The organism is Pseudomonas sp. NFACC13-1, assembly GCF_900104425.1.
GTDB classification, from domain to species: domain Bacteria; phylum Pseudomonadota; class Gammaproteobacteria; order Pseudomonadales; family Pseudomonadaceae; genus Aquipseudomonas; species Aquipseudomonas fluorescens_AA.
In genome coordinates this window covers 57,672-115,342 of sequence record NZ_FMXV01000010.1, presented here as the reverse complement: position 1 = coordinate 115,342, position 57,671 = coordinate 57,672, and the positions used below count along the sequence as shown (strand labels likewise).

Here is a 57,671-nt window from a genome sequence, read left to right as displayed (position 1 = left end):
CAAACAGTTGGTAACCATCGACGACCTGCTCGCGACGAGCCAACAGTATGGCCGCGCCATTGACCAGCGGCAGGAACAGCTCCGGCTTGCACATATCGAACGCGTAAGTCGTGCTGGCCAGCCAGACATCCGCGGTGCCAAGGGGTAATTGCCGATCGAGGCCGGCCAACAGGTTGCTCAGGTTCTCCCGTGTGACCTGCACGCCTTTCGGGGTGCCGGTCGAGCCCGAGGTGTAGATCACATAGGCGCGCTGCGCGGGATGGATCGCCTGCAGCGGGTTGTCGGGACTGCACGCCTCCAGCGACAACTGATCGAGCCAGATATTGTCGACGCTGCCCAACACATCGCCACACAGGCTTTCGCTGAGCACCAGGGCCGGACGTGCATGCTCGATGATGAAGCGCAGGCGATCCGCCGGGTGCTGTGGGTCCAGCGGCAGGTACGCCGCACCGGCTTTGTGAATGGCCAGCAGGGTTGGCAGCAACCATGGGCCTCGCGTCAGGCACACCGCAACCAGGTCATCCGTGCCGACGCCGCGTGTACGCAACCAATGGGCCAGGCGATTAGTAAGGGCGTTGAGCTGGGCATAGCTCAATTGCTGATCCTGACAATCGACCGCCAACGCCTGGGGCGTCAGCGCCACTTGACGTTCGAAACGGGCAATCAGGTCCGCTTCGCGGGGCAAGGCCTCGGCCGTCTGGTTCCATGGGCGCAGGGACAGGGCATGATCGGTATTGGCCAGGTCGATGTCCCAGAGGCGCGCCTGGGCATTTTCCAGCATGCCTTCGAGCAGGTGCAGGTATTCGTCTGCATAGCGTTGGGCCGTCCGGGCCAGGAACAGGTCTGTGTTGTATTCCAGCACGCATTGCCAGTCATCACCGTATTGCTCGATGTGCAGGCCGATATCCACCAGGGCGCTGTCGCTTTCCACAGCCAGCCGCTGCGCAGACAAGCCGGCGAAACGCTCCTCGCCCTTCGCGGTATCGCGCTGGATCAGGTTGAACAACGCCTGGAACAGCGGGGTGTGGCTGAGGTCGCGGCGCACGTTCAACGCTTCCACCAAGCGTTCGAACGGCACGTCCGCATGCTGCTGGGCAGCCAGGTGAGTGGCTTGCAGCTGCTGCCAGAACTGTTCGACCGGCTGCCGGGCATCGATGTGGCTGCGCAACACTTGGGTGGTCGCGAAGTAGCCGATCAGGTGATCGGTGTGGGCCTGGTGGCGATGGGCGACTGGCAGGCCGACCCAGATTTCACGTTGGCCCGAGTGCCTGGCCAGGAGGATTTTCCAAGCGGCCAGCAACGGCGCGAAGGCGGTCAGCCCATGGTGTTGCGCAGTCTCGCGCAGACGCCTGACCAACGGTGCCGGCAGGCTGAAGCGCAGGCGCTGGCCGTTGTAACCTTGCTCGGCGGGCCGTGGCTTGTCGGTCGGCAGGTTCAGCACCGGCGGCTCCCCTTCCAGGGTCTGCCGCCAGTATTCAAGCTGCGCTTCGATACGCGCCTGCCCGGCCGGGCTTTGCCAACTGGCTGCGATGTCCGGGAACTGCAGCGGCAGCGACGGCAGGCAAGGACTGCGCTCTTCCAGCAGGGCCTGGTAAATCAGCTGCAGCTCGTCGAAGAAAACTTCCAGCGAACGGGCATCGGCAATGATGTGGTGCAAGGTGACCTGCAGCACGCTCAGGTTCTGGCCCTGATACACACGAACCCGCCACAGCGGTGGCGCCGTCAGGTCAAAGGGACGTTGTGCTTCCTGACTCAGTTTCAACGCGAAGACGGGCGAATGTTCGTCTGTTTCCAGCGCCTCGAAGCTCAACGGCACGGTCGAGTGTGCTTCGACAGACTGCCGCGCCCCATCGGCCGTGTCGCTGAACACCGTCCGCAGACTGTGCTGGCGGCTGCTCAGTTGGGTCAGCGCCTGCTCCAGCAACGCCGGTTGCAGGTGACCTTCCAGACGCAAGGCGAGAGACAAGTGATAAGCCTGGGTATCCCCCTGCAGGCGATCGAGGAACCACAAGCGCTGCTGGGTGAAATGCAGCGGTGCCAGGGATTCCTGGAAAGGACGCAGGATGCCCTCGGCTTCAACGTCCTTGGCCGCCACCTGCGCCGCAAAATCGCGCAGCACGGGCTGCTCGAACAGCGTGCGCAAGGGCAGGCGCCGGCCATGCTGCTCGGCAATGCGTGCCACCAGACGCGCCGCCAGCAACGAATGACCGCCCAGGGCGAAGAAGTTGTCGTGCGCACCGATGTCGGTGCATCCCAGCAGTTCCTCCCAGAGTCTGGCTACCTCCTGCTCCCATTCGCTCGACAACGTGCCGCGCTGGCCGTCGCGTTGTTGCGGCGCCGGCAATGCCTTGCGGTCTACCTTGCCGCTCGGGCTTAGCGGCAGGGTGTCCAGGCGAACGAACTGGCTCGGCAACATGTAGTCCGGCAATTGCGCACCGAGTGCCTTGCGCAGCACTGTTTCATCCAGCGCATCGCCGGCGTAGTAACCCACCAGGCTCGCTGTTTCACCGCTGCCCAGCAGCACGACAGCCGCTTCGCGGACCCCGGGAATACGGGCCAGCAGCGCTTCGATTTCACCCAGTTCGATCCGGAAACCGCGCAGCTTGACCTGGAAGTCCAGACGTCCCAGGTAGTCCAGACTGCCTTGGCTGTTGCGGCGGACCCGGTCGCCGGTGCGGTACATGCGCGCACCGGGCACGAACGGATCCGGCAGGAAAGCCGCCGCGGTCAGGCGTGGCGCGGCGAAGTAACCCCGACCGAGGTTGGCCCCGGCCAGGTACAGTTCACCGGGCACCCCAGCGGCCACCGGCTGCAAATCGGCATCGAGGACATAGGCGGCGGTATTGGCCACCGGACGCCCGATCGGCACCTCCACGCCTCCCTCATCGCCACTGCGCAGTTCAAAGGTGCTGTAGACCGTCGCTTCTGTCGGCCCGTAACCGTTGATGACCCTGGCGCCCCGGCCCTCCATGGCTTCGGCCAGTGCGCACGGCAAGGCCTCTCCGCCGGAAACGGCCCGCACGCCTTGCCAACTGCGCGAGGTATGCGCCACCAGCATCCGCCAGGTCGCTGGCGTGGCCTGCATGATCGTTGGCTGCCCGGCCATCAGCAGTTGATCGATCGCTTGCGGATCACGCGCCTGCTCGCGATCGGCCATCAGGATGCTGGCGCCCTGTGCCAACGGCAGCAGCAATTCGACAATGGCAATATCGAAGGTCGCGGTGGTCAAGGCCAGGACCCGGTCCCGGGCCGTCATTGGCAGGGCCTGCTCCACCGCGAGCATCAGGTTCATCAGGTTGCCACGGCTGATCGCCACACCCTTGGGCCGCCCGGTGGAACCGGAGGTATACAACACGTAAGCGAGCTGCTCCGCCGTCGATACCGGCGCCTTGTAGCGATCGGTCGCGCTCGCGGCATCGATGTCCAGCAACGCCACGCCGCTGCTCCATTGCGCCAACACCGCCAGGCTCGCGGCAGTTCCCAGGCACAGCTTGGGTCGCGCCGCTTCAAGGATGTAACGGCCACGTTCCGGCGGCGTGTCTTCGGCCAATGGCACGTAGGCGGCACCGGCCTTGAGAATCGCCAGCATCGCCATGGGCAAGCGGACGTCACGGGGCAGACTGAGGGCCACTCGATCCTCGATGCCAACGCCATGGGCCTGCAAGGTTGCCGCCAGTTGCTCGGCAGCCCGGTCCAGCTGGGCGTAGCTCAGGCGCTCATCACCAGCCAGCACGGCCAGCGCTTCGGGTTGACGGGCTACCTGAAGCGCAAAGGCCTGGAGAATATCCTGATGGCCCGTGACGCCAGGGCCCTCGATGCGGGCCGGGGAGGTTTCGCTCGATTGCCACGCCAGCTCGCCCAAGGCTCGCCCCGGCTGCTCCAGCAGCGCATCGAGCAAGGCCAGGTACTGCTCGGCCATCGCTTGGGCGGTCTGTTCGCGGAACAGGTCGCTGCTGTATTGAAGGCTCAGGCTGATGCCGTGTTCGCTGTCACGCACGTCCAGATGCAGGTCACACAAGGCGCTGTCCGGACGGTTGTCCAACGGCTCGGCGATCACATCGGTCAGTTCGAAACGCTCCAGGGCATTGCCCGGGAAGTAGTTGAACATGGCCTGGAACAGCGGGTTGTAGCTCACCTGCCGAACCACGCCGAGCTGCTCGATCAAGTAGTCGAACGGCAAATCCTGATGGGATTGAACCGACACGGACAACGCTTGCAGTTCGCTCATCAGTTGCAGCAGGCTGCGTTCACCCGACAGTTTCTTGCGATACACCAGCGTGTTGACGAAGCAACCGACCAGGGGTTGCAGCACCCCATGGTGCCGGTTGGCCACGGGAACGCCGACCAGAATGTCGTCTGCGCCGCCACGACTGCGCAACAGCAGCTGGAACGCGGCCAGCATCGGGATGAAGTTGCTCCAGCCATGGCGGGCGCTGAAGGCGCGCAAGCGTGCCGCCAGGGCGTCGGGCAGGCGCCGTTCAACACGCCCACCGGCCTGGCTCGCCTGGGCAGGACGAGGAAAATCGGCCGCCAGCTCCAGCACCGGCAAATCGCCAGCCAACTGCTCGCGCCAGAAGGCCAGTTCCTGCTCGCACGCCTTGCTGTTCATCCATTGGTGTTGCCAGAGCGCGTAGTCGGCGTACTGCATCGACAGGGCCGGCAGCGCGGTCGACAGCCCTTGCCGCAGGTCGCGGTACTGCTTGCACACCGCATCGATGATCAGCTGCAACGACCAGCCATCGGCCACGATGTGATGGCAGTTCAACGACAGGACAAAAGCATCCGGTGCCAGGCGATAGAGTCTGGCGCGCAGCAACGGAGCCGTTTCCAGCACGAACGGTGTCATCGCATCCTGACGCAGCAAATCGTGCAGCGCCTCTTCGCTCGGCACGTCGATCAACGGCAAATCGAGCTCGGTGCGGGCCAGGATCACCTGGCTCGGCCCTTGGGCTTCGTTGATGAAACCGGTGCGCAACACTTCATGCTGATCGACCACAGCCTGCAACGCAGCCTGCAGATCGGCGATGTGCAACTGGCCGGTCAAGCGAACGGCGCCCGCCAGGTTATAGGCAGGGCTGTGGGGATCCAGTTGTTGCAGGAACCAAAGCCGTTGCTGGGCAAACGACAGCGGCAGCGTCTCAGGACGCGGCAACAACGTGGGCGCTGCCTTCACGGTGCCGGCCTGGTTTTCCAGCCAATCGGCCATGGCGGCGATGGTCGGGCGCTCGAACACCACACGCAGCGGCACATCCTTGCCCGTGAGTTTGCCGATCAGGCCAATCAGTTGCGTGGCCAGCAGCGAGTGACCGCCCAGCTCGAAAAAGTTGTCCTCGACCCCGACCTGGCCGAGCCCCAGCACGCTTTGCCACGCCTCGACCATCTGGCCTTGCAACTCGCTGCTTGGCGCAACGTAGCGGGCCTGGCTCTGGGCAGCGAAATCCGGGGCGGGCAAGGATTTGCGATCGATCTTGCCGTTGCCATTGAGGGGGAAGCGCTCCAGGAACACAAATGCGCCTGGCGTCATGTAGGGCGGAAGGTTGCCCAGGACATGCTCGCGCAAGGCCTCGATGCTCGCTTGTGCCTCCCCCACCACATAGGCCACCAGCACCTTGGAACGTTGCTGATCATCACGGGCGACGACCACCGCTTCCCGGACGCCGGGGTAACGGCTCAGGCAGGCTTCGATTTCGTCCAGTTCGATGCGGTGTCCACGGATCTTGACCTGATGGTCGGTTCGGCCCACGTATTCAAGGTCGCCATTGGGCAGGAAGCGCGCCAGGTCACCGGTGCGATAGAGCCGGGAACCATCGTTGGCGATCGGGTCCGGCAGGAACACCGCCGCCGTGCGCGCCGGGTCTGCCATGTAGCCGCGGCCGACGCCGACACCGGCAACGAAAATCTCCCCCACTGCGCCGGCCGGTATGGGTTGCAGGTCGGCATTGAGCAGGTACAAGCGATTGTTCAGCGTAGCGCGACCGATGGGCACGTTGATGCGCTGTTCCGGCAGACGTTCGAGCAACGGATGGAAGGCGACATCATCGGAACACTCGGCTGGCCCGTAGGCGTTCATCAACGGGATGGCGGGATAACGGTCGAACCAGCGACGCGCCAAGGCCGGTGGCAGCGCCTCGCCGGTGGCCAGCACCCAGCGCAGGCGCGAACGCTCGAGCCCTGCGTCGAGCAGGCTTTGCATCAACGATGGCACGGCTTCGAGGATACTGATGCCGTGCCGTTCAATGGCCGACGCCAGCGCATCGGGGTCCTGCACGATGCAATCGCCGAGAATCACGGTGCGTGCCCCCAGCACCAGACCGGCAAGGGTCTGCCAGACGGAAATATCGAAGCATTGCGGCGCGGTCTGGGCAATGACATCGCTCGCATCGAGCCCCAGCCCCGGCAGTTTGCCGAGGATGTTGTTGAGCATGCCGGCGTGCGCCACCATCGCCCCCTTGGGGGTGCCGGTGGAACCGGAGGTGAAGATGCAATAAGCCAACGAACGGTCGTGAACCGGGAGGTTCAGGTCCTCATCGCTGTAACGGCTCAATAGCGCAGGATCATAGCGTACGGACTTGGGACGCTGTTCGAGCAGGTCCACCGCCTCCATCGCCAGCTCACCCTGCCCCGCACTGTGCACCAGCAACGGCGTCCGGCTCTGGCGCAGGACCTGGGCCAGCCGCTGAGGCGGGTTGCGCGGGTCCAGGGGTAGCCAACCGGCACCGGCCTTGAGGGTGGCGACGATCATCACGACCAGGTCCAGGCCACGCTCGTCGAACACTGCGATCAAGTCGTCGGCGTTGACACCTTGCGCGCGCAGATGCCGGGCCAGACGGTTGGCGGCGCGGTTCAACTGATCGAAGGTCAGGCTGTTCTCGCCGTGCACCATGGCGATGCGCTCGGGCGTCTGGCGAACCTGTTGCTGCAATCGCTCGATGTACAAGGGTTGCAGCAGCTGTTCGTCGGCTGCCAGGCCGCCACCGGCCCAGACCTGATGCTGGTGCACAATTTCACGCTCGTCGAGCATCGCCAAGTGGTGCAACGGTGTCCCTGGATTGCTGTGCAGGGCGGCGCCGATGTTCAGCAGCAACGTGCGGAAGTGGCGCAACATCTGCTCGATTTCTTCGCGCAGGAACCAGTCGGTCTGGTAGGTCAATTGCAAATGCAGACGCTCACCCGGAACGATCACCACCGTGATGGGATAGTTGGTGTGGGTGCGGTTGGCCATGTCGCTGATCAGGTAGTCCAGCTGCCCTTGACGCAAGTCGGCGGCAATGGGCGCGTTCTCGAACACGAACAAACTCTGGAACAGGTCCTGGCGTTGCACTTCGCTCCAGCGCTGGATGTCGGCCAGGGACACACTTTCGTGTTCGCGCAGGCTCAGGTTCTCGGTCTGCAAGGCCTTCAGCCATGGGGCCAGCGCATCATCCGGGCGCCAGGTCCAGCGCAGCGGCAGGCTGTTGATGAACAGACCGACGATGCTTTCCATGCCTTGCAGGTGAACCGGCCGACCGGCCACCGTAATACCGAACACCAGGTCGCGATCGCCGCTGTAACGCGCCAGCAGCAAGGCCCAGGCCCCCTGCACCAGGGTGTTCAAGGTGATGCCGTGTTGGGCTGCCGCGTTTTGCAGTGCCCGGGTCTGCTCAAGCTCCAGATGTTCGACGCAGTCTTCAACGGGCTCCGCAGCCCCCTGGATCCGGCCGACATGACCGAAGCCAAACTCGTTGGGGGTGTCGAACCCCGCCAGGCGCTGTTGCCAGAACGCCTGGTGGTCCTCCGGCTTCTGGGTTTCCAGCCAGCGAATGAAATCGCGGTACGGGCGCGGCGCCGGCAGGTTCAGGCGACGACCTTCCTGGGCGGCCCGGTAGCCGTTGAGGAAGTCCATCATGATGATCGAGAAGCACCAGGCGTCCATCAGGATGTGGTGATAGCTGCGCACGAACTGGTAGGTGTCGGGCGCCAGCTTGTACAGTCTGACCCGCATCAGGGGCGCCTTGGTGAAATCCAGTCCCTGGGCCCGTTCTTCACTGAGCAAGGCCTCCAGGCGTTCCTGTTGCTCGCCTTCGCCTAGATGCGACCAGTCTTCATAGGTAATCGGCAGTTCGACCTGTTTGTGCACGACCTGCATCGGGCGCTTCTGCTGCTTCCAGACAAAGGAGGTGCGCAGCAGCTCATGGCGCTCCACCACCTGCGCCCAGGCCTGACGGAAAGCCGCCAGATCGAGATTCGGCATGACCATGACATGACGGTATTGCAACAGGTACATACCCTTGCCCGGGTGCAGCAGGCTGTGGAACAGCAGTCCCTGCTGCATGGGAGCCAGCGGATAAATCGCTTCGATATTGCGCGAAAGTGCTTTGACCTTGTCGTTCATGCTGACGGTATCCGAACCTGTATGTATGGGGACGCAGGGTTAATCACTGCTCGAGTTGTTCGAGCAGCCCCAGGAATTCATCGTCGGACAAGCCGGAGTCAGCGAAGTCCGAAGCCGTGGCGCGACCCACCGTGGGCGCCAGGCAGTGCTCCAGCAAGGCAGCGATGCGCTGCTGGAACTGCCGGACCAACTCGCCGACCAACGCGGGCTCGTGGATCCGCGGGTCGTAGCGCCATTCGATGTGCAGCCGCCCTTCGTTCACCAGCGCGGTGACATCCAGCAGATGCGTGCGGCGGGTGCTGTCGGCGCGCATGCCTGGGCAGATCGGCCGGGCCAATCGCCACAGACTGGAGGCCTCGAGCCACTGGTCAACGCGCCCCAGGTAGTTGAAGGTCAACAGCGAGGCCGCTCCCAGGCCGTTGGCCGGGTCAAGACGCAGCAATCCATAACCCAGGCCTTGTTCAGGTAGGCGGCGCAGGGCCTCCTTGGCCGCGATGATCGAGTGCTCAAGATCCCATGAGGTGTCGATGGCCAATGGATAGCGGCTGGTGTGCCAACCGATCGAACGGGACAGATCGGGACCTTGTTCCCAGCCGCTGCGACCGTGGCTTTCCAGTTCCAGGGTGACGCGTTCGCGTCCCTGCCACTGTCCAATGGTCCCGGCCAAGGCTGCCACCAACAGGTCCTGAACTTGAGTGCCGTAGGCCGCGTGGCAATCGCCCAACAACAACCGGGTCTGCTCGACCGACAGTTGCGCCTCCAGCGTCCGGCTCTCACCGTACACACTGACCTGTTCAGGCACGCTGCCCTCGGCGGCCAGTTGGTCGCGCCAGTAATCCACCTGGGCCAGCACCTCAGGTTCACTACGGTGGCGCTGCAAAGCCTCGCTCCACACATGGAAACCTGCCGTGACGGCGGGCAACACCGCGTCCGGTTGCACATACAGGCTTTCCAGCTCGTGCAGCAGAACCTGCCAGGACACCGCATCGATCAACAGGTGATGGGCCGTGCAGAGCAGCTCTCGGCTTTGGGTGAAATACACCCAGCGGATCAAGGGTGCCTGGGCCAGGTTCCAACCCTGCTGCGAACGTTGCAGCAGGGTTTCGGTCAAGGGGGCTTCCTCCACCCGGAACAGCGCGTTGACCTGGTCCTGGGAAAAGCCTTGATAGCGTTGCTGCCAGCCTTGCGAGGACGCTTCAAAGGTCAGGCGCAAGCTGGCATGACGCTCCAGTAACGCGGCCAGGGCCTGGGTAAACCGTTCCTGATCCAATGGTTCGTCCAGAGCCAGTAACAATGACTGGTTCCAGTGTTCGGCCAGGTTCTGTCGCTGGGCAAAAAACCAATCCTGGATGGGCGTCAAGGCAAACGCCGCGGTGGGCTCGGGCCTGTCGCTGGCGGGCCGCTCATTCGCCGCGCCAAGGTCCACCGCCTGCTCGGCCCAACCACGCACGGTGGGAGATTCGAAGATCTGTTTGGGCTTGAGCTGCAGGCCCTGCTGTTTGGCCCGGGCGATGATCTGCAGACTCAGAATCGAGTCGCCGCCGACCGCGAAGAAATTGTCATCGACTCGCAGGTCCGGGTTATTGAGAATCTCCCGGGCGATGTCGAGCAGGCGCCGTTCGACGCTGCGCTGTGGGGTCTGCACCACACGGGCCAAGGCCCGCACATTTTGCTCGGCGAACAGTTGCTTGGGCGTCATCAGAATCTGTTGCTGACGCGCCAGGGCGATGATTTGCAAGCCGAGAATGGAATCGCCGCCCAAGGCGAAGAAGTTGTCATCGGGTCCCACCTCGGGATTGCCGAGCATCGTCCGCCAGATGTCCAGCAAGGCGGCTTCCACGTCGCTCAAGGGCTGCTCATTCGACTGCCCTGCCCCATGGGATGGCGCCGTCGCTTGCTCAGCCAGGCGCAACAACGCCTGACGATCGACCTTGCCGTTGGGCAACAGGGCAAAGGCGTCGAGACAATGCCATAGCGCCGGTTGCATGTAATCCGGCAATTGCAGTTGCAAGGCGGCCTGGATGTCGGCCAGCGCGGCCGGCGGCGTGACCAGGAAGGCGGCCAGCCGATTGCCCGACAACGGTGTGGGGCAGTTCAACACCCTGACGTCGCTGACCTGCGGCATGGCGCGCAATTGTGCCGCGACCTCGGCGGGTTCTACCCGGTAGCCCCTGATCTTGACCTGCTCATCGAGGCGACCGAGAAACTCCATCTGCCCCTGGTGATTGAGCCGTACCCGGTCACCGCTGCGATAACCGTGCTCACCAAAGCGTGCGTGGTCGGCGTCGCTGGCACTGAGATAACCCAGCGCCACCGTCGCCCCCTGGATGTACAGTTCGCCGCTGACGCCTGTTGGCAACAGGGCGCCGTCAGGGCCGCGCACGCTGACCTGGACATTGGCCAGTGGCCGTCCCAACGGTGCTGCGCCACTGGCATCGACCTCATGGGTCAACACCCCGACAGTGGTTTCGCTGGGGCCATAGTGGTTGACGATGCGCAAATCGGCTTTCAATGCGCGCAAGCGTGTCACCAGATCGTGACTCAGGGCTTCGCCACCGACAACCAGGCATCGACGTGGCAACAACCGCTGCGGGTCCTTGGCGATCAACAAGGCGTTGAGGTGCGACGGCACGATTTTCAGCAGGTCAACGGGTTGACGCGCCAGTACGGCAGCCAGTTCTTCGGCATCGAAGGCCAAGTCCTCGGCCAGCAGGCGCAGACAGCGGCCGCTCAGCAGTGCGCCGAACAGGGCGGTATGCCCCAGGTCCGTCGCACAACTGGCCAGGCTGGCCAGGCTCGCATCGGCCGGCAGGTCCAGGCGCTCAAGGCAGCCGGTCACGTAATGAATCAGGTTGCCCTGGCTGACTTTCACGCCCTTGGGCCGGCCACTGGAGCCTGAGGTGTACACCACGTAAGCCGCAAGATCGGCCGCCAGGGGCGCGCGCAAAGGTGATTCGCTGAACAAGGGTGCAGGCGGCAACGCCAACCACCGGACCTGCTCGGGCAGCCATTCGGGACGCTCGCCCTCACTGATCCACACCTTGGGCATGGCGTCCTGACAGATATCCTGCAAACGTGACGACGGCCACTGCGGATCCAGCGCCAGGTAAGTCGCGCCGCACTGCCACGTGGCGAGCATGTGCATCACCAGCTCACGACTGCGCGGCAGGCACAGGGCGATGCGCTCGCCGGCAAGACTCGAGTTCTCCTGCAAACGTTCGCCACGGGCGACCACTGCACGTCCCAGTTCGGCATAGCTGAGCGTACCCTGCTCATCCTGAAGGGCAATCGACTGGGGCTTGAGCCCACACTGTCCAGTGAACGCCTGCCAGGCGTTGCTCACGGCAACCGGCACATCCTCCCCTTTCAGGAAGGACTGCTGCTCGGGCGCCAACCAATCGAGTTCGGCAAACGGCACCTGGGGCTGTTCGATCGCCGCAAGGGCCAAGGCGACGAACTGGTCCCGATAGCGTTCGATCGTTTCATGGCGATACAACGCCTTGCTGTAACGCCACCGGCAAAGAAATCCTTCTTCTTCGTCGATGATCACCATGTTCAACTCGTGGGCCGCGCCTCGCTGCTCCGAGAGCAAGCGGTCGACGTACTGCTCGAACGGCGCGATGCGTTCCTTGTTCAGCGTAAACATGTGCTGGAACAGCGGCGCCCTGCCCGCTTGCCGCGGTAGGTCCAACTGCTTGACCAGGCGCGAGAACGGATAATGGCGGTGTTGCAGGGCCTGCTTGACGGTAACGTCTACCTGCCTTGCCCATTCGCCGCTGGACAGATCCCGACGCAGCCGGCAGCGGATGGGCAGCGGGTTGACCAGGTACCCCGGCAGGTTGACGTGTTCGCGCCGCAAGCGCCAACCACTGGGCGTTCCCAGGACGAAGTCGTCCTGGCCCGAGAGCACCCCGAGAAATTGCTGGAACAGCGAGAACCACAGCACATACGGCGTCACCCCCCACTCTCGGGCAACGGCACGAAACCGTGCCGTTGTGGACGGATCGAAGCGCACCGACAACTCCCCACCCTTGAATGCCTGGGTGCTGCCATAGGGGAAATCCGTAGGTAGCTCCAGGGCCGGCGCGTCGGCCAACTGTGCCTGCCACCATGCCAGCTCCACCGGCTCGGCCGCTTCGCTACGCATATGCAAGTCACTGCAATAGTCGCGATAGGCGTCGGGATTCACGGCGGGCAGCGGCTGATCGTGGATCAGCGCGAACAGCTCATTGAGCACGATGTAGAACGTGGCCAGATCCGCCGCGATGTGATGGATCACCAGCAGCACGGTGTGCTCGACATGGCCGTCACGTGCGTTGCTCAACAGGACGACCCGGCTGACGTCGCCGTCTTCCAATCTGAAGGGACGATCGGCCGACTCAGTGATACGTTGCTGCAACGTCTGCGCATCCGCGTCTTGCAATGCCACACACTGCAACGGTTGGACACGCTCGCGATGACTCCACTGCAGCAACTCACCGTTGCGCTCGGCGTAGGGCGTGCACAACAACGGATAGCGCTGTTGCACCGTCGTCCAGGCGTCTTGCAGGCGCTGGGGCAGGTCTTGGGTAACCAAGCGTGGCTTGATCCGTCCGGCATAGGCAATGTTGTAGGCGCAGCTGTCAGGCTCCAGGCGCTGAAGAAACCAGAGGGCCTGTTCGTTATCCGTCAGTGGCCGGGCGTCGAAATAGTCGGGGTGCCGTTGCAGCCATTGCAGCACTTCGGCGTTGCGTGCGTGGAGCTGGGCACTGAGTTCCTCATCCAGCGCGCCTGGCGATCCGTGGGTAACGATTACGCCACCTTCGGCTATCGATAGGCGAACTCCACGCAACCAGCAGCGATGCATCAGGCGATCGAGCATTTAATGTCCTTCATTGTGCTTGTTCGAAACAGGCCGCCCATTGCGGCGGCCTTCTGAAAGGCGGAGGCGATCAGCTTGCCGAGGCAGGCTCCGCCATGGCGACAACGACCTTGCGCGTCCCCTGGAAGGTGGACCGACCGTGAGCGACCAGCATGTTGTCGAGCATCAACACATCACCCGCCTGCCAGGGAAAGGTCACCTGACAGCGCTGGAGCACTTCGCGGATGTGCTCCAGCGCTTGCAGTTCAATCGGCGAGCCGTCGCCATAAAACACGTTACGCGGCACGCCCTGCTCCCCGACGATGGAGATCAAGGTCTCGCGTACCGGCGCTGCAAGATTGGAGATATGGAACAGATGCGCTTGATTGAACCACACCCACTCCCCGGTCACCGGGTGCTGGGCCACGGCCTGGCAGACCTGGCGAGTGGAAAGCTCACCGTCGTCCTTCCACTGGAATTCGATGTTGCTGGCGCGGCAGAAGCGCTCGACCTGCGAACGGTCCTCGGTGCTGAAAGCCTGCTGCCAAGGCAAGTCCAGGCCATTGCCGTAATTGCGCACATACATCAGGCGCTTCTCGGCAAAGCGCTGACGGATAGCGGGGTCGATTTGTCGGTAAACAAGGCGGCTATCGGCGATGGGTGTCTCACCGCCGACCGGTGAGGCCTGCACACAATGAAACCAGATCTTCATCGGCCAATTCAGCGAATAGGACTGCTCGTTGTGCAGCGGGATGACCTGATGGGCCGGGTATTCGGTGGAGGTGTATACCCGGTTGTTGAGCTTGGTGCGCGGGGTGGAGGCATAGTCGTAGGTCAGCAGCTCGTGACCGAAGCTGCGGGCAAACGCTTCGAAATCCGCTTCATCCTTGAACGCGAAACCGCGAAACAAGATACCACCGGCACGAGGCAACTCGGATTCCACTGCCTGCAGGATCTGCGCTCGGCTGGCTTGCCAGGCATCGCCGACAAGTGGAGCCTGGAATATGAACGGCAGGTTCTGCTCGTTACCCGGTACATCATCCATGGATTGAACCTGTGCACGCACCAAACCGCTTTCCATAAAAGCCCTCCCGCCATTCCAATCAGCGTATTTTTCGAGAGCACAAACTAATACAAACGACTAACAACCGCAATAGAGAATCATTGTCATTAGTATCGTTTGTATCGCAAATGATACGTTCATTTGCCTTGCAGCACGCTCTCCCGCTCAGCGACATGGGACATCAGCAAATAGGCAGACCCCAGCAGCCCCTGCATCGTATCGGCATAGCGGCTACGGTTGAGGTACAGGAACTGGCGGTTCTTCACTGCAAACAGATTCTGCCACTGGGGAGACTGGCGAAACGCCGCTGTGCTGGCTTCTGAGTCGAGCAGCTCTTCATAGGTATCGATAATGAAATCACTGTCGAAGTCGCCGATTCGTTCCAGGCTGTAAGGCACGTTCTGCCGCGCCTCGCGGTACGCGGCGACACGCCCCAGGCCAAAATCGGCAATGACGTCGTCCATGCCGCCGCGGCCGATCAGCTGAAAGCCATCGCTGTAGACTTCCAACGTCGTGACGGTGATGCGCGAAGGATCTTTCACACGCTTCTTGAACTCACTGACGACCCATTGATACTCGCTGAGCATCTCTTCATAGCGCTGCTGCTTGCCAACCAGCTCGGCGAGCTCCTTGGCGTAGGTCTTGATGTCGCTTTCCCGGGCAGGCAGCAGCACGACCGGGGCGATCTTGCTGAGCTTTTCCTTGATGTCGGCGTGATACGACAACCCCACGATCAAGTCAGGCTTCAAGGCCGCGATAGCCTCCAGGTCGGGTGACTGGTGCGAGCCGATGTACTGGATACCCGCCACATTGAATCGCTCCTGCGTTCCACGAAACAGCACATCCGAGAACAGCTTCTTTCTCCCCGTCGAACCACAAGGCTTGACCCCCAGCTCGAGCAATTGGGCCGTCAGACTGAAGTCATGCAAAGACACGATGCAGTGCGGGGCTACGGGAACCTCGACTCGACCAAAACTGTTCTCGAACACTTTGGTTTCAGCGGCGCTGGCCTGCGCAGCCAGCAATGCCAACGGCACGCACAGCATGCCGGCCACACCTCGAAAAAAACCCTTCACCCGTTCCCGCACGCGTTTACCTCCAGACAATTCAATGAACGTCGCCGTGTTTTCAGCGACTACGCTGACGCGCCAACAAAACAATCAGATAAGGCGCGCCGATGATTGCGACAACCAGCCCCGCAGGCAACTGCAAAGGCGGGAAAAGCCCCCTCCCCAGGGTGTCGCCGGCCAGCACCAACAATGCGCCCACCAACGCCGACAAGGGGATCAGCGCGCCGTGGCGGTCACCGGCCATTTGTCGCGCCAGGTGGGGCGCCACCAGCCCGACAAAGGTCATGGTGCCCACATTGGCCACCGCGGCCGCCGTCAACATGACACTGCACAGCAGCAAGGAAATCATGACCCCTGTGACATTCAGACCACGGCTGAGGGCGACTTTTTCGCCCAACTGCAACAGGTTCAACTGGCGATGACAAAACAGCAACGGCCCTCCCGCCAGCACCAGCCAAACGCCCAGGCTATGGACCTGAGCCCAGCCGGCCCGGTGCAGACTGCCGCCAAGCCACATCAGGGCCGACTCTACCTGATCGATGTTGCCGTACGTGATCAGCAGATCGGCCACCGCGCTGAGCATGGCGGTAAGCCCCACGCCCACCAGGATCAGGCGCAACGGCGAGATACCCTGGCGCCAGGACAGCAGCGCGACGAAGAAAGCCACCGCCAACCCGCCGGCGAGCGCCGCCAATGGGTAGAACTCCAGGGGAAGAAGCGTCGGCCAGAGCACGATGATCAGCAACATGGTGACACTCGCGCCCGACTCCACGCCCACCAGGCCCGGCGCCGCCAGGGGGTTACGAGTCAACGACTGCATCAACAGACCGGCCAGGGACATGGCGGCGCCAGCCAGGATCGCCAGCAAGACACGGGGCAACCGCAGCTCCCAGAGCAGATTGCGCGTCGTCGAACTGACCTGTTCAGGCGCCAGCAACGCTTGCCATGCCTGGGCAACGTCCAATGAATAACTGCCGACGGTCAATGCATACGACGCTAATGCAATAACGGCAGCCATCAGCACCAGCACCGAGATCAAGTCGATTGGTCGAGCCACCCAGGGCAGCAACGGATAGGTCCGGGGCAAGGTCAATCCAGCTCGCATCATCGGACCTTCCTCAAGACCAGCACGACAAAAATGGGGCCGCCGATCAGAGCGGTCACGATACCGGTGTTGAGCTCGAATGGGCGCACCACGGTCCTCGCCGCGATATCCGCCAGAATCAGCAGCAACGCCCCCAGCAGAGGGGCGGCCAATAACAGGCGGCGGTAGTCATCGCCAAACAACAACCGCGCCGCATGCGGCACCACCAGGCCGACGAACCCAATGGGCCCGGCCAAGGCCACTGCGCCCCCGGACAGCAGCACCACCGAGGCCAGGCCGAGCACACGCATCTTCAACAGGTTGACACCCATGCCGGCCGCCGCCTGAGGCCCCAGGCGATGGGCATTCAAAGCGCGGACGTTCACCAGGCACAGGCACATGCCCAGCAGGACGTAGGGCCAGACCCAGGCCTGCATCGAGCCCCCGGTCACGCCGATGGAGCCGGTCAGCCAGCGACGCAGACTGTCGAGCCCCTGCTGATCGAGCAGCAGCAGGATCGAGGTGATCGCGCTGAACAGCGCCGCGATCATCGCCCCGGACAATGTCAGTCGAATCGGGTTGTGCCCCCTCCCCGCCAACATCAGGACACCGATGGAGGCCACCAATGCGCCCGCGAACGCGAACAAGGGAATCATCGACATATCGTTGCCCGGCACTACCAGCAAGCCGAACACGACGAACAACGCCGCACCGCTGTTGATACCGAGAATGCCCGGATCGGCCAGCGGGTTATCGCCCACCGCCTGCATGATCACCCCGGCGAGCCCCAGGCTGGCGCCTACCAGCATCGCGACCAGCAGGCGTGGCAAGCGGCTGCCACGAATGACACTCTGGTCGGGGTTGCCTGGCGCATAGGCGACCAAGGCCTGCCAAGCCTCCTGCCAGGGTATGTCCTTTGCGCCGACGGCCAGATGAAGCAGCGACGTCAGGGCAATCGCCACCAACAAACCCAACCAGACCGGCAATCGCAAACCGTGATTCACATCGCCTCCCGCACGGCCAGCGGCTGGCTTCGATTCGTCTGGGGCACGCACAACGGATCACCGGAATAAGGGTCGGTGATGATGTGCGCATCCAGGTCGAACACTGCCTTGAGGTTTTCCCGCGTGAAGACTGCGGCCGGCGCACCCTGGGCGAGCAAACGCCCTTCGCGCATCATCACCAGATGGTCGGCGTAACGCGCGGCCTGGTTCAGATCGTGAAGGACCGCCACGATGGTTTTGCCTTGGTCACGCAGATCCACCAGCAATTCAAGCAGTGTGATCTGATGGGCAATGTCGAGAAACGTGGTTGGCTCATCCAGTAGGATCACCGGGGTATCCTGGGCCAGGGTCATGGCGATCCAGCAGCGCTGCAACTGTCCACCCGACAAGGTGGCCAACGAACGATCCAGCAAAGGACCGATACCCGCCAGGTCAATGGCGCGGTCAATGGCCTGTTGATCCTGCTCCGACCATTGGCGCCACCAGCTCTGCCAGGGAAAGCGGCCCTGCATCACCAGCTCTCGCACACTCATGCCGGCAGGCGATGTGGTGCGCTGGGGTAACAACGCCATTTGTTGTGCCAGCGCTCGACGCGAATATTGCCCCAAGGGTTTCCCCGACAGCTGCACGCTGCCAGCGCTCGGTCGCAGCATGTGTGCCAGCACGTTCAATAACGTGGTCTTGCCGCAGCCATTGGCTCCGATCAACGCGGTGAAACAACCTTCAGGAATATCCAGGCTGACACCATTGAGAATCTGCTGTTCGCCATAGCTCAGCCGCACATCGGTGGCTTTCAGCATGATTGTCCCTCCATGCCCAAAAAGGCCTGACCGAATGGGTTATCGAGGATGCCCCCGCGGCATTTTTCGTCCTGTGACGCGACAGGACCTCAGCCAGGGGGCCATTAAGTGGGCGACAGGATATGTCGAAACTAAAATAATTGCCTACAAGCCTGACAATACTAATGCAAACCCTTATCATTTACAGCTAACATGTGGCCAGTAGACACCTACCCTGAAGGTCTGCCTGGTAGAACAGAATCAGGGCATACAGCTCCCCAAGAGCACAATGTAAACTCAAGGACTTCCTCGATGCTCGGAAAAAAAACAACAGTTGGCAGCGAAAAACGTTACGGCGCACGTCATCCAGCCTTTCACTTGAGCACCCTCGCGCTGGCTTTGGGGAGCATTTTTTCCGCGCAGTCGATTGCCGCACAGGATGAGAACTCCGACAAGGGCACAGCGGTTCAACTGGGCGAAATCAACATCAATGCCGCCGCCGTTGAAAACCCGACAGGCCCACTCACCGGCAAAGTCGCCTTGCGCAATACCAGTGCGACCAAAACCAACGCGGCCATTACTGAAACACCACAGTCGTTGTCCGTGGTGACCGCCGATGAAATGCGCGATCGCAAATCGGACACCATGGCTGACGCCCTGAGCTACACACCGGGTTTCACCAGCCAGCCAAGCAGCTTCAACCGCACGTCCGACCGGTTCCGCATTCGTGGTTTCGACGTGGAATCGGCCACCGGCGGCTCGCTGCGCGACGGCCTGCGCCTGCAAAACAACTCCTACGACGGCGTCCAGGAACCCTACGGCATGGAGCGCGTAGAAGTGATTCGCGGCGCGGCCTCGGTCCTGTACGGGCAGCTTTCACCGGGTGGCTTCGTCAACGGCGTCAGCAAGCGCCCGACCGAAACACCGCTGCACGAGTTGGGCCTGCAATATGGCAATCACGATCGCAAGCAACTGACTGCGGACTTCAGCGGCCCCCTGGGCGACAGCGAGACCCTCAGCTATCGCCTGACCCTGCTCCAGCGTGACAGCGACACCCAACAGGACTACATCAACGACGACAAGACCTACATCGCCCCGGCCCTGACCTGGCGCCCCGACGAGGATACGTCGCTGACCTTGCTGTCCTTCTATCAAAAAAGTGACACCCGCTTCTCCGCCCCTCTGCCCTACCAACTGGTCAAGGGTGTCGGCAACGGGCCGTTCACCATCGGTCGCCACGACTTCATCGGCGAGCCTGACTACGACGATATGAATGGCGAGATGTCCGCCATTGGCTACGAGTTCGAACACCGTTTCGACGAGCACACCCGCATCAGCAACAAACTGCGTTATTACGAAGCGGATGTGAAATGGAAATATCTGCAGGTTCGGACAGGGGCCCCAGTCAATACCGCAGCCACCACGGGCCTCCTGGCTCGTCAGTACAGTGATCGCCGTGAGCGCTCCAGAGCCCTGGCCAGCGACACCAATGTCGAAACGCGCTGGAACATCGGTGGTGTGGAAAACACCTTCCTGGTGGGCGCCGATACGTACGATGCCTCGTACGATTCGCATAACTTCCGGGCCAACACGTCTTCTATCAATATCGGTGACTACAACTACGGACAACCCGTAGTGGTGGACAAGAGCCCAAACCGTGATCGCGGTTCGCAGATCGACACCCTGCAGACAGGCATTTATCTGCAAGACCAGATCAAGTTCGACGACCACTGGTTGCTGTTGCTCGGTGGCCGACATGACTGGGCCAACCAGGATCAAAAAGCCTTTGCTCCTGGTCAGGACCCGATTCATCAAAGCAACGAAGCCACCACCTGGCGTGCGGGCCTTGTGTACCAGGCGGATAACGGCCTGGCGCCGTACATCAGCTACAGCGAGTCGTTCTTCCCCGTCGCGGTGTCCGAAGCACCTGGCCAGACCTTCGACCCCACCGAAGGCAAGCAGTACGAAATCGGTATCCGCTACCAGCCCCCTGGCAGCAACACCCTGTTGAGCGCAGCGGTTTATGAGCTTACGCAAGAGAACGTAGTGAGGCGCGACCTGGCGGGCCAAAATCCCCAGCAGATTGGCGAACAACGCTCCCGCGGCCTGGAACTGGAAGCCAAGACGGACGTCACGCCTCAACTGACTGTCATTGCGACCTATGCCTACACCGATGCGCGCATTACCAAAAGCGTGATCCAGAGCGAAGTAGGCCAGCGCAGCGAAGACACGCCCTACCATCAAGCCGCCCTATGGGCAGACTACAACTTCGCCCTGCTCGGTTTGCCGCAGTTGAAGGTCGGTGGTGGTGCTCGCTATAAGGGAACGACCCAGGCTTCGGGTATCGATTCGCAGATGCCGGCCTATACCCTGTTCGATGCCATGGCCAGCTACCAGATCGACAAGAACTGGGACGTTGCCCTCAACGCAAACAACGTGACCAACAAAAAGTACACCTACTGTGAATTTGCCATCTGCCGCTACGGTGACGAGCGCGAGTTGGTGACTTCCGTTAACTTCAGGTGGTAAGGATTCATCCAGCATTGGATCAATGCACTGAAATCGCGGAATGAAAAAAGAGGCCAAGGCCTCTTTTTTCATTTACTGCGCGCGTTCCGCCTTCCGATTGCGGTTCTGACTCAATAAAGGGGAACGCGCAACGCTAGCGTATTGCTCCAACAGCCCAGCCAAGTCCCGGTAACAGATCGCTAGATGATGTGCCCCGAGTCTGCTCATCGACCTTGATGTGCGCCGGGCATGGACGGCACCGATTGCCGGATGGTGAGCATATCGAGCGATCCGCCGGGCTCCGGTTTGTGCGCATTGGGCGACGGGCGATTCAGGATCGATACCGCTGGCGTTACGCTGTAGCCGGTTCAATTGTTTACTCAGTTGCAGCGACAAATAACCCGCCTGGTAATCCTGCGGGCTATCAGCGCCTGGCAAACTTTTCAACGCGACTAGCCGGGATTGTTGTTTCGCTTGCCATTTTGGGTGATTGATATGGCTTCCACGGCGAAGTAGCCGGCGTGTGTCCTTGTGGAGCGAGTGTTTCAATGCCCGGACATGTTTAGCGGGATCCTTCGGCAAGACCTGGAACGCTAATAGACAGACAAGCATTGCAACGATCCAGGCCAGCGCTTGGTTCGCGAAATCGACGAAATTGTAGAAGGCGGTATCGCCGGTGCTCACCAAGGTATTGAACCCGATCAGGTAGGCAATCCCTTGCAGGGCGTAGCGCGGTTGGCTCGTCGCATGAATCCCGAACGACCAGAACGCAGCCAGTAACAGGAATAACAACGGGAAGCCATTGATCTGTGGCATCAGCAGGAATTTGCACAGTGCTGCCGCCAGAATGGCGTAGAACGTGCCCCGAATAAAGCTGGCGAGGCCTTGGGCAGGCGCGGGGGCCGGCGCCAGCAGTGTGCAGCAAGGGCCCAGGACCGCCAGTAGCGCGGGCCCTTGGTCCCAACCGCTGAGATACCAGACCGCCCCCGCGGCCAACGTGGCGAGCAGTGCCCTGATGCCGTTTCGCGCCGCATCAGCGTAATTGCGCGGATACACCACGGCACGTACCTGCTCGCGGCGAGCGTGGTCGAGGCTGGAGAAGTTCAGCAAGGCCTCGCCCAGATCCGTCAGTTGTTCGTCCAAGCGTTCGCTGGGCAACCGCGAGGGGTGGTTTGAGTCAGCGAAATCATTCACCAGGCTACGCAGTTGCCCCACCGTATCGGCGGCGGCGAGAAAGTCGCACTGGGTGTCACTCATCCGTTCGCCCAGTTGCCGCAATGCCGTGCTTATCCGCGCGAGCAACGTGGGGTCGATCCCGGGGTATGGATCGTCGCTGTGCACATCGAGAACAGCGGATTGCAAATGCGCCAGCCCGGCCTGAATCGCCAGCTGCCGGGAGCGAATCCGCGACGATTCGCCCCGCCCTATTCCCAATTGGTCGTCCACCTTACCGATATCCATGGCGAGCGGGTGGTGTTGCGTCGCCAGCTCCGCGGACTGCTCGCCCGAGAGCCTCGCTGCGAGCAGCCGAGCACTGCGAACACAGACATCGACCAGCGAGCTTCGGAGCTTCTTCTCCATCGTCTTGGAACTGAACAGCGTTGCCACCAGACTCAAGCTCAGCACCCCGAGCACCACCGCCGTGCCGCGTGTGATGATGTGATCGAAGCCCTGTTCAGGCGCGACGATGGCAGGCCCCAGTGCCAGGCAGACCGTATAACCCGCCACCACTGCCGCCGTAGCTTGGTAATGGCGCAAGACGCTCATTGCACTGACGCACAGCCCCAGCCATATACCGATGCCGAGTATGAACAGCAGCATCTGTTGAGCGAACAACCCTGTCAGCACGAAAGCCGCGACCAGGCCAACCAGGGTTCCCAACATCCGGTAGAAGCCTTTTCCCAGCACCGCCCCTTGGATGGGCTGCACCAGCAGCAACACAGTGGATGCCCCTGAGAACGGCGATTCCAGATGCAGTTGGAAGCCGAGCCACAGCGCCAGCCCCGCCGCCAAGATACTGCGCACCACGTAGAAGAAACTGGCAGGTGTCCAGGGCAAGGGGATGGCCGCGAACAGGCGTGTCGCCAGGCGAGTCATCACAGGAATGCCTGCAGCCATTGGGTGAGTCGCCAGCGTGGCGCGGCGTTCGGCGGCGTCACTTCGACACTGGCGGTCATGCCCGCCGCCAACTCCACCCCGTCCGGGACCCTGTCCAACTCGATGCGCACGGGTACGCGCTGTGCCAACCGAATCCAACTGAAGGTCGGGCTCACCTGAGGCAAACCGCTGTCGTTGCGCAATTCATTGGCATCGGCGATGCCTCTGCCCATGCTTGCCACATGCCCTTCCAGCAGCGGGGCAAACCCCATCAGCTTGATCGACACCGGCGCGCCGATGCGCACACCGGGCAGTTTGGTCTCTTCAAAATAACCCGTGATCCAGAAACTATGGCCATCGACCACGAACAGGTTGGTATGGCCAGCCTCCGCGTAGTCACCGGGCTGCAGCCGCAGTTGAGTGACGTAGCCGTCCACCGGCGAACGTATCGTCGTGCGGTCCAGGTCGAGCTGCGCATGGGCTAACTGGCTGCGTGCCGCGTCCAGGCGTGCCTGGGCCACAGCCAAGTCACGCGCCGCATTGTCGATCTCTTCCCGGGCGATGGCGTCGGCCAATTGGGATCGCCGCTTCAATTGTGCACTGCGCTGCTCGAACACACTGTGCGCTTCAGCGAACTCCGCCGCACGCTGTTGCAGTTCGAATCGATAAGCACGCGCATCGATGCGATACAGCAAATCGCCCTTGGCGACCCATTGGTTGTCGCTGACCAGCAACTGATCGATTTGGCCGGAGACCTCTGGTGCGATACGGATGACCTGCGCGCTCACCCGTCCGTCCCGCGTCCAGGGCGCCAAGACATAAGCCCGCCAAAGTTGCAGGCAGAACACCAGGGCTAGCACGCCAAGTCCCAGGGTGGCGGCAGGTTTGAGGATTTTGACGATAGACATGGCCGGCCTCACTCAGCAATTGACGACCATCGCCGACACGACGATAAGCGAGACAAAAAAACGCGCCAGCGCCGGGTGCCACGCCTCGTCCAGCCAACGCCGGGCCAGGCGCTCGATGAGCTTGTAGGCCAAGACCGATGCCCCCAGGTAGATCAACAAGGGGGGGACGTAGAGGTTGGCAATGGAGATTTCGCTAAGCATGGCAAGCACCAGGATTCGGAGGGGGTCTAGGATTCGCCCACGTACTGAAGGGGGCCTGGTGATGATGCTAAGGGACGACCACCGCTGCCGATATTGAGTACACTGCCAAAATATAATCAAATTCAGACAAACGCCGACGACACGCCATGGCCGAAATCCACCGTTTCCACGTCGATCGATTCGAGTACGACAACCTGTCGCAACCTGCCGTAGCACTGATGCTGGAAACCCAGCGCAACGACATTGAGTCCGCCGAACACAAACATCGCAAGGGGCAACTGGTCGTGGCTTATTGCGGCGGCATTGTGTGTACGGTGGAAGATGGCGTGTGGATGGTCCCGTCAGGGTTCGGCGTCTGGATTCCGGGAGGGGTCGCCCATAGCAACCGCGTCACGGCCAACGGGCAGGTCTGTTTTTTATTCGTGGAACCCGGCGCCGCGTCGCTTCCCGATCGCTGCTGTACGCTGGCGCTATCGCCACTGATCCTGGAACTCATCCTTCACCTGAGTGGCCAGGTCCAGGATTACCCCACCGATTCGCGCCTGGCACGGCTGGCCAACGTGCTGCTCGAAGAACTCGAACTGGCGCCCACGGAACAGCTTTACCTGCCTTTGCCCGCCTCGAACCAGCTTCGCACAATCGCCCGGGCGCTGGCGCAAGAGCCGTCCAACCGCGCCACCATGGCCAGTTGGGCACGGCATGTGGCCATGAGCGAACGCTCGCTGGCCCGCCTGATAAAAAGCGAAACCGGGCTTACCTTCGGTCAATGGCGCAAGCAATGGCAGATCATCGTCGCGTTGCAAAACCTGGCCGAGGGGCAGTCGGTGCAGAGAACCGCTGAAGCGCTCGGCTACGAGTCAGTCAGCTCGTTCATCACGATGTTTCGCAAGACCTTGGGCACCTCACCGGCACGTTATCTGCGCAATACCACGCTACGGCAATGAGCGGTAACCATCGTCCACGAGGCCTCAATTGCCGCTCGCCTGCTCGACATCCATAGTTCGACGCGCCTCGAAGTAAGGGCTTGGCCACCGCAGTGCAATGGACGGGCGATACGGCGCCACGACCTGGATAGCCACGCTCCTGATCGGTTTGGGCATCGGCAATGCCGCCTCCTTGCCGCCACTGTTAACCCCTCTTAACCCAGCGTTGATAAGCACCGAGGTGTCATCCAAAACGATCCCGATAACGTGGGCCTCCACATTAAGGTTTCAAGCCAAGCCGTTCCATGGCCTCATGGGCTTCGATGATCATCCCGGACACCTCGGCGACGGTGACATGCAACTTGGTTGCCCGCGATCTCATGTGTTCGTAAGCCTGAGTTTCGGTCAGGTTTTGACGTTCGACCAACACACGAATGGCTTTTTCGATCTGTCGACGAGATTTTATGGTCAACTCCAGTTTGTCGATCTTCCCCTGCAAGCGTTCCTGATAGCTGTACGAGGCTCTGGCCAGTACCAGCGTGCTGAGAATTCCGGAAGATCGAAACGGTTTTGAAATCACCCCGTGAGCGCGCGTATCGAGCAACAACTTCAAGATGGTCGGGCTTTCGTAGTCGGAAAGCGCGATGAGCGCCGCGTTGACGGAGGCGCCCGACCAGATCTTGTTGCCTTCCAGCTCCTGCGTTATCTGAAAGAGAATGACGTCGACGTCCGCAGGCGGCTCTGAGGGGAATGGCCAGACGATCTTCACCCGGCAGCCAATTCTTTTCAGCTGCTGCATGACAATATCGCGGTCATCCCCAGGGGGATAAACAAACGCAACGCAGATACTGCGCAAATCTTCATAGAGACGGCGAAGGCTGGAACTCATGGCGTCACCTCAACCAAAACTCAGAGAAGCCAAAAGTGGAGAGGTAAGGATCGGGTTTGACCGGCCCCGAACCTTCCCATACGACGTCGAATTGCCCATCGCTGCGGCACATGCCAATTCGGGGAGTCAGGGCACAATGGTTGTTTTCGGCATCAATAGCGATCGGCCCTTCTGGAGAAGCGAACTTCACCTTGTGTACGGCGTCGACTAATTTGCGCCTGTCCAGACTACCAGCTCGCTCCAGGGCACGCGCAAACAGGTGAACCTGGGAATAGGCCATTTCCGACCAGGTGCTGGTTGGCCGATCACCGAAGCGTGTGCGCCAAAGCTCAATGAACCGTTGATTACTGTCGTTGCGCAGCGAACCGAAATAGGTGGCGGCTGTGATGTGGCCTTCACACAGTTGCGGCCCGATCAGGCGAATTTCTTCTTCGGTCATTGAAAGGCTGGCAATGGGCATTTTTTTCGGATCAAGCCCATGCTCACCATACAGCTGATAAAAAGAACGGGCCGACTGCCCGACCAGAGTCGAGAAAACGACATCCGGCTGGGCTTCGCGGACTTCATTCAAAACATCCTTGAGTTGCTCCGCGTCTGCTTCGATGGGCAGGTAGACCTCATCCACAATTTCACCGCCGTATTGTTCAACGACGTCCCTCATGATGCGATTGGATTCACGCGGATAGATGTAGTCCGCCCCCACCAGAAAGAACCGGGTGCCCTTGTTTTGCAACAGGTAGGCGGCGAGTTGAATACTGTTCTGGTTGGGTACTGCGCCGGTATAAATGATGTTTGGTGAATATTCGAACCCTTCATAGAACGAGCAATACCAGAGCAACGCGTTATGGCGTTCGATGAGCGGCAGCACCGCTTTTCGGCTGGAAGATCGGGAACAACCAAAAATGACGTTGATCTCATCTTCGATCAGCAACTTGCCGGTCAAGCGTCGGTATTCTTCCGAAGAACCCTTGGGGTCGTAAACGGTTGGGATCAACGGCAGATTCAGGACGCCACCCAGTGCGTTTATTTCCTCGATCGCCAGCGCAGTTCCAAAAAAGTGTTCGGACTCGGTGACACCGGTAGCACCCGAGCGCGAGTACAAGATGCCGATAGGCCATCCCTGATCTTTAGTGACTGCTGTCTTGGTGCTTGGCATGACGCTTACCTATTGATCAAAAATGTCTTGTAGTTCGGTTGCGGACCTGAGGTTTTGGATAGCCAACATCAATAATATCCTCGCTTTCTGCGGACTCAGGTCATTGGCGAAGATCACGCCGGCCTCTTTCAGCGTACTGCCGCCACCAGTAAAGCCATAAAGGGGCCTGACGCGACCACGGGGAACTCGGGTGGCAACGACCACTGTGATACCGGTGTCGATGGTCTGTGAAATGGCCGCATACACCTCGGCATTCACATTTCCCGCCCCCAGCGCCTGGATGACGATCCCCCTGGCGCCCGCCTGCACGGCAGCGTTCAACGAGGAGGCGTCCGCACCGGCGTACATGGCTACGATGTCAACGCGAGGCAAACTGAATCGCCCTAGCGACAAGTATTGTCGACGACAGGATGAGCGATAAAAAACGACCGTGTCGCCGTCCACTCTTCCGAGAAAACCCGCGTCGCCCGAGTTGAACGACTCAACGTCGCTGGTGTGGGTTTTGCTGACTTCCCGTGCGGCGTTGATCTGATCGTTCAGAACCACCATCACGCCCTTGCCCGAAGATTCAGGCTCAACGCAGACCCTGGCACCGCTCACCAGGTTGCGTGGCCCGTCGAAGTCCGATTCGGACGCATTGCGTTGCGCGCCAATAAGCACAACAGGCTTGCGGGAGGTCAACGTCAAGTCGAGAAACCACGCAGTCTCTTCAAGGGTGTCGGTGCCGTGCGACACCAGCACACCCGCGATATCCTGACGGGCCAGCGCGGCTTCAATGATCTGATGCAGCTGTACCCAGCGCGGCGGCCCCATTTCAACTGACGGGACATTCGACAAGTTGTCGATTTCGAGCCGCGTAATCTTCGCAATGTCAGGAACGACCTTGATCAAGTCGCGGCCCGACAACGCAGGGATTGGGGCTGACGTCGAAGGGTCAACGCGCATGGCAATTGTTCCGCCTGTTGCGATGAACAGGCACAACGGAAGGTCGTCAGAGCTGGACAAGGCCATAAGCGTCACACCCTCAGATGGTTGAAAATGGCTTCGGTAGCTCCCGGCGCCCGGGCGTCGCCCTCCTCTTCGATCTCGCCTTGTTTAAGCACCAGGTATCGATCCGCCACCTTCAATGCGAACGGCACATTTTGCTCGATAAGCAGCAGGGTCGTGCCGTGGAGTTGCCGCTCGTGCACCAGTGCGACAGCGATCCGGTCAATCACTGAGGGCTGCAAGCCTTCAGTGATCTCGTCCAGCAGAATGAGGGAGGGGCGCATCATTAACGCACGCGCCACCAGCAGCATTTTTTGCTCGCCTCCCGACAGCGTACCGGCGTATTGCTTCAGACGGTCCTTGAACACCGGGAACACAGATTCGATGGCAGCGAAACGCTCATCGAACAACGCGTCTTTCTCGAGCCCCATACGCAGGTTGTCCCGGATGCTCAGTTCGGTGAAAAGCGCTTTTTCCTGAGCCGCATAAGCAATACCTACTTGTGCGACTCGATGAGGCGACAGTCGGGTAATGTCACAGGCGTTGACTTGAACAGTGCCTTGTTTCTTGGGCAGGTACCCCATGATGGTCTTGAGCAACGTCGTCTTGCCCATGCCGTTCTTGCCCAGCAATGCGACCGCTTCGCCGGCCGCGACTTTGAACGACATATCCCGTAGAACGACGGACGCCCTGTAACCGCTCGTGACTGAATTCAGTTCCAATGTGGCACCGTTCATACGACCTCCTGTGGAGCAAGTGCAGATCCGGCATAAATCGTCTTGACCAAATTCGAATTGACGACTTCTTCGAAAGTGCCCTGCATGACCATCGTCCCTTGGTGTAATACCACGATTCGGGTAGCGATCTGTTCCACAAAATCCAGATCGTGTTCAACCAGCAGGCAGCACAACTTGTAGCGGTTTGCGAGCATGGAAAGCACCACACCAATTTGCGTGCGCTCGGTCTTTGTCAGCCCAGCGGTAGGCTCGTCTAGCAGCACGATGCGAGGTTCCAGGGCCAGCACCATGGCCAGCTCCAGCGCTTGCTGTTCACCGTGCGACAAGTCTCGAGCGACCACATCCAGCATGCTATCCAACCCGGTAACCCGCAGAACGTCCAAGGCATAAGATGGCAAGGCCAACGTACCCGCCCGAGTGAAAAACAAGGGTCGTTCGTGAAGAGTTCCGGCCATACGCAGACACTCGGCGACGGTCAGGGATTCGAAAATATTGGCATTCTGGAATTTGCGCCCGAGACCAAAACGAACACAGGCCTCTGCCGGAAGCCGACGGATATCGTTACCGCACAAATGCACCGTCCCGGATGTACGCTCAGCCCCGTCGCTCATGCACCGCATCAGTGTTGTTTTACCGGCACCATTGGGGCCGATCAGTCCAACCAGATCACCGGCCTCGGCCTTGAATTTGATCCCCTGCAAAACCTTGAGCGAACCATAACGCTTGGTGACGTCCGCCATTACAAGCGCAGGCACATCATCCGATTCGGGAACCGCTTTCCCTGCACGCTCAACCAGCGCCGGAACTCGCCGCGAACGTGTGCCGAACCCGAGGGGCTTGAGCAGGGCCGGGACGATCCCTTGCGGTAGCAAGACGATCACCAGCACAAAGGACAGGCCGAGAATCAGTTGCCACAGAAACGGCATGCGACTGCCAAGATAGGCCGTGGCAACGTTAATCAGAATCGCCCCCGCCATGGGCCCCCACAACGTGCCGCGTCCACCCAGCGCAACCCAGATGATCAGCTCGGTACCCAAGACGAAACCGGACAACTCGGGCGCCACCACGCCACTAAAAGCGCCGTAGCCAAAACCTGCGATCCCTGTAATCGCCGCAGTGGCGATCAGCAGAAGGATTTTGATGTTCGGGACGTTGATCCCCAGGTACGCACATCTGGACTCGTTGTCACGTATCGACGCCAGCACACGCCCGGCATCACTGCGCACGAACAGCCAGGCGAAAAGCCCTATCAGCGCCACGCCACTCCCGGCGATCCAGTACCAGGCGTTCAGCGACAAGTCGAAGGTGTCATAGCCGGTCAGGCCCGAACTGGAACCCGTCCACTCACCGCCGGACAGCAGTAACTGAGTCATTACGATGGGCAACACCAGCGAGATAACCGTGGCAAAAAACGGCGAGGCGCCCCGGTAGAAGGAAAGCCACCCCACCAGCCCTGCAACCAACATCGGGACGACGATTGCGAGCCCGATGGCGCTGGCAATAGAGCCTGGAGAAAGGCCAAAGTGAGTAAAAACCAAGCCTGCGGCATACGCACCAATACCAAAAAACGCCGACTGCCCGAAGGTGAGATAGCCGGTGTAGCCCCACAGCACATCCACCGTGATAACCACGATCGCAAACAGAAAAGCCTTGATCAGCAGGTTGAGCACGTAACCGTCGAAAATCCACGGACCGGCGATCAGCAATGCGACGGCAATCAAAGCCAGCACACCCGAACGCCCCCATGCTCCCTGACGACTGGCCCCCGTAGATCGGGTGTTCGCCGCCTGCAACGTAGTGTTAGTCATGTGCGAACCCCTTAGGACGAATACGCAAGGTCAACGCCGCCAACACGGCAATCGTGAGTCCGCCAAGGACTGGGCTCGCATAAGTGCTCACGATAACTTGGCACGCACCAAATACCGCGCAAGTCACGATAAGGCTGGGCATCGAATGCCCGGAGACCATGACGAGCATGAAGGCAGAAACCAGCCAGGTAATCCCCATGCCTGGGTCAATACTCGAAAGCGGACTAATCAAGGCCCCGGCCAATGTTCCCAGGCCCGCGCCCAGGCTGAAGGTAATGAAGCGTATGCGCCCGGCATGGATGCCCAGGCCGCTGGCCAGTTCCTCGTTCATGATGACCGCACGGGTTTTGACACCGAAGCGGGTGCCATTGAGAAGCGCCGCCAGCAAGGCGCACAAGCCGAGAGCCAGGGGCACCAACAACAATCGATAGGCGGAGTAATCCGTTCCACCCAGCGACCAGGTTCCTGTCAGGGGCACGTCTGCAAATTTCACGTCCCGGCCAAAGACGAGAATGATCAGTTGACCGATCACGATGCCCAGCCCCCAGGTTGCCAGGATGGCATCCAGAGGGCGTTTATAGAGTGGCCTAACAATCAAGTATTCGATAATCGCGCCAACGATCATTCCGGTCGCGAGAGCCAACGGCCACGCAAGCCAGGGACTCCATCCCAGTTGGGTCACGACAAACGCCGCATACCCTCCCATTGTCAGCAAGGCACCATGGGCGAAGTTGACGATTTTCATTATTCCGAAAATCATCATCAGGCCCGCAGTAACAATGAACAGCATGGCTATTGTTGTTGTTATATCTAGAATTAACACCATGACGTCTCCCTCCGGGGAGAATGCAACGTGAAGCGTTACTTAATAATCAAGCAATGGACTATTTCAAATTCGGGCATTGAGTACCTGGACTGACGCCTTCTTGGGTTTCAAGGATGCGAATAGAACCATCGCTTTGTATTTGGCCCAGACGCATGGCCAAGGGGGTATGGCGGTTGGCATTCATCTGCACAACACCCCGAGGCCCGTTGATCGAGACATTGTTCAACGCCTCTACGACCGCAGCGGAGTCGATAGAGTTGGCTTTCTCCACCGCGGCTTTATAGAGAAAGAAGGCTTCGTATTGCGGTTCGGAAAGCTCGTTTGGCGTGGACACGTTCCCGGCAAACTTCTGGCCGAGGTCACTCAGGAATTTTCTGTTTTCCGGCGTATCGATACTGGTCAGATACGAGGCCGACATGTACATGCCCGTTGCCACATCCCCCATGGTCTTGGCGGTGCCTTCATCGATGGCCAGGTTACCGTAAGGCAGTGTCAACGCCGCCGCTTTCAACTGTTTGGCCAATGAGACGTTAGGTGCGCCACCTGCCGTGGCACTGATAAGCGCGTCAGGGTGCGACGAGCGAATCTTTGAAATAACAGCGGTCCAATCACTTCCGTCCATCGGCAGGTACTCTTCACCGACCACCTTTCCACCATGTTGCTCAATGTACGCTTTGGTGAACTTCAGCATGCCCCGGCCAAAGGCGTAATCGCTACCGACAAGAAAGTAGTTTTTAGCCCTAAGCTTCTGGCTGAAGTAATCCACCACAGGGGCAACTTGCTGCTCTGGTACCCAACCGTTGACATACATCCACTTATTGCAAGAACGACCCTCATAGAACGAGGTATAGATATAGGGCACACGACCTCGGGAGATAATCGGCAAGGCAGCATTGCGCGCAGCGCTACTTTCCATCGCGATAATGGCGTTTACTTTCTTTTCCAGCACCAGCGTATCAAAGGCTTTCTGTGCACCTATTGCACCGGAAGCATCATCAACGATCTCCAACTGCACCGGGCGACCGAGGATTCCGCCGGCGGCGTTGATTTGCTCCACAGCGAGTTCCGAGGACTGAACGACAGCCGGCGCCACCACGCTATTGGCGCCTGACAACCCCACCGCAACGCCAATCTTGATAGGTTCAGCGGCATGTCCCTGGGTGGCTACGATCGCCGTAGCAGCCAGAACAGCGATACGGACGAGGGGATAAGTGGATTTCATGTGAGTATCCTCGATCTTTGTTATGCAGAGATGGGGGGTTAGTAGCGAGGCAGTTGCCAGCCCGTGCCTAACATGGGGTCATAGATATCGGTACGGCGATCACGCAGGACCGTATTGAACGTTGTAAGGCGACGGGATTGACGGGACGTCTTCAGATTGATATCGGCATAAAGTATTTGCTGGTTATCTGCACTGCCTGGAGCCACCAATGGCCAACCGTCGGCACCGACAATGATGCTGTTACCCACAAAGAGCTGACCGCGTTCGGTGCCTACGCGATTCGCGCAAATGATGTTCAGACCGTTGACGTGGGCATTGGCCATCGCCAATGTATTGGCCATGATCATGGTGCCGTTGCCCTGTCCCGGCATGGGTACCCAGTTGGTTGGCATGCAGACGATATCTGCGCCTTGCATGGCCAACAGTCGATAGACCTCCGGGAACCAGCCGTCATAGCAGATGATCATCGCCAGACGGCCAAAAAGCGTATGGAACACCGGTAAACCAAGATCGCCGACCTCGAAATACAGATGTTCGTCACCCCATAGATGGAGCTTGCGATAAGTCCCCACGTAACCTTCGGGCCCGACCATGACGGCAGCGTTGTAAAGCTTGTACCCCACTCGTTCAGCAACGCCGCCGATGACGTAGACGTTGTGCTGGCGGGCAGCATCTTCCCATGTCTGAGTGCTGATACCTGCCGGTACGGACTCCGCCAGTTCAAAGGCCTCTTCACGACTGGAAAAGACATACCCGCTGCTGACCAATTCGGGCAGTACAACGATCTGCGCACCGGCGCTGGCCGCCTCGGCTATCAGGTGCAGCGACACTTTCAGGTTCTCAGCCTTGCAACCCACTCGTGGCTCCATTTGTATGGCTGCCACCGTGATGCTCGGAAATTCTTGAGTTTCGTCAGAGGAGCGAAAAGCCGACATATTATTTTTTCCAAAAAAAAAGCCCCCGAATGCGCTACTAACGCAATTCAGGGGCTTCTATAGCCGATATGTACTCAGCAATATTGCTGAGGGTCTACGATTTCCAACAAGAAACGGTGACCTATGTGCAAACGTTATACAGACCTGCCGTGCCATGTCAAAAGATTTCTTAACAATAGAACTGAACCCCACTGATCTGGCTAGGCTCCAGCGTCGCGCCATGAACCGCAATGCAGACACTCAGGTTGGCCATGCTGCCTCATTCGCCGTGGGCCTGCGATGGGCGCACGCCTCCTGGTGTGCTGCGCCTTCCATACCCAAACTATCGACTGGCCAGATCCGCTCCGAACCAGAAGCAGCAAATGGATAGTAAATGTCAGCACAAAGGAAGATGACGGAACGCTGATGGTTGGTATTGGATGCAGACCTTATGGTCGGAGCTGGAGCCACAGTGAAAAGCATGTCATAGCCCGTTGCCTATCGAATGGTTTAGCTGCTTGATGGCCAGGCAGGCTCGCGAGGCGACGGGGACTAACAGTCCCCCTCTCCTCATCATCACGCAACCACACTTGCAGCCGCTCTGGAACGCCAGGCAAAAGCCAGCACCATCAGCAGCCCCAGCCCCGCCATGGCCGCTCCGGCCAGGGAAATCGCCGGATAACCCAGCCCGGCATTGATCACCGCTCCGCCCAGCGCCGCCCCTATCGCGTTGCCGAGGTTGAAGGCACCGATGTTCACCGCCGAGGCCAGATTGGGCGCGTCCTTGGCGGCTTCCATGACGCGCATCTGTAGCGGCGGCACCAGGGCGAAACTGGCGATGCCCCATATCAGGATGGCCACGGCGGCCGGCAGTGGCCAACGCATCAGGACGGTGAACGCCAGCAAGACGAGAATCAGCACGCTCAGCGAAGCGATCAGGGTGCGGTCTATCGAGCGGTCGGCGGCCTTGCCGCCCCACATGTTGCCCAGCGTCAACCCCACACCGAACAACACCAGCATGGCGGTGATGTAAGCGGTGGACCCGTGGGTCTCGTTGCTGAGGATCGGCGCGATGTAAGTGAAGACGGTAAACATTGCACCCGAGCCGACGACGGTCAGGGCCAACGCCCCCAGCACCGGGCCACGGCCCAGTACCCGAATTTCAGCCAGCACACCGACGCCTTGCGACATTTTCAGGTTGGGCAAGGCGAACCACAGCGCGGCCATGGTCACCCCGCCGAGGCCGGTGATGCCCCAGAATGCCGTGCGCCAGCCGAACAGTTCGCCGAACCAGGCGGCCAGCGGCACACCGCCGATGGTCGCCAGGGTCAGGCCCATGAACATGGCCGCAACCGCCCCGGCACGTTTGTCCGGGGCGACCACGCTGGCGGCGACGATGGAGCCAACGCCAAAGAACGCACCGTGGTTCAGCGAGGTCACCACCCTGGCGACCATGAGGCTGTAGTAATCGGTCGCCAGGGCCGACATCAGATTACCCAGGGTAAAAATCGCCATGAGCCCGATCAGCAGATAGCGCCGGGGGATCCTGCCGGTGGTCAGGGTCATCAGCGGCGCGCCGAGCAGTACGCCCAGGGCGTAGGCACTGACCAACAGACCGGCGGCGGGAATGGAAACGCCGAGATCCGCAGCGATGCCCGGCAACATGCCCATGGGGGCGAACTCGGTAACGCCGATGCCAAAGGCACCTATGGCGAGTGCGACAAGTGGTGGATTGATACGCATGGTAGGCTCCTTATCTATGCCGCCAATGCTACGATTCAGTCTTTTCAGGCGGTAGATAGCATTTTTGGCAATCACCTTTGCGCAAGAGGCACAAATGGACTTCAACGGCAGGTCAGGTGAAATGAGCGTGTTCGCCACCGTTGCGCAGGAAGGCAGCCTGTCAGCCGCCGCGCGTGCATTGGGGCTGACACCCTCGGCGGTCAGTCGGATCATCGCGCGTACCGAACAACGCCTGGGTACCCGCCTGCTGTTACGCACCACCCGGGCTATCACCTTCACCGCCGAGGGCGAAGCTTTCCTGCGCGGTGCCCGGCGTATCCTGGCCGACATGGACGAAGTCGAAGAAGCCATCGCCGACCAGGGCGTGCCCAGGGGCCGATTGCGGGTCAGTGCCGCCCTTGGCCATGGACGGCTGGCCATCGTTCCTTTGGTGGCGGCATTCAGCGCCCGCTACCCGAACATCGTCGTCGACCTCACCCTGGGCGATGAAGTCGTCGACATTCTCGGTGGCCAGGCCGACGTGGCGATACGCTTCGGCCATCTGCCGGACAGCCCGCTGACCGCGCGCAGGATCGGCGACACTGGCCAGGTCGTGGTGGCATCGCCCGAGTACCTGCAGCGCCACGGCATCCCCCAGGAGCCGGAAGACCTGCTACGACACAACTGCCTACGCTTCAACTTCCGGCGTGCCGAACCCAACTGGCCGTTCATCCGCGACGCAAGGGAGTTTTCCCTGAAAGTCAGCGGCAATATCGAATGCAGCAGTGGTGAAGCGCTGGCACAACTCGCACGAGTGGGTGCCGGCATTGCCCGTATCGGCGAGTTCAGCGTGAGCGAGGACCTGCAGCGCGGTGACCTGATACCGCTATTGGAAGCCTGGAACCCAGGCGACCGGGAACCGATTCATGCGGTGTTCGTAGGGGGCTCGGCAATGCCGGCACGGGTGCGGGTGTTCGTGGATTTCCTGCTGGAACATCACCGGATGTAAGCGCTGGCGTCACCGGGCGAGACGGATGACTGATAGGAAACTTGGGCATTTCAACGCGAAAAATTCTGCTAGCCTCATTGTGACCGTGAATCACCGAAACCTGGTTACAGGGTAAGCAAGGGCGGTGCTTTCGTGGTTTCCAGTCGGCACAGCGGGACGTGTTCACGTCATGGTGGCGTCGAGTCCTGGCTATAGCACCACGGCAGATGGAAGAGGTTCCCATGTCCAACGAGTACTCAGTCTATTGCCGAGACGGTACCTACTACATTCGCGACTTGAAAGGTAATCGCTGGACCGTGCAGGCAAGGTACGGAACCCGGGAGCTTAGCGATGGCTCGCCCATCGATCCGTACGAAGAAATCTTGCTGGAAAATGACCGGTCGATCGTGCGTGTCATCCCCAAGACGGGCCGCGCCCCGACCTACGGACGCTTTTCCAACTACAAGAATGCCTCACCCGAAAAAATCACCAAACGCAGGTTTCGAGCCGTCAATCACGGGCTGATGAACTTCGTGCTGCTGCAAGGTTCCTGGGCCTGGCTTGTGCCCTACGAGGGCAAGAAACAACCGCAGATGCACGATCTGATGCATGGCTTCGTCGGCAAACGCATACACACTAAAAAAATGAAAGCTGCGACATTGGAAGAAGTGGGCGAGGAACTATCCGCGACGCAGTACGCCCGCAAGGGCGGGGTGTTCATCTTCAACAAGGGACATTTAGCGATTCGGTACGACTGGTGCCATCTGGTAGGCCATGGGCTGCTTGGCAAAGACATTGCGGGCAACATCGTAGCTGCAACCACGTTCCAGAACTCGGAACAGCTGATTCTCGAAACCGTCCTGCATGACTACCGAATGGAGAAAATGATGTTGAAAGTCGAAGCCAAGCTGGCATACGGCTGGAAACACCTGGCAGAATCCATCTGGTTCAGGGTCATGCTGAACGGCGACACCATCTACTCACGAACCATGGACGCAAGACGGGCCACCAAGCCAGACTTCAATGAGTACACCGAAGTCTCGACGGATATGCGGCGTCAGTTGAACCGTGGACTCAAGAAGCATTACTCGGGCGACGACATGACCATGGAAACCTTCGAAGCCATCAGCAACAAATTGGGGATCGTTGACCCGTCATCGTCCACCGGTCTGTGGAAGTCTCTTATGGAGACAATCCGCGGAGAGGACGAACTCGCTGCGGACTTGGTGGACTGAACGTTCGAGGGGGTGCTCCCGAGGACCGTGGACGCCACTGCAACCTTCTTATCACCGCGCAAGCGATTTCACGATCCGCATGTCGGCCGTCTTGTGGCTCGGCGGCTCTCGACGCCGTATCACTCTGCAACCAAGAGCCTCTTCACCTCGGCGACAATCGAATCTATGTCGAATGGCTTGGGCAGCACGGCATCAAACAAATCCGATCGCTTCATCCCCACGTGAGCCTGGGCACCGCTCATCAAGATGATCGGCAACCCCTTGACGGACGGTAAGGCTCGCACGGCCGTGGCGAATTCAAGACCATCCATGACCGGCATCATGAAGTCAGTGATGATCAAGGCTGGACGCTCTCTTTCCAGCACTTCGAGTCCTTTTTGACCATTGCTGGCTTTTACGACCATGAAGCCCTCGTCCTCTAGCGCAAAACCGAGGATGTCAGCGATCAAATACTCGTCGTCGACGACCAGGATGGTGGTCATGTTAATTCAACCCGCTCAAAGACTTATGAAATTGAACCAGGCAATGACTCAGCTGCGGCTGAAGGTTCATTTTTCAAAGCCTTTTCAAGGAAAACATCTTGATCCCGGATGACCACCTCGAATCGCGAGGGGTCATAAGCGCTGTCTCGTACCTTAAGAATGGAGAGCGTCCTTCTTAGTTCAGAGCGATCTTCAAGGAAACGCATGAGCATCAGGTTATCGACGATGCTGGACAGGTCCGAGTTCGGTGAACTGACCTCGGAACCGAATAGATCTCGCATCTCCCAGGAGGCGAACACCGTAACGCCCCGGGATCGCAGCTCGTTCATCAGCGCACTGTAGAAATCGGTAATCCGCGCGGGATTCGTCGAAGTCCGTGTCATGCCGCTCAGGCTATCGATGAACAGGCGCTTGATACCCTTTTCCCTGACGATGTCCAGCAGCCGTGCGCCGAGTCCATCCAGCAAGCCTTCGGTGGTGGGCTGCCAGGCAATGCTCAACGCACCGCTTTTTTCCATGTCTTCGATATCGATGCCCAGGGAGAGACCTTTGAGGCGCAGTCGCTGCGGGCTTTCATAGAATCCGAAATGCAAGCCAGGGGCATCTGCCGTCGACTTGGCGAGGAATTTGAGACCCAGCGTCGTTTTACCAATCCCGGAAGGACCGATGACCAGTGACACGCTGGAGCTGTGCAAGCCTCCGCCCAATATGTCATCCAGGGATTCAATCCCGCTGGCTATACGCGTCATGTCGGCGCTGTCGGGGGCGGAAGGACGGCTGTAGAGGCTTTCCAGGCGCGGATAGACAACCAAACCGTCGTCGTTGATTTCACATTCGTGAAGACCGGTCAACGCACCGCTGCCGCGTGTCTTGCGCAGTTGAATGCGCCGAACCGAACGCGTCCCGAACAGCTCTTCACCCATTTCGATGACACCGTCCACCATCGTGTGCTCGGGGCTACCGTCGTCGAGCCGCGAACTGGTGAGGAACAACACGGTGCAACCGGCGAAAGCGGCGTGTCCCTGCAGCTCCGAGATGAATTTCTTGGTGTCGATGGGCGAGTCGGCCTTGGAGCGCGCATTGAGCAGACCATCGACAACCATCACGGTAGCCTTTTGCCGACTGATCTCGCGTCGAAGCAGTTTCACGACTTCATCCAGGCCTTCGTTTTCCAATGTGTCGAATGCGCTGACAAATTGGATTTCGGCACCGACTTTGGCTGAGTCGAAAAAGCTCAGCGTAGAAAGAAACTGGAAAAGTCGATCATGTGATTCGGCCAGCAGCGTGGCGACTAAAACACGACCGCCACTGCGGGCATGATGGAATCCAAGTTGGTTCGCGAGGATAGTCTTGCCTGAACCTGGGCGTCCTTGGATTATGTATGAAGCACCCGCGACCAGCCCTCCCTGGAGCAGCGCGTCGAGTCCTTCGATTCCGCTTTGAAGGCGTTTTAGCTTTTCCACAATGCGACCCTGATCTGAAAAAACAGGCTGTTTAAGCCCAATGGAGGGGATGCTAACGCCATTTCCACTTCGGAGCCATTCAGGTTGAATGGAAATTTGGCTTGGCGGGCGCTCGCCTTGGGCCGATAAGACGCCACCGACAACGCCCGACCGGTGCCCGCAGTTTTTTCAATGAACGCTCAAAACAAGGCATCCAATACCCGGTAATAGCTGATCCCGGCAGCGAGATAAAGCCGCTGCAACGCATGAAACGGAATTCGCCGCAGTGGCATGGCCGGGAACGGGAAGTCCTGCGTCGCCCCTGAGAGCTTCGCGGCCAGATGCTTGCCCAACGCCGTGGACAGGGCGATGCCGCGGCCGTTGTAGCCGAGCAAGACTGACAGCCCCGGTGCCGGATCATGCACATGGGGAAGAAAGCTTTGCGTCAGGGCGACCCGACCACTCCAGCGGTACTCGACAGGCACATCCGCCACTTGCGGAAACAGCGCCCCCAGCGAACGCTCCAAGTGCGCCCAGTCCCGCTGCCGGGAAGGCTCCGAGAACGGCCCCCGCCCTCCCAGAAGCAAACGCCCCTGGGCATCCTGCTTGAAGTAGAGCAGCAAACGGCGTGAGTCCGAACAGACCTCGCCACCGGGCAGGATGGTCTTGCGGATCGCCGGCGGGAGCGGACGGGTCGCGATGATGAAGCTGTTGGCCGCGACGACGGTCTGGCGCAACCCGGGCCACAGGTCGTCGGTATAGCCATCGGTGGCCAATAACACCCGTTGCGCACTGACCTTGAAGCCTTGCGCGGTGGATAACAGCCAGCCTGATCGATGCCGCTGCAGCCCCGTGACGCGGCTGTGGCCGTGGATCATTGCGCCCTGCCCCACGGCGGCCTTCGCCAGGCCACGGGCGTAACTCAATGGATGCAAGCTGCCGGCCCGAGGATCGACCCACCCCCCCAGGTAATTCTCGGTACCGATACGTTGGCTGACCGCCGCCCGGTCCAACAGCTCCACCTTGACGCCCCGGCGTTGCCATTGCGCGGCGCGCTGCTCGATGGTCTTCATCGCAGTCGTCGAACAGGCCGGTTGAATCCAGCCTTTGCGGGTGGCATCACACTCGATCCCGTACTGGCGAATCAGCGCGAACACTTCGTCAGCGGCTGACCCGGCCGCCTCGATCATCGCTTCGGCACGGGCCGGGCCGAACTTGGCGAGCAATTGATCCGGGTCGAACTTCAGCCCGGGAATCACCTGCCCGCCGTTGCGCCCCGAGGCCCCCCAGCCTGGCTCCCCCGTATCCAGCACACAGACGCTGACACCCGCTTCGGCCAAGCGTAAAGCCGTCACCAAACCGGTATAGCCAGCCCCCACGATGGCCACCTCCACTTGCTTGTCTTCGGCCAAGGCCGGCGTTTGCACCGCCGGTGTGGCCGTCGCGGCCCAGAGTGAGGCCGGCAGTTGCGGGGCGAAAGGTGCATTCATGCCGGCACCTCCCCGCTGTGGTTGAGCAACCGGCGAAGAAAGTCCTGTGTGCGAGGATGCGTCGGCGTACTCAGTACTTCCCCGGCGGGTCCTGACTCGACGATCTTGCCGCTGTGAAGAAAACAGACCTTGTCGGCGACGTCTCGAGCGAAGGCCATTTCGTGGGTCACCACGATCATGGTCATGCCCTCGTTGGCCAGATTGCGCATCACCGCCAACACTTCGCCGACCAACTCCGGATCGAGCGCCGAGGTCGGTTCGTCGAAGAGGATCGCCTGGGGGTTCATCGCCAACGCCCGGGCAATGGCGACACGTTGCTGCTGCCCCCCGGACAGTTCGTCCGGGTAGGCATTCATCCGATGGGACAAGCCGACCTTTTCCATCAGCGCCTCGGCATTCCTGCGCGCCGCCTGAGGGTTCTCCTTCTTTACGTAGATCGGCCCTTCCATGACATTTTCCAGGGCCGTGCGGTGCGGGAACAGATTGAAGCGCTGAAAGACCATCGCCACCCGAGTGCGAATGTCGTGGATGTTCCTGGCATTACGGTCGACACGTTCATCGCCGACCAGGACCTCGCCCTGGTCATAACTTTCCAAGCCATTGATACAGCGCAGCAACGTGGACTTCCCCGACCCCGAAGGGCCAATCAGGCACACCACTTCACCGCTCTTGACCTGCAAATCGATGCCTTCGAGGACCGGCACGCTGCCGTAACGCTTGTGAATGCCCTTGATCTCGATCATGACGTTCTCCGGGTGCTGAAGCGTGCTTCCAGACGACGCAGCGCAAAGGACAGCGGCAGGCTCATCGCCAGGTAGAGCAATGCCACCAGGGTGTAGACCGTCATGTTCTCGAAGGTCGAAGAGGCGATCAGTTGCCCCGCGCGAGTCATCTCGGCCACGGTGATGGTGGAGACCAGCGACGAGTCCTTGAGCATCATGACCAGGGTGTTGCCGTAAGGCGGCAAGGCGATGCGGAATGCCTGGGGCAGCACCACGCGCCGCATCACCATCGCACCGCGCATACCCAAGGATTCCGCCGCCTCGATCTGCCCTTGCTGGATCGCCTGGATACCGGCCCGGAAGTTCTCCGCCTGATAGGCCGAATAAGCGATTCCCAGGCCAATGACACCAGCCTGCATGGCCGTCAGTTGAATGCCGAATTCCGGCAGGACGAAATAGATATAAAACAGCTGCACAATGATCGGCAGCCCCCGGATGATGTTCACCACACTGATGGCGAACAACGCGACCGCACGTATTTTCGAGACCATCATCAGGGCCAGGAGCAGGCCGATCAGCGAGCTGAGTACAAACGACCCGGCCGTCACTTGGAGAGTGACCACCGCCCCTTTGAGCAAGATAGGGAGGAAGTCCAACGCATTCTGGAGAATCATAAAAATCTACCCACGGAACAATGAGTGGACCCGCCCGCCACCGCAGGCGGTCGACAAAACCATCAGTTGAGCTTCCACTTCTCGATGATCCGTTCGAGGGAACCATCAGCCTTGATCGCAGCGATGCCTTTGTTGACCTGCTCCAGTGTTGCGTTGTCGCCCTTGCGCACGATCAGGCAAACGTCCCCCATCACCACCGGCTGATAGCTCTGTACCAGGTGCACCTTGTTCTGGGTGCCCTGGGCCAATTGATAGGCGACGATCGGGCGATCGGCGAAACCCGCCTTGATACGGCCGAGGGCCAGGTCGCGCATCAGATCGGGGATCGAGTCATAACCGCGGACTTCCTTGAAGACGCCACGCTTGTTCAGCTCATCGATGAACACGGTGCCGACCTGGGCGCCGACAACTTCGCCGGCAAAATCCTCCATGCGGGTGTACGCGGTCGGGTCGTCGGCCTTGACGATCAGCCCCTCGCCATAGGTGAAGACCGGATCGGAATACTGCACCACCTTTTCCCGCGCCGGCGTTCGGAGCATGGCGGCGGAAATCAGGTCGATCTTGTTTGACGTCAGTGACGGGATCAGCGAAGCGAAAGTGGTCTGCTGGATCTCCACCTCGAAGCCGCCCGCCTTGGCCACCGCCTGCGCGGCGTCGATCATCATGCCTTGGATACTCTGGCTCTTGACGTCGAGAAAGGTGAAGGGAATCCCCGTTGCGGTTGCACCGACCTTGTAGACGGGCTCGGCGACGGCATTGGCTGAAGCGATGCCAGCAGCCAGGGCAACAACGAACGTGAGTGCACGAAAGCGAGTAAGCATGGCGTATCTCCCATTGGACGCTTTTATTGTCTTAAGTCCGGTAAGGGTTGCCCCATATGGATGGCAGGAGGCTCAAAATGACTGTAAAGCGATTTACAAAAATCGTAAAGAGATTTATAAGTATCGAATATCGATATTCAAAGCGCAAAATATAAGGATTTTCCATGAGCGATAACCCTCATCCGCTGTTCAATCAGTCATTGGAAAAAGGCCTGGCGGTGCTGCGGGCGTTCAACGCAGCCCGGCGCACCATGAACCTGGCGGATATCGCGCAAGCCGCAGAGATCAATAAAAGCTCGGCGCAACGTATGATCCATACCCTCGAAGAGCTGGGTTATGTGCGCAAGCATCCACAGACCAAGCGCTTCCAGTTGACCCCGAAGGTCATGGAGATCGGCTACAACTACCTGGCCGCCGACACACTGGTGGACGTGGCCAACCCGTTTCTTGCCGAGTTGGCACAGGCTACCGGGGAGACGACCAACCTGACCGAACCCGACGGGCTGGACATGGTGTACGTGGCACGCTTCGTGGCGCCGAAATTCATCCCTATCCACATGCCCATCGGCAGCCGGATCCCGATGTACTGCACCGGTTCCGGACGGGCCTTCCTGAGCGCCCTGCCCGACGACGAACTCGTTGCCGCACTGCAAGCCAGCGAGCGCACACGCCATACCCAGCACACCCTGACCGCGGTCGACGACATCATCGAACAGATCGAGACCACACGGCGCAGGGGCTACGCCACGAACAAGGAAGAGTTGTTCCTGGGCGACATGTCCATTGCCGCGCCGATCATTGGCAGCCAGGGCCTGCCGGTCGCAGCCGTCCATGTGGTGGTGCCCACGAGTCGCTGGAGCATGGAGGAAGCCGAGCGCAAGCTGGCGCCTGCGGTGATCGAATGTGCACGGGCGATTCGCTCGTCAATACGAACCCTTTAGCAGATTGATCCCATGAACAGCCACCGTTTCCCTTGCACAAATCCAATTATTACCGCCGTCACTTAGAGGGTGGGACTGCGCATACTGGACGGGGTGATTGAACCCTCGGATAGTTCAACTGAGTGCCTTTCCAACGGAACACGCCGGAACAGGTCGCGGTGTTTGAACGAAAACAGCGCCAACGGTTTGATGGTGCAACTTACCTATCACTCCGGTTACCGCCAAGGTTCGTGAGTGACGACCCCATAAACATCAAAGCGGAGCCTTCAGATCCACCCCCAACGCCTGGGCAAAGGCCTTGACCAAGGGGCTGCGCACAGTGTTGTGACGCAGTATCAGACTGAATGGCGTGACGATATTGATCAGGTCCGGACACACTGCGCGAAACTCTCCCCGCGCCACCATCGATGCGGCGTAATGCTGAGGCAGGAACCCGAGGAAACGCCCCGTCTTGATCAGCAACGCCACAGCTTCCACCTGGGTGGCTGAGGCGGAGAAGCGGTCGTAGTGCGCAAATTTCAGTTTGTCGCGATGAATCGCGTAGCGATGGTTGACGCACTCATACTCCTTGAGCACATGTTCCCCCATGTCCGCGTCCGCCATGGAGAACAGCGGATGACCGAGTCCGCAATAGACCTGCGAACGTTCTTCATAGAGTTCGTAGTAATCGAACTCTTCGCGTTTTTGATAAATCGGTACGATCCCCGCCACCAACCGCCCTTCGACGACACCTCTTTCGACTTCATCGAGTTGCGAAGCCTGAAGTTGAAACCTGACCTTGGGCGACTGTTCATTAATTTGCCTGAGCGCAGCAACTAACGGGGAATTATCATCCGAAATAGTATTATCAATAACCCCCACACCAAGATCACCTACAAGTTCGTTCTGCGCTGAACTAAGGCGATCACGAAAGTTATCGACCGAGGCAAATAAGTCTATCGACGCCTGATACACCAGGCGCCCTTCTTCCGTCAGATGAAAGCCCTCGCGCCCGCGCGTGCAAAGGCGCATCCCGATACGGATTTCCAAGTCGGAAATCTGTTTGCTGATGGCCGCCAGCCCCACATTCAGTTCATTCTGTGCGGCACTAAAGCCTCCCGCCTCGACCACGGCCTTGAACACTTTGAGCAATTTGAAGTCCAGCCCGCTGAGGGCCAACGGTGCCCTTTGCGGGGTTCTCGGCGGCGGGTTTCCGGAATTGGAAAGTGGGGTTTCCATAATGCTTATTTACCTCTGGCGCTCTATTCAACAACCTGTGTCCAACAACAAAAACAAGCTGGCCCAATAATAATGAACACAGAAAACCAAGCTTGGCAACCGACAATAAATTCCGAACATCAGCGCCAAAACGCTGGTCGCGAAACATCAAAAGCTGACAGTTCGATCAGCACTCGCACCGATGCAACTGCCCTCTTGAAAACTGCTCTGGCCTGACTGCGCTCGCTGATTTCGTAGCGACGCCGTGGCCTCGAGTGCCCGTTTCAGTTCGCGTAACCGACGAGGAAAAAACAATGTCTCAAACCACCGACCGACTCTGGGGTGCTCGCTTCAAATGCGGCCCTTCCGAAGCCTTGGCGGCCCTGTCCCGTTGCCCTGAGCGCTACTTCCGGCTCACCCCGTACGACCTCGCCGGCTCCAAGGCCCATGCCCGGGAATTGCAGCGCGCCGGACTGCTGACCGAACAAGAAACCCAGACCATGCTCGACGCCCTGGAACGCATCGGCGCGGACTATCGTGCCGGCAGCATCGCCCCGACCCTGGATGATGAAGACGTCCACACGTTCATCGAGCGCCTGCTGACCGAACGGCTTGGCGCCCTGGGTGGCAAGCTGCGGGCCGGCCGTTCGCGCAACGACCAGACCGCCAACGATCTGCGGCTGTTCCTGCGTGACCACGTACGCACCGTGGCCGTTGAAGTGTTGGGCCTGCAGCAGGCGCTGGTGGAACAGGCCGAGCAACACATCGACAGCATCTGCCCCGGCTTCACCCATCTGCAGCAGGCGCAACCGATCGTGTTCGCTCACCACCTGCTGGCCCACGCCCAGTCGATGCTGCGCGACGTACAGCGGTTGGTGGACTGGGACGCACGCACGTCGCTGTCACCACTCGGTGCGGCGGCCATGGCGGGCTCGGCGATCGCTCGCCTACCTCAGCAATCGGCAAAGGAAATGGGCTACAGCGGCGTCTGCGAAAACTCCATCGACGCCGTGGCCAGCCGCGATCACGTCGCCGAGTTCCTGTTCATCGCCAGCATGCTCGGCATCAATATCTCGCGCCTTGCCGAAGAGTTCTGCCTGTGGTCGTCGCGGCAATTTCGCTGGGTCGAACTGGACGATGCCTACGCCACCGGCAGCTCGATCATGCCGCAGAAGAAGAATCCGGACATCGCCGAACTGGCGCGAGGCAAGGCCGGTCGCCTGATCGGCAACCTGACCGGCCTGCTCTCCACGCTTAAATCCTTGCCACTGTCCTACAACCGTGACTTGAGCGAAGACAAGCACGGTGTGCTCGACAGCGTCGACACGCTGCTACTGGTGCTGCCCGCCATGGCGGGCATGGTGGCAACCATGAAAGTCAACGTCGAGGAATTGCGCCGCCAGGCACCGCTGGGCTTCACCCTCGCCACCGAAGTTGCCGATTGGCTGGCGATGCGCGGCGTGCCGTTCAAGGAAGCTCACGAAATCACCGGTGCGTTGGTCCAGGCGTGCGAGAAACACGACCTCGAACTGTGGGAGGCCTCCCCCGCTCTGCTGGCGGAAATCGACCCGCGCCTCACCCCAGAAGTACGCGAAAGCCTGACCCTCGAAGCCGCCATCGCTGCACGCAATGGCTGGGGCGGGACGGCGCCACAACAGGTACGCGAACAGATCGGACGCTTGAAAACCGCCCTCGCCGCCCAGCAGCAATGGACCGAGGACTATCAGGGCTTTCGCCTCTGAGCAACACACCGAACTGCGGGAGCGAGCTTGCTCCCACAGCGATAGCGCCGAAACCGAGTACGGAGAAACAACATGAGCCAGACACAGGCAGAACGACTCCAGGCGGAGCACAAGCTGGCGGAAAACCAGTTTGACATTACCCAGTACGATCATGTGCCTCGGCGCTACTACGGGCGGATCTTCTTCGCCACGCTGATCGTCATCGCCCTTGTTGGCCTGGTGCGCGCCTTCGCCGAAGGCAAGATCGAATGGTCGTACATCGGCCAGTTCCTGACCTCCGAGGCGATCATGTGGGGCTTGCTCAACACCATCGTCATGGCCGTATTGGCCATGGCGCTGGGCATCGTGTTCGGCGTGATCACCGCGATCATGCGCATGTCGGCCAACCCGATCCTGCGCTATGTGGCCGTGACCTATACCTGGCTGTTTCGCGGCACGCCGCTGATTCTGCAACTGCTCCTGTGGTTCAACCTGGCGCTGATCTTCCCCACCATCGGCATTCCCGGCCTGTTCGAAATGGACACCGTGAGCCTGATGACCCCGTTCGCGGCGGCCTTGCTGGGCTTGAGCATCAACCAGGGCGCCTACACCGCCGAAGTGGTGCGCGCCGGCCTGCTCTCGGTGGACACCGGGCAATACGAGGCTGCCAAATCCATCGGCATGCCACGCCTGCAAGCGCTGCGCCGGATCATCCTGCCCCAGGCCATGCGGATCATTATTCCGCCGGTCGGCAACGAGTTCATCGGCATGGTGAAGATGACCTCGCTGGCGAGCGTCATCCAATACTCGGAATTGCTCTACAACGCCCAGAACATCTACTACGCCAACGCCCGCGTGATGGAGCTGCTGATCGTCGCCGGCATCTGGTACCTGGCCACCGTCACCGTCCTGTCCTTTGGTCAGAGTCGCCTGGAGCGTCGTTTCGCCCGCGGCGCCGGCAAGCGTTCCTGAGGAGTTCCCCATGAGAAGCATCGTCAAGGCCGTGAGCCTGAATAAATATTACGACCAGTTCCACGCGCTCAAGGACATCAACATCGAAGTCGAGCAAGGCGAAGTGCTGTGCATCATCGGCCCGTCCGGCTCGGGAAAAAGCACCTTGCTGCGCTGCGTCAACCAGCTGGAAAAAATCGACAAGGGCGGCCTGTGGGTCGACGGTGAACTGGTGGGTTACCGAATCGTCGGCAACAAGCTGCACGAACTCAACGAAACGCAGATCGCCCGCCAGCGGCTGTCCACCGGCATGGTGTTTCAACGGTTCAACCTGTTCCCGCACATGACCGTGTTGCAGAACATCATCGAAGGGCCATGCCAAGTGCTCAAGCGCGCCCCCAAAGAGGCGAATGAGGAAGCCCTGGAATTGCTCGCCCGAGTCGGTCTGGCGGATAAGCGCAACAGCTACCCGATCGAGCTTTCGGGCGGCCAGCAGCAACGCGTGGCCATCGCCCGTGCATTGGCCATGCGCCCCAAGCTGATGCTGTTCGATGAACCCACTTCGGCACTCGACCCGGAACTGGTCGGTGAGGTGCTGTCGGTGATGCGCGATCTTGCGCACACCGGCATGACCATGATCGTCGTCACCCATGAACTGGGCTTCGCTCGCGAAGTTTCCAATCGCATGGTGTTCATGGACGGCGGGCAGATCGTGGAGGCTGGAAGCCCCGAAGAAATACTAATAAGTCCGCAAAACCCTCGCACCCAAAGCTTCATTTCTGCCGTTCGAACCTAAGCGTCCGTTGACGCTCACAACACTCATAAGAGAACGACCATGAAGAACTTTTTTATCCCCGCAGTACTCGCAAGCGTCATGGCATCCAGCCTCACCTTCGCGGCCGAACTGCCGGCAAGCATCAAGGCCAAGGGCGAAATCGTCGTGGCGATCATGCCGAACTACCCGCCGATGGATTTCAAGGACCCGGCCACCAACACCCTCACCGGCTTTGACTATGACCTGGGCAATGCCCTGGCCGAGCGCCTGGGGGTGAAGATCAAATGGCAGGAAACCGGCTTCGAACAAATGATCAACGCCCTGACCACCGACCGCGTGGACATGGTGCTGTCGGGCATGACCGACACCGCCGAACGCCAGGCCAGCGTGACCTTCATCGACTACTTCACCAGTGGCCCGCAGTTCTACACCTTGCAGAAAAACAAGGACACCAACGAGATCCTCGACCTGTGCGGCAAGAAAGTCGGCACCAGCCGCCGCACCACCTTTCCAACGGAAATCGCCGAGTGGAGCAAGGCCAACTGTGAGGCCGCCGGCAAGCCGGGGATCAACGTGGTCGGCACCGAAGGCTCGGCCGATGCCCGGGCGCAACTGCGCCAGAGCCGCATCGATGCAGCCATGCAAGGCAGCGAAACCCTGCCCTACCTCAAGACCCAGGAAAAGGACATGTACAAGACCGTGGGCCTGCCAATCTCCAAGCAATACACCGGCATGGGCGTGAGCAAGAAGAAACCTGAGCTCAGTGAAGCGGTGAAGGTCGCGCTGCAAAGCATGATCGATGACGGCAGCTACCAGGCGATCCTGAAGAAATGGGATCTGGAACTGGGGGCACTCAAGACCGCGACCATCAACGCCGGGAAGTGATCGCACAGGCCATCTGATTCCGATGTGGCAATGGGCTTGCTTGCGAGTGGTTCAACGTCAATGTTGCCTGACTCGACGCCATCGCGAGCAAGCCCGCGTCCACAAAAGGTCTGGTGTCTACGAATAAAGATGGAGCACTACCGATGCCCTCCTCACCTACCTGGCCCGCGCCGCACAAGGCGTGCCTGGCTCTTGCCTTCGATCTCGATGGCCCGACCGGTGACGCCATGCTCAACGGCTCGATCTGGCGCAAACCCGAGTACTTCGGGTTCGGCGGCTATGGCCCTTACCGGGCACTGCCACGCCTGCTCGATCTGCTCGACGAGTTCCGGATCCCGACGACATTCTTCGTTCCCGCCTGGGTCGTGGAGAACTGGCCGAGACAATGCCAGGCGATTGTCGAGCGTGGGCATGAAGTGGCTTATCACGGCTACAAACACGAATCCTTTTATGCCCTGACACTGGATCGGCAAAAGGAGGTGATGCAGATCTCCCGCGAGGTGTTCTGGAAACACCTGCATATTCGCGCCGAAGGCTTTCGCACGCCGTCCGGCGACTGGCGCGCCGAAACCCCGGCCATGCTGTTGGAAGCCGGCGTGACTTATTCCAGCAGCATGCGCGGCGATGACCGGCCGTACCTGGTGGACGTACCAGGTTTCGATATGCCGCTGGTGGAAATCCCAGGCCGATGGGAAATGGACGATTACGCGTCCCTCGCCTACACCCGCGCGCCGAACTTTCCTTCCGGATTGGACCGTACAGCCAGTTACGCGCTGACACTGGACAACTGGTGCCGCGAATATGACGGCGCGATGGACGAAGGGTTGTGCCTGACCACGCTCTTCCACCCAAAGATCATTGGTAAACCGGGACGCATCCTGCTGCTGGAACAGCTTTTCGAGCACATGCGTCGGCGCGATGACGTGTGGTTCGCCACCTGCCGCGACGTCGCCCACTTCTGGTTGAAGGAGCACCGCCATGGCTGATACCCCCATCTGGCCGGAAGGCTATCGCTGCGCTGTGGTACTGACCGTCGATTACAACGACATCCACGGTATCCTCACGCAAGCCCCGGAAGTTGCCGGGCGTGACAAAACCTTGTCGGTATGGCGCTACGGTACCCAACGCGGCGTGGCACGCTTGCTCGGCCTGTTCAAGGAACTCGGGGTCTGCAGCAGTTGGTTTGTCCCCGGCATCGTTGCCGAGGAAAACCCAGCGCTCATCCAGGCGATCCATGGCGACGGTCATGAGATCGCCTGCGCCGGCTACCGTCATCAAGATTACGACGCGCTAGACCTGGTCGCCCTGATCGATGATGTCGCCAAAGGCTGCGAGACCCTGGCCAGGCTGACCGGCACGCGCCCGGTCGGCTTTCGAATCCCGGCGGGCAATGGTGCGCCGGGATTCATCGGCGCATTGAAGGACCAAGGCATCCGCTGGTCCTCGTCATGGCGTGGCGATGACTTGCCATTCGCTCACCCGACGGCGCCCGCTGTCATTGAAGTGCCGCTGCATTATGAGCTGGAAGACGAGCCTTACTTCGCCTTCAACTTGAGCCCGGCGGTGCCACCGGCACAATCACGGATCGCCTCCTATAGCCACACCTTGGGCAACCTGCAAATGGATTTCGCCGGGTTTCACCGATTCGGCCTGTGCTACGTGCTTCGCCTGCACCCGGAAATCATCGCCACGCCGGGACGGATAGGCGTGTTGCGCGAGCTGATCGAGGGCATTCAACAGCACGATGACGTGTGGATCGCCACCGGCGCCGAGGTCGCGCAATGGTGGGCAGACAGCGCGGCGCCGGTGGCCGAGGATCATCCCGCATCGGTGTACGAGCGCCATTACCGGGGTTACGTCTCATGAGCGAACGTTTGCAACGGTTGGCGCAATTCTGTGTCGATCTGCGGTTTGAAGATCTATCGCCTGCGTTGGTAGCCCAAGCCAAGCGACACATTCTCGATACGTTCGGCGCAACGTTGGCCGGCGCCGAGAGCGATATCGCCAAGCAGGCACACAAGGTGTTCGCCGCTGAAGCGGGCGAGGTACCGGTGTGGGGAACCGATCTGCAGGTCGGCGCGGGCCCGGCAGCGATGCTGAACGGTATCGCCGCCCATGCGCTGGAGCTGGACGACACCGGCGGTTGCGATCACTCCGGGGCCGTCGTGCTGCCAGCGGCGATGGCGGCGGTTTCGCTGCGCGCACGGCCCGTGAGTGGTCGTGAATTCATCAGCGCCGTCGTGATCGGCTATGAGGTTGGTCGCCGAGTGCTCGAAGCCTGCGGCGGCTATAGCGCCCACAATGGTGCCGGTTGGCACTCCACCGCGACCTGTGGGGTGTTCGGCGCAGCCGCCGCCAGTGCGCGCATCCTGGGTCTGGATACGCGGCAAACCCTGATGGCACTGGGCATTGCCGGCAGCTTCAGCGGTGGCCTGTGGGCCTTCATTCACGACGGCTCGCACAGCAAGAAGCTGCACAGCGGGCGCGCCGCAGAAGGTGGCCTGTTGGCTGCGCGGTTCTCCCAACAGGGCATCAGCGGGCCGATGCAATTATTCGATGACGTCTGGGGTGGCTTCCTGAACACCCTCGCCCCAGCGACTTCGAGGCCCGAAGCGCTGGATGCGGAGCTCGGCGTGAACTGGAAGCTCGCTCGCTGCTCGATCAAACCCCATGCCTCCTGTCGTGGCACCCATTCGGCCATCGATGCCCTCGGCCAGCTGTTGGAGCAGTTGAAGGTACCCGTCGACCAGGTCGAAAACGTGCACGTCGGGCTGAGCGGTTTTCTTCACGGCATGTGTGGCGGCCGGGATATCACCCGCCTCGCAGCCGCGCAAATGAGCCTGCCGTATGCCCTCGCCGCGCGGTTGGTGCATGGGCACTGCCGACTGCACGCTTATGATGACCGGCAACGCAACGATCCGCTGCTGATTCAGTGCATGTCGCGCATCCAGCTTGAAGTGGACCCGCGACTGGATGAGGATGGCGAGCCTGTGGTGACCCTGCGGACCGTGGACGGCCGGCAGGCAAGCCTGTGTGTGGAAGTGCCCTTGGGAGCGCCGGGCAATCCACTTGCCGATGAGGCCCTGGATGAGAAGTTCTTCAGCTTGACGACGCGGGTCATGCCGCAGGAACGGGCCGCGGAACTGCTGAAGCAACTGCGACGCATGGAAGACCTGGAATCGATACGTACGCTGGAACGGTGGCTGGGTTGATCAGCTATTGACGGCTCGGGCGCCATCGCGGTGTACGCCAACAATCTGAATAAGGACATTTGCCCCCCGTGGCCACTTACTCGCTCGTTATTCGGCGCTTGATGATCGTTTCGCTGACCATCGTGGTCAGCCGCGCCATCACCAGCCCTTTGCTCACGCTGTTCCTGAGCAACAAGCTGGGCCTCAATCAACAAGATGTCGGCTTGCTGCTGGGCATCGCGGTGTTCATCGCCACCCTGCTGGCCTTGTACGGTGGCTACATCATCGATCGCCTGGAGAAGCGCCGACTGCTGATCCTGGCGATGCTCTCCAGCGCCGTGGGTTTCGTCCTGCTGACCTTTGCCGAAAACCTCTACCTGACCACCCTGACCGTGGTGATCACCGAGACCGCGTCGGCCCTGTTTCTGATCGGTTCCAAAGCGATCCTCAGCGAAAACCTGCCCATCGGCCAGCGCGCCAAAGCGTTTTCCCTGCGCTACACCCTGACCAACATCGGCTACGCCACCGGCCCCATGCTCGGCGTGGTGATTGCGGGGGTCTACCCGATCGCGCCATTCCTGATCGCCGCAGGCATCGCGTTCTCCAGCATCTTTCTGATGATGGGGATCCCCGGCGATGGAACGCCGACAGCGGCCATGGGCCCACCGCCCAGTTTCCTCAAGACCCTGAAGACCCTGAAAAACGACCGTACCCTGATCATGTTCACCTGCGGCTGCCTGCTCAGCACCGTGGTGCACGGGCGTTTCACGCTGTATCTGTCGCAATACCTGCTGGTCACCCACGACCCCAAGCGTGCACTGGAGATCATGGCCGCCCTGCTCGCCTGCAACGCCATCACTGTCATCCTGCTGCAATACCAGATCGGCCGGTTCCTCGATCGCGAGAAGCTGCGCTACTGGATCGCTGCGGGCACCAGCCTGTTCATTCTTGGCCTGATCGGATTCAGCCTGGCGGACGACATGCTGAGTTGGTGCGTGGCGATGTTTATTTTCACGCTCGGTGAAATGATCATCTACCCGGCCGAATTTCTCTTCGTCGATACCCTGGCCCCGGAAGAACTGCGCGGCAGCTACTACGGCGCCCAAAACCTGGCCGCCCTCGGCGGCGCCCTGAGCCCGGTGATCTGCGGGTACCTGCTGATACAAACCCCGGCACCGACGATGTTCTATGCCTTGAGCGCCTTGACTGCGATGGGTGGGCTGCTGTGTTTCATGAGCGGGCGTCGGGTGGCGGTGGTGCGAAAGTGATTCATGGAACGGCATCCTTGCTGCAAGATGCCTCGGCGGCCCCGGTACTCGGTTGAAACGCTCTTGGGGAATAGAGCAATTTTTAATATCGCCCGATTTTGATGGCATGTACCTTCTTACGCCTTTTCGAAAACCAACTAATTTTCAACGGATACGGTAGTGTTTATTAAGTCCGTAAATTTTAATTCCTTCTTGGTCAATACGGAAATTTGACGTCAACAATCAAACCATCCGAACAATCCCTTAATGACTCACGCCACTGGGGAGCGTGGACAGGATCAGCAGCATCTACAGAACAATGCTTTCACTGGTTTAGTTTTCTCATTAGGTAGCTATGCAATTTAATGGAGCTTATTTTTTTGGTTTTTTAAAAAAAAACTGGCACTCAGAAAGAATCGAGCTAATTTCTACATCACTCTTCTAGCATTCCTTTGGCTGTCGGTATTCTGAGGTAACGAGTCTGCATCTCGTAAACAGATGAGCGCGTTTGTAACTGATTTTGGTCCACCTGTACCAATTGGTTCTCGCTTGACATCAGGAGGTGCACATAATGTCCAACTGTTTTCACTACCTTGCGTCTGCGGCTTTTTGGACTGTCTTGGCAGGCTGCTCGCAGAACCTTCAACACAACGAAGGGGCAGTTCAAATCGCCCACTCCCCTGACGGTATCCACGTCGTAAGCGTATTCCTCCTTCCCTCGCAAAAAGACCTCACGCCGATCACAAAAGGCGAAGCGATCTCAGTGAAACTCACGGCTGCTTATATCTGCGATTTCCGCGAGCGCCTTACCCCTCGAGACTGGTTCTCCAGCAGCAATACCGGCGCCGTGCCCTGCAACGGAGGAGACGGGAATGCCAGTGGTCTGGGAGCGGCGCAGAACACCCGAGGTGAAATAGCCATTTTGGCGAACGTCGGAGAGCGCACCACGACCACTGGGCTCACCTTTAACCCCGCCGATATCCAACGCAACGGCCGCGTTGTTTATTACAACGAAGACGTCCGCGAAAGCGGACAATTGATCAACGCACTGAATATCCCCCTCTATGGCCCCAAAACCTTTGAGGGCAGCACGTTCTTCATGGATGTGGCGATCATGGAGCTCGACAACGACGAAAACGAGCAAGGTCGCCATCTGCTTCAAGAACTGGCAAAAGTCGGCAGCACAGCCTATGCACCTGGCACACCTGTACTCAACTTGCTCAATACCTTGGGCGGTGCACTATTAGGAGCTAACGGCGACGACGTTGAGCTTCGCTATCAGATGGAGTTCGATCCCCCCTACACCGGCAATACCCTGGCTCAGTCCCAGACCGTACTAGCGCCACGAACCAGCCGTGCGCCCCTACAGGAAGGTTATTACGCGATCATCAGAATGGAGCGCCGAGACAAACTTCCTGACTTTGCGTCTATGAGAGTCATCGAGGGCAGCCATAGCCCCTATATAAGCGATCCTGCGGGTACCTTATTTAAAGGCGGTTCCTGGTTGCTGGTCAGAGTCTCTCGGGAAGACCACGTCCAAGCGGCGTCTCAAGACTTCGCCACCAAGCTGACCGATATTCTCAATCCTTCAGGCAAGACCGAAGCCACCCGCAGCGCAGAGTTAGAGGCAATCGTAAAGGCTGTCGGAAGCGTACGTGAAGCGTCCGCCAAAAAGTAGAAAATGGAATAACACTTACAGTGCTACTTCGTCTTCAAGATCGAAATTGCGCCGGTGTTTAATGCAATTTTTGCTGTTCAACCTGAACAGAAAAGAGAGAGCCATCGTGAATAAACATCACCCTTACCACCCGATCATATACGTGCGCGGGTTCGCCGCCACCAACGATGAAATTGAAGAAACCGTCGCCGATCCTTACATGGGTTTTAACGTCGGCTCCTCCAAGTCACGGCAATTGTGGAACGGCAAGGTTCAGAAATTCTTCTTTGAGTCGCCCATGGTTCGACTCAAAGATGAAATCGTTTGGCTCGATCAGGGCCGAGAACAAAGCAAACGCCGCTATGATGATATTTACGTTAACGGCCAAGACCTCACCGAACCCGACCCAGGGGATCCGACCCAGCCGTTGTTACGCAGCATCGCGCTGCCCTATCAATCGATTATTATCTTCCGTTACTACGATGAAGCTTCCGAGACTTTCGGGAGTGGGAACACTCCGCCCATTCAGCACTTTGCCCAAGGCCTGAGCGATCTAATTCTCAGAGTGCGTACGCTCGTATGCCGCAAAGGCGATGATCCCATCACCGGCAAGCCGTTAGACAATGAAGTCACCGAAAAAGACTTCCGCTGCTATCTGGTCGCTCACTCCATGGGCGGCCTGGTTGCCCGAGCCTTTCTACAAAATCCGAAGTTAGGAAGTCCCGAGGCCCGGCAAGCCGTCGACAAACTATTCACCTATGCCACTCCTCATAACGGCATCGATCTGAGAATCGTACGTAATGTTCCGGCATGGGCCACTTTTGGTGATGCCGACAACTTCAATCGCAAGCGCATGGCCGACTACTTCGCCATTCCCCCGTCGCAGTTGATCCCCGCCAGTAATCCAGACGTCTCTTTACTCACTAATTTCCCCGCCGAACGGGTATTCAACCTCGTGGGCACCAACCCCAGCGACTACACCGTTATGAAAGGCATGAGTGCATGGGCCGTGGGCGATGCAAGTGATGGCTTGGTCAGGATCACCAACGCTACTACGTTCTCGCGCAGCGCAAACCAGATCGTTCGTTCACCTGCCGCATTTGCCCATCGTAGCCATTCCGGGCACTACGGCATCGTCAACTCTGAAGAGGGATACCAGAACCTGACGCGCTTCCTGTTCGGGAGTCTGCGCATTGACGGGATATTGGATATCGACAGTTTGACTTTACCTGCTGACATACAAGATGAAAAAGACAAGGGCAAAGAGATCAGAGCCTCTTACCAATTCGAAATCGTCGCTAGTGTACGCGGCAGCCAATGGCAGATTCATCGCCGGGTTGTACGCGAAAACTCAGCGATCCACCGGATGTACGACGAACTCTTTCCACTCATTGCCGGCGTACCCACTCCGGACAGGAGCGCCAGCCCTCAACTGTTCTCAGTATTCCTCGATGAAACCAAAAGTGTCAGCCAAGCCAAGTCTGTAGCGTTCGCGTTCGATCTGGCAGTGTTGGTACCAGATTATATGGTTGAAAACACGTTCTGGCCAAATCAGCATTACGAAGGCAGCTACATCTACAGAGAGCTGATTCTGGTGGAAGCCATTCCTGATGCCGCAGAGCCCATCGGGTACAGGATATTACGTGGCGAGCAAAGCAAGACACCTAACCTGGCAACGACTCCTTGCATCACCCAGGCCCTGCCGGATCAAACAGGAGTGAGTTTCGATATCCCGATAAAGACCGAAAACGGCATCCGGCCTGGTATTTCGGCGATATTGCGTATAGAGGTTCGTCCGTGGAACCAGGACACGGTGTAGAGGCAGGAGGTTGATTCCCCGTGATGCTTCTAAGGCAGCACGATAGCTTATAAAACTGCCTTACCCAATGATGGACATATCGCCACGATGGAGTGACTCAATGAGCCTGCACAAAACCACCGTCCTACTGTCTATGCTGCTTGCTTCCTTCGAGACGTACAGTGCAGAGATTATTGATTTGGCAGTTTCACCTACCGATTCCGTTGACAGCGCGATCGGCATAGGACCGAAAAAGCCCCGCCGCTGTTGTGTTTCTTGGAAGCCAGGTATAAATGAGCAACCAGAAGAGTTCCGTTTGCGTCTAGAGGAACAGCGCGAGGGCGT

The 57,671-nt window shown here is 59.7% G+C and carries 42 protein-coding genes (2 of these 42 cut by a window edge); 16 read left to right on the top strand and 26 right to left on the bottom strand.

Translation table 11 applies throughout. The features are described from left to right. From BLQ55_RS14865 to BLQ55_RS14835, 7 genes are all read right to left on the bottom strand, one after another. Positions 1 to 8,371, bottom strand: partial view of a non-ribosomal peptide synthetase gene (locus BLQ55_RS14865; protein WP_092254742.1) — the 5' portion only. The gene continues 1,091 nt to the left of window position 1, outside the view; the window shows 8,371 of its 9,462 coding nt (coding positions 1-8,371); it begins with the start codon at positions 8,369 to 8,371; its stop codon lies beyond the left edge, outside the window. Between the two features lie 43 nt (positions 8,372 to 8,414). Then, a complete protein-coding gene (locus BLQ55_RS14860) occupies positions 8,415 to 13,232 on the bottom strand; it encodes a non-ribosomal peptide synthetase (RefSeq protein WP_092254739.1) in 4,818 nt (1,605 codons plus the stop codon). A 70-nt stretch (positions 13,233 to 13,302) separates the two neighbouring features. Beyond that, complete coding sequence (locus BLQ55_RS14855; RefSeq protein WP_371128536.1) at positions 13,303 to 14,256, bottom strand: TauD/TfdA family dioxygenase; 954 nt, start codon at positions 14,254 to 14,256, stop codon at positions 13,303 to 13,305. A gap of 155 nt (positions 14,257 to 14,411) precedes the next feature. Then, positions 14,412 to 15,362: an ABC transporter substrate-binding protein gene (locus BLQ55_RS14850; RefSeq protein ID WP_256326581.1), complete on the bottom strand. Its 951-nt coding sequence runs from the start codon at positions 15,360 to 15,362 to the stop codon at positions 14,412 to 14,414. A gap of 40 nt (positions 15,363 to 15,402) precedes the next feature. After that, positions 15,403 to 16,452, bottom strand: coding sequence for a FecCD family ABC transporter permease (locus tag BLQ55_RS14845; RefSeq protein WP_092202977.1), 1,050 nt, complete (start codon positions 16,450 to 16,452; stop codon positions 15,403 to 15,405). Then, a complete protein-coding gene (locus tag BLQ55_RS14840) occupies positions 16,449 to 17,432 on the bottom strand; it encodes a FecCD family ABC transporter permease (RefSeq protein ID WP_092202975.1) in 984 nt (327 codons plus the stop codon). Before BLQ55_RS14840 ends, BLQ55_RS14845 begins: the two co-directional genes overlap by 4 nt. Continuing rightward, positions 17,429 to 18,232, bottom strand: coding sequence for an ABC transporter ATP-binding protein (locus BLQ55_RS14835; RefSeq protein WP_092202973.1), 804 nt, complete (start codon positions 18,230 to 18,232; stop codon positions 17,429 to 17,431). The genes BLQ55_RS14840 and BLQ55_RS14835 overlap by 4 nt, the downstream gene beginning before the upstream one ends. 291 nt (positions 18,233 to 18,523) lie before the next feature. Here BLQ55_RS14835 and BLQ55_RS14830 point away from each other — a divergent pair, with 291 nt between their 5' ends. After that, on the top strand, positions 18,524 to 20,740 hold the full coding sequence (locus BLQ55_RS14830; RefSeq protein ID WP_092254735.1) for a TonB-dependent siderophore receptor: 2,217 nt from the start codon (positions 18,524 to 18,526) through the stop codon (positions 20,738 to 20,740). Positions 20,741 to 20,812: 72 nt separating this feature from the next. On the opposite strand, the gene BLQ55_RS14825 is transcribed toward BLQ55_RS14830, so the two are convergent. From BLQ55_RS14825 to BLQ55_RS14815, 3 genes are read right to left on the bottom strand one after another with little or no spacing between them, the layout of a single operon-like run. After that, on the bottom strand, positions 20,813 to 22,816 hold the full coding sequence (locus tag BLQ55_RS14825) for an FUSC family protein (RefSeq protein ID WP_092254732.1): 2,004 nt from the start codon (positions 22,814 to 22,816) through the stop codon (positions 20,813 to 20,815). Beyond that, the gene (locus tag BLQ55_RS14820; RefSeq protein WP_092254729.1) at positions 22,816 to 23,724 is read right to left on the bottom strand and encodes an efflux RND transporter periplasmic adaptor subunit; all 909 of its coding nucleotides are present in this window, start codon (positions 23,722 to 23,724) and stop codon (positions 22,816 to 22,818) included. Before BLQ55_RS14820 ends, BLQ55_RS14825 begins: the two co-directional genes overlap by 1 nt. A gap of 12 nt (positions 23,725 to 23,736) precedes the next feature. Continuing rightward, on the bottom strand, positions 23,737 to 23,925 hold the full coding sequence (locus BLQ55_RS14815) for a DUF1656 domain-containing protein (RefSeq protein WP_092168864.1): 189 nt from the start codon (positions 23,923 to 23,925) through the stop codon (positions 23,737 to 23,739). A 146-nt stretch (positions 23,926 to 24,071) separates the two neighbouring features. Here BLQ55_RS14815 and BLQ55_RS14810 point away from each other — a divergent pair, with 146 nt between their 5' ends. Next, complete coding sequence (locus tag BLQ55_RS14810; RefSeq protein ID WP_092254726.1) at positions 24,072 to 24,869, top strand: AraC family transcriptional regulator; 798 nt, start codon at positions 24,072 to 24,074, stop codon at positions 24,867 to 24,869. A gap of 259 nt (positions 24,870 to 25,128) precedes the next feature. Here the strand turns inward: BLQ55_RS14810 and BLQ55_RS14800 are convergent, their stop codons facing one another. From BLQ55_RS14800 to BLQ55_RS14760, 9 genes are all read right to left on the bottom strand, one after another. After that, positions 25,129 to 25,737: an ANTAR domain-containing response regulator gene (locus BLQ55_RS14800; RefSeq protein WP_092254720.1), complete on the bottom strand. Its 609-nt coding sequence runs from the start codon at positions 25,735 to 25,737 to the stop codon at positions 25,129 to 25,131. Between the two features lie 4 nt (positions 25,738 to 25,741). Next, complete coding sequence (locus tag BLQ55_RS14795) at positions 25,742 to 26,893, bottom strand: transporter substrate-binding domain-containing protein (protein WP_092254717.1); 1,152 nt, start codon at positions 26,891 to 26,893, stop codon at positions 25,742 to 25,744. A 9-nt stretch (positions 26,894 to 26,902) separates the two neighbouring features. After that, positions 26,903 to 27,904 carry an asparaginase gene (locus BLQ55_RS14790; RefSeq protein WP_092254714.1) on the bottom strand — a complete coding sequence of 334 codons (1,002 nt, stop codon included), beginning with the start codon at positions 27,902 to 27,904 and terminating at the stop codon, positions 26,903 to 26,905. Positions 27,905 to 27,909: 5 nt separating this feature from the next. Beyond that, positions 27,910 to 28,617: a branched-chain amino acid ABC transporter ATP-binding protein gene (locus BLQ55_RS14785; protein WP_092254711.1), complete on the bottom strand. Its 708-nt coding sequence runs from the start codon at positions 28,615 to 28,617 to the stop codon at positions 27,910 to 27,912. Then, entirely contained in the window at positions 28,614 to 30,425 is a 1,812-nt protein-coding gene (locus BLQ55_RS14780; protein WP_092254709.1) for an ABC transporter permease subunit, read from the bottom strand. Before BLQ55_RS14780 ends, BLQ55_RS14785 begins: the two co-directional genes overlap by 4 nt. Further along, the gene (locus BLQ55_RS14775; RefSeq protein WP_092254707.1) at positions 30,418 to 31,251 is read right to left on the bottom strand and encodes a branched-chain amino acid ABC transporter permease; all 834 of its coding nucleotides are present in this window, start codon (positions 31,249 to 31,251) and stop codon (positions 30,418 to 30,420) included. Before BLQ55_RS14775 ends, BLQ55_RS14780 begins: the two co-directional genes overlap by 8 nt. Before the next feature lie 58 nt (positions 31,252 to 31,309). Further along, positions 31,310 to 32,473 carry a substrate-binding protein gene (locus BLQ55_RS14770; RefSeq protein ID WP_092254705.1) on the bottom strand — a complete coding sequence of 388 codons (1,164 nt, stop codon included), beginning with the start codon at positions 32,471 to 32,473 and terminating at the stop codon, positions 31,310 to 31,312. Positions 32,474 to 32,511: 38 nt separating this feature from the next. After that, a complete protein-coding gene (locus BLQ55_RS14765) occupies positions 32,512 to 33,408 on the bottom strand; it encodes a nitrilase family protein (RefSeq protein WP_092254702.1) in 897 nt (298 codons plus the stop codon). A gap of 555 nt (positions 33,409 to 33,963) precedes the next feature. Then, positions 33,964 to 35,130 carry an MFS transporter gene (locus BLQ55_RS14760; RefSeq protein ID WP_092254699.1) on the bottom strand — a complete coding sequence of 389 codons (1,167 nt, stop codon included), beginning with the start codon at positions 35,128 to 35,130 and terminating at the stop codon, positions 33,964 to 33,966. A gap of 94 nt (positions 35,131 to 35,224) precedes the next feature. Between BLQ55_RS14760 and BLQ55_RS14755 the strand changes: the two genes are divergently transcribed. Together BLQ55_RS14755 and BLQ55_RS14745 are read left to right on the top strand one after the other, a co-directional pair. Beyond that, positions 35,225 to 36,118: a LysR family transcriptional regulator gene (locus BLQ55_RS14755; RefSeq protein ID WP_092202959.1), complete on the top strand. Its 894-nt coding sequence runs from the start codon at positions 35,225 to 35,227 to the stop codon at positions 36,116 to 36,118. 221 nt (positions 36,119 to 36,339) lie between these two features. Further along, on the top strand, positions 36,340 to 37,332 hold the full coding sequence (locus BLQ55_RS14745) for a hypothetical protein (protein ID WP_092254696.1): 993 nt from the start codon (positions 36,340 to 36,342) through the stop codon (positions 37,330 to 37,332). Between the two features lie 119 nt (positions 37,333 to 37,451). On the opposite strand, the gene BLQ55_RS14740 is transcribed toward BLQ55_RS14745, so the two are convergent. The 6 genes from BLQ55_RS14740 to BLQ55_RS14715 all read right to left on the bottom strand — a co-directional run bounded on the left by BLQ55_RS14740 (position 37,452) and on the right by BLQ55_RS14715 (position 42,963). Further along, a complete protein-coding gene (locus BLQ55_RS14740) occupies positions 37,452 to 37,814 on the bottom strand; it encodes a response regulator (protein WP_092202955.1) in 363 nt (120 codons plus the stop codon). A 23-nt stretch (positions 37,815 to 37,837) separates the two neighbouring features. After that, positions 37,838 to 39,277, bottom strand: a complete 1,440-nt coding sequence (locus BLQ55_RS14735) for an ATPase domain-containing protein (RefSeq protein WP_092254693.1) — start codon at positions 39,275 to 39,277, stop codon at positions 37,838 to 37,840. 179 nt (positions 39,278 to 39,456) lie between these two features. After that, complete coding sequence (locus tag BLQ55_RS14730) at positions 39,457 to 40,746, bottom strand: NAD(P)/FAD-dependent oxidoreductase (protein WP_092202951.1); 1,290 nt, start codon at positions 40,744 to 40,746, stop codon at positions 39,457 to 39,459. After that, complete coding sequence (locus BLQ55_RS14725; protein ID WP_092202949.1) at positions 40,743 to 41,489, bottom strand: amino acid ABC transporter ATP-binding protein; 747 nt, start codon at positions 41,487 to 41,489, stop codon at positions 40,743 to 40,745. Before BLQ55_RS14725 ends, BLQ55_RS14730 begins: the two co-directional genes overlap by 4 nt. After that, positions 41,486 to 42,142: an amino acid ABC transporter permease gene (locus BLQ55_RS14720; RefSeq protein WP_060742896.1), complete on the bottom strand. Its 657-nt coding sequence runs from the start codon at positions 42,140 to 42,142 to the stop codon at positions 41,486 to 41,488. Before BLQ55_RS14720 ends, BLQ55_RS14725 begins: the two co-directional genes overlap by 4 nt. A 62-nt stretch (positions 42,143 to 42,204) precedes the next feature. After that, complete coding sequence (locus tag BLQ55_RS14715; RefSeq protein WP_092254690.1) at positions 42,205 to 42,963, bottom strand: ABC transporter substrate-binding protein; 759 nt, start codon at positions 42,961 to 42,963, stop codon at positions 42,205 to 42,207. A 164-nt stretch (positions 42,964 to 43,127) separates the two neighbouring features. Here BLQ55_RS14715 and BLQ55_RS14710 point away from each other — a divergent pair, with 164 nt between their 5' ends. Further along, positions 43,128 to 43,904 carry an IclR family transcriptional regulator gene (locus BLQ55_RS14710; protein WP_092254687.1) on the top strand — a complete coding sequence of 259 codons (777 nt, stop codon included), beginning with the start codon at positions 43,128 to 43,130 and terminating at the stop codon, positions 43,902 to 43,904. A 252-nt stretch (positions 43,905 to 44,156) separates the two neighbouring features. Here the strand turns inward: BLQ55_RS14710 and BLQ55_RS14705 are convergent, their stop codons facing one another. After that, a complete protein-coding gene (locus tag BLQ55_RS14705) occupies positions 44,157 to 45,122 on the bottom strand; it encodes a LysR family transcriptional regulator (RefSeq protein WP_092202943.1) in 966 nt (321 codons plus the stop codon). Between the two features lie 293 nt (positions 45,123 to 45,415). Here BLQ55_RS14705 and argH point away from each other — a divergent pair, with 293 nt between their 5' ends. From argH to BLQ55_RS14650, 11 genes are all read left to right on the top strand, one after another. Beyond that, positions 45,416 to 46,843: an argininosuccinate lyase gene (argH, locus tag BLQ55_RS14700; RefSeq protein WP_092254684.1), complete on the top strand. Its 1,428-nt coding sequence runs from the start codon at positions 45,416 to 45,418 to the stop codon at positions 46,841 to 46,843. Positions 46,844 to 46,915: 72 nt separating this feature from the next. Continuing rightward, positions 46,916 to 47,794 (top strand): amino acid ABC transporter permease, encoded by an 879-nt coding sequence (locus BLQ55_RS14695; protein ID WP_092254681.1) that lies wholly within the window; start codon positions 46,916 to 46,918, stop codon positions 47,792 to 47,794. A 10-nt stretch (positions 47,795 to 47,804) separates the two neighbouring features. Continuing rightward, the gene (locus BLQ55_RS14690) at positions 47,805 to 48,569 is read left to right on the top strand and encodes an amino acid ABC transporter ATP-binding protein (RefSeq protein ID WP_092254678.1); all 765 of its coding nucleotides are present in this window, start codon (positions 47,805 to 47,807) and stop codon (positions 48,567 to 48,569) included. A gap of 39 nt (positions 48,570 to 48,608) precedes the next feature. Next, the gene (locus tag BLQ55_RS14685; RefSeq protein WP_092254675.1) at positions 48,609 to 49,433 is read left to right on the top strand and encodes an ABC transporter substrate-binding protein; all 825 of its coding nucleotides are present in this window, start codon (positions 48,609 to 48,611) and stop codon (positions 49,431 to 49,433) included. Positions 49,434 to 49,576: 143 nt separating this feature from the next. After that, positions 49,577 to 50,419 carry a polysaccharide deacetylase family protein gene (locus tag BLQ55_RS14680; protein ID WP_092254672.1) on the top strand — a complete coding sequence of 281 codons (843 nt, stop codon included), beginning with the start codon at positions 49,577 to 49,579 and terminating at the stop codon, positions 50,417 to 50,419. After that, positions 50,412 to 51,299, top strand: coding sequence for a polysaccharide deacetylase family protein (locus BLQ55_RS14675; protein ID WP_092254669.1), 888 nt, complete (start codon positions 50,412 to 50,414; stop codon positions 51,297 to 51,299). Before BLQ55_RS14680 ends, BLQ55_RS14675 begins: the two co-directional genes overlap by 8 nt. Continuing rightward, complete coding sequence (locus BLQ55_RS14670; protein WP_092254666.1) at positions 51,296 to 52,645, top strand: MmgE/PrpD family protein; 1,350 nt, start codon at positions 51,296 to 51,298, stop codon at positions 52,643 to 52,645. Before BLQ55_RS14675 ends, BLQ55_RS14670 begins: the two co-directional genes overlap by 4 nt. Positions 52,646 to 52,713: 68 nt before the next feature. Then, positions 52,714 to 53,892, top strand: a complete 1,179-nt coding sequence (locus BLQ55_RS14665) for an MFS transporter (protein WP_092254663.1) — start codon at positions 52,714 to 52,716, stop codon at positions 53,890 to 53,892. 550 nt (positions 53,893 to 54,442) lie between these two features. Next, complete coding sequence (locus tag BLQ55_RS14660) at positions 54,443 to 55,549, top strand: hypothetical protein (RefSeq protein WP_092254660.1); 1,107 nt, start codon at positions 54,443 to 54,445, stop codon at positions 55,547 to 55,549. Positions 55,550 to 55,610: 61 nt separating this feature from the next. Further along, entirely contained in the window at positions 55,611 to 57,347 is a 1,737-nt protein-coding gene (locus tag BLQ55_RS14655) for an esterase/lipase family protein (protein ID WP_092254657.1), read from the top strand. A gap of 100 nt (positions 57,348 to 57,447) precedes the next feature. Beyond that, positions 57,448 to 57,671 carry the 5' portion of a hypothetical protein gene (locus tag BLQ55_RS14650; RefSeq protein ID WP_092254654.1) on the top strand. The gene runs 112 nt beyond the window's last position, so 224 of the gene's 336 nt are visible here — the first part of the coding sequence; the start codon lies at positions 57,448 to 57,450; its stop codon lies beyond the right edge, outside the window.

Coding starts and splice junctions, on each gene's coding strand:
- BLQ55_RS14725 (WP_092202949.1), bottom strand. CDS start 41,489: ATGATCGAGATCAAGGGCATTCACAAGCGTTACGGCAGCGTGCCGGTC.
- BLQ55_RS14685 (WP_092254675.1), top strand. CDS start 48,609: ATGAAGAACTTTTTTATCCCCGCAGTACTCGCAAGCGTCATGGCATCC.
- BLQ55_RS14770 (WP_092254705.1), bottom strand. CDS start 32,473: ATGAAATCCACTTATCCCCTCGTCCGTATCGCTGTTCTGGCTGCTACG.
- BLQ55_RS14765 (WP_092254702.1), bottom strand. CDS start 33,408: ATGTCGGCTTTTCGCTCCTCTGACGAAACTCAAGAATTTCCGAGCATC.
- BLQ55_RS14785 (WP_092254711.1), bottom strand. CDS start 28,617: ATGAACGGTGCCACATTGGAACTGAATTCAGTCACGAGCGGTTACAGG.
- BLQ55_RS14780 (WP_092254709.1), bottom strand. CDS start 30,425: ATGACTAACACTACGTTGCAGGCGGCGAACACCCGATCTACGGGGGCC.
- BLQ55_RS14675 (WP_092254669.1), top strand. CDS start 50,412: ATGGCTGATACCCCCATCTGGCCGGAAGGCTATCGCTGCGCTGTGGTA.
- BLQ55_RS14830 (WP_092254735.1), top strand. CDS start 18,524: ATGCTCGGAAAAAAAACAACAGTTGGCAGCGAAAAACGTTACGGCGCA.
- BLQ55_RS14695 (WP_092254681.1), top strand. CDS start 46,916: ATGAGCCAGACACAGGCAGAACGACTCCAGGCGGAGCACAAGCTGGCG.
- BLQ55_RS14755 (WP_092202959.1), top strand. CDS start 35,225: ATGGACTTCAACGGCAGGTCAGGTGAAATGAGCGTGTTCGCCACCGTT.
- BLQ55_RS14795 (WP_092254717.1), bottom strand. CDS start 26,893: ATGCCAAGCACCAAGACAGCAGTCACTAAAGATCAGGGATGGCCTATC.
- BLQ55_RS14740 (WP_092202955.1), bottom strand. CDS start 37,814: ATGACCACCATCCTGGTCGTCGACGACGAGTATTTGATCGCTGACATC.
- BLQ55_RS14660 (WP_092254660.1), top strand. CDS start 54,443: ATGTCCAACTGTTTTCACTACCTTGCGTCTGCGGCTTTTTGGACTGTC.
- BLQ55_RS14845 (WP_092202977.1), bottom strand. CDS start 16,452: ATGATGCGAGCTGGATTGACCTTGCCCCGGACCTATCCGTTGCTGCCC.
- BLQ55_RS14710 (WP_092254687.1), top strand. CDS start 43,128: ATGAGCGATAACCCTCATCCGCTGTTCAATCAGTCATTGGAAAAAGGC.
- argH (WP_092254684.1), top strand. CDS start 45,416: ATGTCTCAAACCACCGACCGACTCTGGGGTGCTCGCTTCAAATGCGGC.
- BLQ55_RS14825 (WP_092254732.1), bottom strand. CDS start 22,816: ATGACTCGCCTGGCGACACGCCTGTTCGCGGCCATCCCCTTGCCCTGG.
- BLQ55_RS14855 (WP_371128536.1), bottom strand. CDS start 14,256: ATGGATGATGTACCGGGTAACGAGCAGAACCTGCCGTTCATATTCCAG.
- BLQ55_RS14705 (WP_092202943.1), bottom strand. CDS start 45,122: ATGGAAACCCCACTTTCCAATTCCGGAAACCCGCCGCCGAGAACCCCG.
- BLQ55_RS14790 (WP_092254714.1), bottom strand. CDS start 27,904: ATGGCCTTGTCCAGCTCTGACGACCTTCCGTTGTGCCTGTTCATCGCA.
- BLQ55_RS14800 (WP_092254720.1), bottom strand. CDS start 25,737: ATGAGTTCCAGCCTTCGCCGTCTCTATGAAGATTTGCGCAGTATCTGC.
- BLQ55_RS14670 (WP_092254666.1), top strand. CDS start 51,296: ATGAGCGAACGTTTGCAACGGTTGGCGCAATTCTGTGTCGATCTGCGG.
- BLQ55_RS14820 (WP_092254729.1), bottom strand. CDS start 23,724: ATGTCTATCGTCAAAATCCTCAAACCTGCCGCCACCCTGGGACTTGGC.
- BLQ55_RS14690 (WP_092254678.1), top strand. CDS start 47,805: ATGAGAAGCATCGTCAAGGCCGTGAGCCTGAATAAATATTACGACCAG.
- BLQ55_RS14835 (WP_092202973.1), bottom strand. CDS start 18,232: ATGCTGAAAGCCACCGATGTGCGGCTGAGCTATGGCGAACAGCAGATT.
- BLQ55_RS14760 (WP_092254699.1), bottom strand. CDS start 35,130: ATGCGTATCAATCCACCACTTGTCGCACTCGCCATAGGTGCCTTTGGC.
- BLQ55_RS14815 (WP_092168864.1), bottom strand. CDS start 23,925: ATGCTTAGCGAAATCTCCATTGCCAACCTCTACGTCCCCCCCTTGTTG.
- BLQ55_RS14655 (WP_092254657.1), top strand. CDS start 55,611: ATGCAATTTTTGCTGTTCAACCTGAACAGAAAAGAGAGAGCCATCGTG.
- BLQ55_RS14680 (WP_092254672.1), top strand. CDS start 49,577: ATGCCCTCCTCACCTACCTGGCCCGCGCCGCACAAGGCGTGCCTGGCT.
- BLQ55_RS14860 (WP_092254739.1), bottom strand. CDS start 13,232: ATGCTCGATCGCCTGATGCATCGCTGCTGGTTGCGTGGAGTTCGCCTA.
- BLQ55_RS14745 (WP_092254696.1), top strand. CDS start 36,340: ATGTCCAACGAGTACTCAGTCTATTGCCGAGACGGTACCTACTACATT.
- BLQ55_RS14730 (WP_092202951.1), bottom strand. CDS start 40,746: ATGAATGCACCTTTCGCCCCGCAACTGCCGGCCTCACTCTGGGCCGCG.
- BLQ55_RS14775 (WP_092254707.1), bottom strand. CDS start 31,251: ATGGTGTTAATTCTAGATATAACAACAACAATAGCCATGCTGTTCATT.
- BLQ55_RS14720 (WP_060742896.1), bottom strand. CDS start 42,142: ATGATTCTCCAGAATGCGTTGGACTTCCTCCCTATCTTGCTCAAAGGG.
- BLQ55_RS14810 (WP_092254726.1), top strand. CDS start 24,072: ATGGCCGAAATCCACCGTTTCCACGTCGATCGATTCGAGTACGACAAC.
- BLQ55_RS14715 (WP_092254690.1), bottom strand. CDS start 42,963: ATGCTTACTCGCTTTCGTGCACTCACGTTCGTTGTTGCCCTGGCTGCT.